At 72.9% G+C, this 56,138-nt stretch carries 51 protein-coding genes (1 of these 51 cut by a window edge); 24 read left to right on the top strand and 27 right to left on the bottom strand.

What is annotated here, in order from left to right; genetic code table 11:
• Window positions 1-188 (bottom strand): hypothetical protein (locus tag AB0F40_RS14715; RefSeq protein WP_357468560.1); only part of this gene is annotated, 188 nt, incomplete at its 3' end.
• On the opposite strand from AB0F40_RS14715, the gene AB0F40_RS14720 reads away from it, so the two are divergent.
• Genes AB0F40_RS14720 through AB0F40_RS14730 form a run of 3 tightly spaced genes read left to right on the top strand, consistent with a single transcriptional unit; the run spans window position 187 to window position 2,757 of the window.
• Window positions 187-849, top strand: a complete 663-nt coding sequence (locus tag AB0F40_RS14720) for a hypothetical protein (protein WP_357468562.1) — start codon at window positions 187-189, stop codon at window positions 847-849. The genes AB0F40_RS14715 and AB0F40_RS14720 overlap by 2 nt on opposite strands.
• Before the next feature lie 19 nt (window positions 850-868).
• Window positions 869-2,095 carry a histidine kinase gene (locus AB0F40_RS14725; RefSeq protein WP_357468565.1) on the top strand — a complete coding sequence of 409 codons (1,227 nt, stop codon included), beginning with the start codon at window positions 869-871 and terminating at the stop codon, window positions 2,093-2,095.
• Window positions 2,092-2,757, top strand: coding sequence for a response regulator transcription factor (locus tag AB0F40_RS14730; RefSeq protein ID WP_357468568.1), 666 nt, complete (start codon window positions 2,092-2,094; stop codon window positions 2,755-2,757). Before AB0F40_RS14725 ends, AB0F40_RS14730 begins: the two co-directional genes overlap by 4 nt.
• An 8-nt stretch (window positions 2,758-2,765) precedes the next feature.
• On the opposite strand, the gene AB0F40_RS14735 is transcribed toward AB0F40_RS14730, so the two are convergent.
• Entirely contained in the window at window positions 2,766-3,587 is an 822-nt protein-coding gene (locus AB0F40_RS14735) for an ABC transporter permease (protein WP_357468571.1), read from the bottom strand.
• Window positions 3,584-4,642 (bottom strand): ATP-binding cassette domain-containing protein, encoded by a 1,059-nt coding sequence (locus tag AB0F40_RS14740; protein WP_357468573.1) that lies wholly within the window; start codon window positions 4,640-4,642, stop codon window positions 3,584-3,586. Before AB0F40_RS14740 ends, AB0F40_RS14735 begins: the two co-directional genes overlap by 4 nt.
• 122 nt (window positions 4,643-4,764) lie before the next feature.
• Between AB0F40_RS14740 and AB0F40_RS14745 the strand changes: the two genes are divergently transcribed.
• The 3 genes from AB0F40_RS14745 to AB0F40_RS14755 all read left to right on the top strand — a co-directional run bounded on the left by AB0F40_RS14745 (window position 4,765) and on the right by AB0F40_RS14755 (window position 7,027).
• Window positions 4,765-5,763 carry a WYL domain-containing protein gene (locus AB0F40_RS14745; RefSeq protein WP_357468576.1) on the top strand — a complete coding sequence of 333 codons (999 nt, stop codon included), beginning with the start codon at window positions 4,765-4,767 and terminating at the stop codon, window positions 5,761-5,763.
• 109 nt (window positions 5,764-5,872) lie between these two features.
• Entirely contained in the window at window positions 5,873-6,433 is a 561-nt protein-coding gene (locus AB0F40_RS14750) for a hypothetical protein (protein WP_357468578.1), read from the top strand.
• Between the two features lie 51 nt (window positions 6,434-6,484).
• Window positions 6,485-7,027 carry a hypothetical protein gene (locus AB0F40_RS14755; protein ID WP_357468581.1) on the top strand — a complete coding sequence of 181 codons (543 nt, stop codon included), beginning with the start codon at window positions 6,485-6,487 and terminating at the stop codon, window positions 7,025-7,027.
• 15 nt (window positions 7,028-7,042) lie between these two features.
• Here AB0F40_RS14755 and AB0F40_RS14760 read toward each other — a convergent pair whose 3' ends face one another.
• Both AB0F40_RS14760 and AB0F40_RS14765 read right to left on the bottom strand, forming a co-directional pair.
• Complete coding sequence (locus AB0F40_RS14760) at window positions 7,043-7,735, bottom strand: response regulator (protein WP_357468583.1); 693 nt, start codon at window positions 7,733-7,735, stop codon at window positions 7,043-7,045.
• Window positions 7,732-9,438, bottom strand: coding sequence for an ATP-binding protein (locus AB0F40_RS14765; protein ID WP_357468585.1), 1,707 nt, complete (start codon window positions 9,436-9,438; stop codon window positions 7,732-7,734). Before AB0F40_RS14765 ends, AB0F40_RS14760 begins: the two co-directional genes overlap by 4 nt.
• 128 nt (window positions 9,439-9,566) lie before the next feature.
• On the opposite strand from AB0F40_RS14765, the gene AB0F40_RS14770 reads away from it, so the two are divergent.
• Window positions 9,567-10,961 carry a cation:dicarboxylase symporter family transporter gene (locus AB0F40_RS14770; protein WP_357468588.1) on the top strand — a complete coding sequence of 465 codons (1,395 nt, stop codon included), beginning with the start codon at window positions 9,567-9,569 and terminating at the stop codon, window positions 10,959-10,961.
• Window positions 10,962-11,084: 123 nt separating this feature from the next.
• Complete coding sequence (gene bla, locus AB0F40_RS14775) at window positions 11,085-12,044, top strand: class A beta-lactamase (RefSeq protein ID WP_357468590.1); 960 nt, start codon at window positions 11,085-11,087, stop codon at window positions 12,042-12,044.
• A 114-nt stretch (window positions 12,045-12,158) separates the two neighbouring features.
• On the opposite strand, the gene AB0F40_RS14780 is transcribed toward bla, so the two are convergent.
• From AB0F40_RS14780 to AB0F40_RS14800, 5 genes are all read right to left on the bottom strand, one after another.
• Window positions 12,159-13,139: an AEC family transporter gene (locus AB0F40_RS14780; protein ID WP_357468593.1), complete on the bottom strand. Its 981-nt coding sequence runs from the start codon at window positions 13,137-13,139 to the stop codon at window positions 12,159-12,161.
• A gap of 67 nt (window positions 13,140-13,206) precedes the next feature.
• Window positions 13,207-14,535, bottom strand: coding sequence for an enolase C-terminal domain-like protein (locus tag AB0F40_RS14785; RefSeq protein WP_357468595.1), 1,329 nt, complete (start codon window positions 14,533-14,535; stop codon window positions 13,207-13,209).
• Window positions 14,532-16,151: an aldehyde dehydrogenase (NADP(+)) gene (locus AB0F40_RS14790; protein ID WP_357468598.1), complete on the bottom strand. Its 1,620-nt coding sequence runs from the start codon at window positions 16,149-16,151 to the stop codon at window positions 14,532-14,534. The genes AB0F40_RS14785 and AB0F40_RS14790 overlap by 4 nt, the downstream gene beginning before the upstream one ends.
• Window positions 16,148-17,101, bottom strand: a complete 954-nt coding sequence (locus AB0F40_RS14795) for a 5-dehydro-4-deoxyglucarate dehydratase (protein ID WP_357468601.1) — start codon at window positions 17,099-17,101, stop codon at window positions 16,148-16,150. The genes AB0F40_RS14790 and AB0F40_RS14795 overlap by 4 nt, the downstream gene beginning before the upstream one ends.
• Window positions 17,102-17,326: 225 nt before the next feature.
• Window positions 17,327-18,205, bottom strand: coding sequence for a LysR family transcriptional regulator (locus tag AB0F40_RS14800; RefSeq protein ID WP_357468604.1), 879 nt, complete (start codon window positions 18,203-18,205; stop codon window positions 17,327-17,329).
• Window positions 18,206-18,397: 192 nt separating this feature from the next.
• Between AB0F40_RS14800 and AB0F40_RS14805 the strand changes: the two genes are divergently transcribed.
• The 4 genes from AB0F40_RS14805 to AB0F40_RS14820 are packed head-to-tail and all read left to right on the top strand — an operon-like array spanning window position 18,398 to window position 21,915.
• A complete protein-coding gene (locus tag AB0F40_RS14805; protein ID WP_357468607.1) occupies window positions 18,398-19,414 on the top strand; it encodes a tripartite tricarboxylate transporter substrate binding protein in 1,017 nt (338 codons plus the stop codon).
• A gap of 7 nt (window positions 19,415-19,421) precedes the next feature.
• The gene (locus AB0F40_RS14810; RefSeq protein ID WP_357468610.1) at window positions 19,422-19,937 is read left to right on the top strand and encodes a tripartite tricarboxylate transporter TctB family protein; all 516 of its coding nucleotides are present in this window, start codon (window positions 19,422-19,424) and stop codon (window positions 19,935-19,937) included.
• A 47-nt stretch (window positions 19,938-19,984) separates the two neighbouring features.
• Window positions 19,985-21,523 (top strand): tripartite tricarboxylate transporter permease, encoded by a 1,539-nt coding sequence (locus tag AB0F40_RS14815; RefSeq protein WP_357468613.1) that lies wholly within the window; start codon window positions 19,985-19,987, stop codon window positions 21,521-21,523.
• Entirely contained in the window at window positions 21,520-21,915 is a 396-nt protein-coding gene (locus AB0F40_RS14820) for a universal stress protein (protein WP_357468616.1), read from the top strand. The genes AB0F40_RS14815 and AB0F40_RS14820 overlap by 4 nt, the downstream gene beginning before the upstream one ends.
• 76 nt (window positions 21,916-21,991) lie before the next feature.
• Here the strand turns inward: AB0F40_RS14820 and AB0F40_RS14825 are convergent, their stop codons facing one another.
• Both AB0F40_RS14825 and AB0F40_RS14830 read right to left on the bottom strand, forming a co-directional pair.
• On the bottom strand, window positions 21,992-22,705 hold the full coding sequence (locus AB0F40_RS14825; RefSeq protein WP_357468619.1) for an FCD domain-containing protein: 714 nt from the start codon (window positions 22,703-22,705) through the stop codon (window positions 21,992-21,994).
• A gap of 36 nt (window positions 22,706-22,741) precedes the next feature.
• Complete coding sequence (locus tag AB0F40_RS14830) at window positions 22,742-23,875, bottom strand: mandelate racemase/muconate lactonizing enzyme family protein (protein ID WP_357468622.1); 1,134 nt, start codon at window positions 23,873-23,875, stop codon at window positions 22,742-22,744.
• A gap of 80 nt (window positions 23,876-23,955) precedes the next feature.
• Between AB0F40_RS14830 and AB0F40_RS14835 the strand changes: the two genes are divergently transcribed.
• Window positions 23,956-24,897, top strand: coding sequence for an NAD-dependent epimerase/dehydratase family protein (locus AB0F40_RS14835; RefSeq protein WP_357468625.1), 942 nt, complete (start codon window positions 23,956-23,958; stop codon window positions 24,895-24,897).
• Between the two features lie 113 nt (window positions 24,898-25,010).
• Here the strand turns inward: AB0F40_RS14835 and AB0F40_RS14840 are convergent, their stop codons facing one another.
• Window positions 25,011-25,631: a helix-turn-helix domain-containing protein gene (locus AB0F40_RS14840; protein ID WP_357468627.1), complete on the bottom strand. Its 621-nt coding sequence runs from the start codon at window positions 25,629-25,631 to the stop codon at window positions 25,011-25,013.
• An 85-nt stretch (window positions 25,632-25,716) separates the two neighbouring features.
• Between AB0F40_RS14840 and AB0F40_RS14845 the strand changes: the two genes are divergently transcribed.
• Window positions 25,717-26,148, top strand: coding sequence for a nitroreductase/quinone reductase family protein (locus tag AB0F40_RS14845; RefSeq protein WP_357468630.1), 432 nt, complete (start codon window positions 25,717-25,719; stop codon window positions 26,146-26,148).
• A 21-nt stretch (window positions 26,149-26,169) separates the two neighbouring features.
• On the opposite strand, the gene AB0F40_RS14850 is transcribed toward AB0F40_RS14845, so the two are convergent.
• From AB0F40_RS14850 to AB0F40_RS14860, 3 genes are all read right to left on the bottom strand, one after another.
• The gene (locus AB0F40_RS14850) at window positions 26,170-27,294 is read right to left on the bottom strand and encodes an epoxide hydrolase family protein (protein WP_357468633.1); all 1,125 of its coding nucleotides are present in this window, start codon (window positions 27,292-27,294) and stop codon (window positions 26,170-26,172) included.
• A gap of 147 nt (window positions 27,295-27,441) precedes the next feature.
• Window positions 27,442-29,061 carry a hypothetical protein gene (locus AB0F40_RS14855; protein WP_357468636.1) on the bottom strand — a complete coding sequence of 540 codons (1,620 nt, stop codon included), beginning with the start codon at window positions 29,059-29,061 and terminating at the stop codon, window positions 27,442-27,444.
• On the bottom strand, window positions 29,058-29,744 hold the full coding sequence (locus AB0F40_RS14860; RefSeq protein ID WP_357468639.1) for a TetR/AcrR family transcriptional regulator: 687 nt from the start codon (window positions 29,742-29,744) through the stop codon (window positions 29,058-29,060). The genes AB0F40_RS14855 and AB0F40_RS14860 overlap by 4 nt, the downstream gene beginning before the upstream one ends.
• Before the next feature lie 83 nt (window positions 29,745-29,827).
• Between AB0F40_RS14860 and AB0F40_RS14865 the strand changes: the two genes are divergently transcribed.
• Window positions 29,828-30,496, top strand: coding sequence for a TetR family transcriptional regulator (locus tag AB0F40_RS14865; RefSeq protein ID WP_357468642.1), 669 nt, complete (start codon window positions 29,828-29,830; stop codon window positions 30,494-30,496).
• On the top strand, window positions 30,493-31,791 hold the full coding sequence (locus tag AB0F40_RS14870) for a glycosyltransferase (RefSeq protein ID WP_357468646.1): 1,299 nt from the start codon (window positions 30,493-30,495) through the stop codon (window positions 31,789-31,791). The genes AB0F40_RS14865 and AB0F40_RS14870 overlap by 4 nt, the downstream gene beginning before the upstream one ends.
• Window positions 31,792-31,996: 205 nt before the next feature.
• On the opposite strand, the gene AB0F40_RS14875 is transcribed toward AB0F40_RS14870, so the two are convergent.
• The 9 genes from AB0F40_RS14875 to AB0F40_RS14915 all read right to left on the bottom strand — a co-directional run bounded on the left by AB0F40_RS14875 (window position 31,997) and on the right by AB0F40_RS14915 (window position 44,949).
• On the bottom strand, window positions 31,997-34,684 hold the full coding sequence (locus AB0F40_RS14875) for a beta-L-arabinofuranosidase domain-containing protein (protein WP_357468649.1): 2,688 nt from the start codon (window positions 34,682-34,684) through the stop codon (window positions 31,997-31,999).
• Entirely contained in the window at window positions 34,677-36,104 is a 1,428-nt protein-coding gene (locus tag AB0F40_RS14880; RefSeq protein ID WP_357468652.1) for an aminopeptidase P family protein, read from the bottom strand. Before AB0F40_RS14880 ends, AB0F40_RS14875 begins: the two co-directional genes overlap by 8 nt.
• Window positions 36,101-37,393 (bottom strand): alpha/beta fold hydrolase, encoded by a 1,293-nt coding sequence (locus AB0F40_RS14885; RefSeq protein WP_357468655.1) that lies wholly within the window; start codon window positions 37,391-37,393, stop codon window positions 36,101-36,103. The genes AB0F40_RS14880 and AB0F40_RS14885 overlap by 4 nt, the downstream gene beginning before the upstream one ends.
• A complete protein-coding gene (locus tag AB0F40_RS14890; RefSeq protein WP_357468658.1) occupies window positions 37,390-38,241 on the bottom strand; it encodes an ATP-binding cassette domain-containing protein in 852 nt (283 codons plus the stop codon). Before AB0F40_RS14890 ends, AB0F40_RS14885 begins: the two co-directional genes overlap by 4 nt.
• Complete coding sequence (locus AB0F40_RS14895; RefSeq protein ID WP_357468661.1) at window positions 38,238-39,140, bottom strand: ABC transporter ATP-binding protein; 903 nt, start codon at window positions 39,138-39,140, stop codon at window positions 38,238-38,240. The genes AB0F40_RS14890 and AB0F40_RS14895 overlap by 4 nt, the downstream gene beginning before the upstream one ends.
• Entirely contained in the window at window positions 39,137-40,132 is a 996-nt protein-coding gene (locus AB0F40_RS14900; RefSeq protein WP_357468664.1) for an ABC transporter permease, read from the bottom strand. The genes AB0F40_RS14895 and AB0F40_RS14900 overlap by 4 nt, the downstream gene beginning before the upstream one ends.
• The gene (locus AB0F40_RS14905; RefSeq protein ID WP_357468667.1) at window positions 40,132-41,124 is read right to left on the bottom strand and encodes an ABC transporter permease; all 993 of its coding nucleotides are present in this window, start codon (window positions 41,122-41,124) and stop codon (window positions 40,132-40,134) included. Before AB0F40_RS14905 ends, AB0F40_RS14900 begins: the two co-directional genes overlap by 1 nt.
• A 3-nt stretch (window positions 41,125-41,127) precedes the next feature.
• On the bottom strand, window positions 41,128-42,843 hold the full coding sequence (locus tag AB0F40_RS14910) for an ABC transporter substrate-binding protein (RefSeq protein ID WP_357468670.1): 1,716 nt from the start codon (window positions 42,841-42,843) through the stop codon (window positions 41,128-41,130).
• A 102-nt stretch (window positions 42,844-42,945) separates the two neighbouring features.
• Window positions 42,946-44,949: a beta-L-arabinofuranosidase domain-containing protein gene (locus tag AB0F40_RS14915; RefSeq protein WP_357468673.1), complete on the bottom strand. Its 2,004-nt coding sequence runs from the start codon at window positions 44,947-44,949 to the stop codon at window positions 42,946-42,948.
• A gap of 236 nt (window positions 44,950-45,185) precedes the next feature.
• Between AB0F40_RS14915 and AB0F40_RS14920 the strand changes: the two genes are divergently transcribed.
• The 7 genes from AB0F40_RS14920 to AB0F40_RS14950 all read left to right on the top strand — a co-directional run bounded on the left by AB0F40_RS14920 (window position 45,186) and on the right by AB0F40_RS14950 (window position 52,497).
• On the top strand, window positions 45,186-45,866 hold the full coding sequence (locus tag AB0F40_RS14920) for a GntR family transcriptional regulator (RefSeq protein WP_357468676.1): 681 nt from the start codon (window positions 45,186-45,188) through the stop codon (window positions 45,864-45,866).
• A gap of 78 nt (window positions 45,867-45,944) precedes the next feature.
• Window positions 45,945-47,156, top strand: a complete 1,212-nt coding sequence (locus AB0F40_RS14925; protein WP_357468679.1) for an FAD-binding oxidoreductase — start codon at window positions 45,945-45,947, stop codon at window positions 47,154-47,156.
• Entirely contained in the window at window positions 47,153-47,470 is a 318-nt protein-coding gene (locus AB0F40_RS14930) for a (2Fe-2S)-binding protein (protein WP_357468682.1), read from the top strand. Before AB0F40_RS14925 ends, AB0F40_RS14930 begins: the two co-directional genes overlap by 4 nt.
• The gene (locus AB0F40_RS14935) at window positions 47,467-48,921 is read left to right on the top strand and encodes an FAD-dependent oxidoreductase (protein WP_357468685.1); all 1,455 of its coding nucleotides are present in this window, start codon (window positions 47,467-47,469) and stop codon (window positions 48,919-48,921) included. Before AB0F40_RS14930 ends, AB0F40_RS14935 begins: the two co-directional genes overlap by 4 nt.
• Window positions 48,918-49,844 (top strand): dihydrodipicolinate synthase family protein, encoded by a 927-nt coding sequence (locus AB0F40_RS14940; protein ID WP_357468688.1) that lies wholly within the window; start codon window positions 48,918-48,920, stop codon window positions 49,842-49,844. Before AB0F40_RS14935 ends, AB0F40_RS14940 begins: the two co-directional genes overlap by 4 nt.
• A gap of 87 nt (window positions 49,845-49,931) precedes the next feature.
• Window positions 49,932-50,933 carry a proline racemase family protein gene (locus AB0F40_RS14945; protein ID WP_357468691.1) on the top strand — a complete coding sequence of 334 codons (1,002 nt, stop codon included), beginning with the start codon at window positions 49,932-49,934 and terminating at the stop codon, window positions 50,931-50,933.
• Between the two features lie 67 nt (window positions 50,934-51,000).
• The gene (locus AB0F40_RS14950) at window positions 51,001-52,497 is read left to right on the top strand and encodes an aldehyde dehydrogenase (NADP(+)) (protein ID WP_357468693.1); all 1,497 of its coding nucleotides are present in this window, start codon (window positions 51,001-51,003) and stop codon (window positions 52,495-52,497) included.
• 14 nt (window positions 52,498-52,511) lie between these two features.
• On the opposite strand, the gene AB0F40_RS14955 is transcribed toward AB0F40_RS14950, so the two are convergent.
• Both AB0F40_RS14955 and AB0F40_RS14960 read right to left on the bottom strand, forming a co-directional pair.
• Window positions 52,512-53,504 (bottom strand): aldo/keto reductase, encoded by a 993-nt coding sequence (locus AB0F40_RS14955; RefSeq protein WP_357468695.1) that lies wholly within the window; start codon window positions 53,502-53,504, stop codon window positions 52,512-52,514.
• A gap of 112 nt (window positions 53,505-53,616) precedes the next feature.
• Window positions 53,617-54,066: a MarR family transcriptional regulator gene (locus tag AB0F40_RS14960; RefSeq protein WP_357468697.1), complete on the bottom strand. Its 450-nt coding sequence runs from the start codon at window positions 54,064-54,066 to the stop codon at window positions 53,617-53,619.
• A gap of 189 nt (window positions 54,067-54,255) precedes the next feature.
• Between AB0F40_RS14960 and AB0F40_RS14965 the strand changes: the two genes are divergently transcribed.
• A protein-coding gene (locus AB0F40_RS14965) for an efflux RND transporter permease subunit (protein WP_357468700.1) crosses the window boundary here: on the top strand, window positions 54,256-56,138 show its 5' portion. 1,351 nt of this gene lie beyond the right edge of the window; the window shows 1,883 of its 3,234 coding nt (coding positions 1-1,883); it begins with the start codon at window positions 54,256-54,258; its stop codon lies beyond the right edge, outside the window.

The following is a 56,138-nucleotide window of genomic DNA, read 5'->3' on the forward strand; positions in this document are numbered from 1 at the left end:
AGCACCGCCAGCACCAGCACCGCCAGCACCAGCACCGCCAGCACCAGCACCGCCAGCACCAGCACCGCCAGCACCAGCACCGCCAGCACCAGCACCGCCAGCACCAGCACCACCGCCAGGCGCACGCAGCTCCTGCCGGTCGAGCCCTCCGACGTCTTTCCCGGTCGCTGGGTCGGTGGCGTGGCCATGGTCGTCGGACCACTGCTCCTGCTCGTCGGCGCCCTGCTGCGGATCCGGTTCGACTTCTTCTTCCCGGCCCAGCTCGCGGCCTTCGACCACCACCCAGGGCTCATCAGCACCTCGTATGCCTTGTTCGCTGCGGGGCACCTGCTGCTCTGGCCCGCCGTCGTCCTCCTGGCGGGGCGTGTCGCCGCCCGTAACCCCTGCTGGGGCCTGTGGGGCGGGGTGCTCGTGCTCTCCGGGACTGTCGCCCGGGCATTCCACGCCGGGATGGACCACATGGCCTTCCGGTTCGCCGACGCCGCTGGCGCGTCAGCCACCACGGACGCGGTCTCCACCACGTACGGCTCGTTCCAGATCTTCTCCGTCCTGAACCTCGCGATCCTCGCGGGGTGGCTGGTGCTCGCCGTCGGCGCCTGGCGGACCAAGGTGCTGGGACCGGTGGGCGCGATCGCGCTCGCGCTGACGTCGGCGCTGCCGCTCGGCCTGCTGAAGGGGACGACCCTGCTGTCCCTGGTCGCGCTCGCCGGGCTGGCGACCGCGCTCGTTCCCCTGGGCCTGCGCGAGCTGCTGCGGTCACCACGCCCGCGTCCGGCGGTCGCGCTCCGCTGGGTGGCCGTGGTCGGGCTCGTGCTCGGGGTCATGTTCGCCGTCGGCCAGGCGGGTTGAGCGGCCGGGTGAGCGTCCCGTGAGCGAGAACAGATACGGTCACGCCATGGACGGCGCGGCGGGCAGACGGCTCTGGGCCGTCGACGTCGTCGACCTCGTGGCAGCCCTCGGCCTGACCGCTGCCTACGTCAGCCTGGCCCACCTGCCAGGCGCTGACGGACAGCCCACCTACGACGGTCCGGCGTGGCTCGTCTGGCTCGTCGCCGCCGGCGTCGGCCTGCCCGTCGCGCTGCGCAGGCGCTTCCCCGTACCGGTCCTCGGTGCCGTCGTCCTGGCGCTGACCGCCGCCACGTTCCTCGACATCACCCGCGAGCCGTACACCTCGGCAGGGCTGGCGGCCTACCTGGTGGGGCTGGCCGAGCCCGCCCGCCGCTCGGTCACGGCGCTCTCGGTCGCCCTGCCGGTCGCCGTCGGCGGCGTGTACGTGGGCGAGGCGGTGCATACCCCGTCGGGGAGCCCGCGGGACGCGCTGGGCGTGGCCGCTCTGGTGCTGCTGACGGTCGGCGGCGCGTGGGCGGCCGGCCGCGTCGTGCGGAGCCGGCGCGCGGAGGCGCGGCGGGAGGTGCGTCGCGAGGCGGACCGGGCACTCGACGAGCAGCGCCTGCAGATCGCCCGGGACCTGCACGACATCGTGTCGCACAACCTGAGCCTGATCGCGGTACGGGCCGGGGTGGCTGCCCACGTCGCCGACGCCGACCCGCACGAGGCGCGGAGTGCGCTGCGAGCCATCGAGGAGACCAGCAGAGCCGCGCTGACGGAGATGCGTCGCACGCTCGGCGTCCTGCGCACGGGCGACGCGCCGCTCGGCCCGGCGCCAGGAATCGGTGACCTCGGCCCGCTGGCGGACGACGCGCGGCGGGCCGGGGTCACCGTGGACCTGACCGTTCACGGTGCCGAGGGGCTCCCTGAGGGGGACCAGCTGACGGTCTACCGGGTCGTGCAGGAGGGCTTGACCAACGCGGTCCGGCATGCGGCCCCCACGAGCTGCCGCGTCTCGGTCGTCGTGGGCGGTGAGGAGGTCCTGGTCGAGGTCGTCGACGAGGGGCCGCGGGCCGACGCGGCGCCGACACAGCCGACGCCGACACCGCCGACGCCCTCGCAGCCGTCGCCGTCGGGCGGCCACGGCCTGGCGGGGATCCGGGAGCGGGCGCGCCTGTACGGGGGGAGCGTCGAGGCGGGGTCGCGCCCCGACGGCGGCTTCGCGCTCCGTGCCCGGCTGCCGCTGGCCAGGGAGGGGCGCGTGTGACACCGGATCTCGTCCGCGTCCTGGTGGCCGACGACCAGGCGATGCTCCGCGGCAGCCTCCGCCTGCTGATCGACCACACGCCGGGGATGGCCGGCGTCGGCGAGGCGTCGGACGGCGTGGAGGCGGTCGAGCTCGCCCGACGCGAGCTGCCCGACGTCGTGCTCATGGACGTCCGCATGCCGGGGGTCGACGGGATCCAGGCCACGCGCGAGATCTGTGCCGACGCGGCGCTGGCCGGCGTCCGCGTCCTGATCCTCACCACCTTCGACCTCGACGAGTACGTCTACGCGGCCCTGCGTGCGGGTGCGGCGGGCTTCCTGCTCAAGGACACCCCACCGGCGGACGTGCTGCACGCGATCAGGGTGGTCGCGGCGGGCGAGGCGCTGCTGGCGCCGTCGGTCACCCGTCGCCTGATCGCCGAGTTCACCAGCAGGCCCGAACCGGGCAGGCCGCTGGCCAGGACGCTCGACGGCGTCACCGACCGTGAGCTCGAGGTGCTGGGCCTGATCGCGCGGGGCCTGTCCAACACCGAGCTGGCCGACCGCCTCCGGCTCAGCCCCGCCACGATCAAGACCCACATCGGCCGGCTGCTGGCCAAGCTGGGCGCGCGGGACCGCGCCCAGCTGGTGATCATCGCCTACAAGACCGGCCTGGTCGCCTGACCCGGGGGTCAGTCCGTTGAGCGGACCATTCCGCGGACGCCCACCACCAGGCCCAGCACCGCCGTGGCCAGGGCGGCCACCCAGCCCCAGGCCACCGTCGCGGAGGCGAGGTCGCCCGCGAACGCTGCCCGGCCCGAGTCGACGACATACCGCAGCGGGTTCACCGCCGACACGGCGCGCATCCACGCCGGGCCGTTCTCCAGGGGCAGCAGCATGCCCGACAGCAGCATCACCGGGAACAGGACGGTCTGCTGCACCACCCAGAACATCCACTCCTGCTTGCGCACCGCGAGCGCCAGCGCGTACGACAGGGAGCCGACGCCGATCCCGAGCACCGCGAGCTGCAGCAGCGTGAGCGCGGCGCCGAGGGGGTCGGGGCGCAGGCCGAACGGCAGCATGACGAGCAGCACGACGGCGGACTGGGCGATGATCGGCACCATCTCCTTGAGCGCGCGACCCACGAGCTGTGCCGGGCGGGAGAGCGGGGTGACGAGCATGCGCTCGTGCACGCCGGACGAGAGGTCGAGCTGCAGGTTGGAGCCGGTGACCGACGTGCCGAAGAGCGTGGTCATCGCCAGCACAGCGGGTACGAACCACAGCCAGACGTCGCCGCCGAGCGCGCCGCCCGCGGAGCCGGCGAGCAACGGGCCGAAGAGCCCGAGGAACACCAGCGGCTGCACCAGGCCGAACAGCAGCGAGAACGGGTCGCGTGCCACGGGCCGGAGCTCGCGGACCAGCACGATCCGGGTGTCGCGCAGGAAGCTGCGCCGGGGGAGCGCCCGGGCCATGGGCCGGTCGGTGGTGCCGGGGGTCAGGGTCGCGGCGCTCATGCCAGGACCTCCTTCTTGTCCGAGGTGCGGTCGGTCGGGGTCTCGACGGGCTCGACCTGCGGGGGGTCGACCTGCGAGGGGTCGACCGCGTTCTCCCGCAGGCTGCGGCCGGTCAGGCCGAGGAACACGTCGTCGAGCGTGGGTCGCGTGACGTCCACCCGGCTCACCGGGAGGTCCGCGGCGTCCGCCGCGCGCAGGAGGCCCGGCGCTGCGCCGGGGCCGTCCGCGATCCGGATCTCGACGGTGCCTCCAGCGCGGTCGGTGGTGACTCGGACCGCTCGGGTGCCCGGTGCGCGCTCGGCGACGGCGGCCAGCGCCGGCGCGTGCTCGGCCGCCACGCGGAGCGTCACGAGGTCGCCGGCCAGCTCGGCCTTCAGGGCGTCGGCGGTGTCGTCCGCGATGACCTGACCGTGGTCGACGACGAGCACCCGCTCGGCGAACGTGTCCGCCTCGTCGAGGTAGTGGGTGGTGAGCACGATGGTCATGGGCTCGGCGGCGGCGGTCCGCATCCGCAGGATGTGCTCCCACAGGTTGGCCCGGTTGTGCGGGTCCAGACCGGTCGACGGTTCGTCGAGGAACAGCAGCGACGGCTCGTGGACCAGGCCGACGGCGACGTCGAGGCGACGCTTCTGCCCGCCCGACAGGCTCTCGACCTTGCGGTCGGCCTGCTCGGTCAGGTCGAGCGCCTCGAGCAGCTCGCCGGCCCGGCTTCGTGCGGTGCGCCGGTCGAGGCCGTAGATCTCGCCCTGGGCGACGAGCTCGTCGCGCACGAGCTGGGCCGCGCCGCCGGCACCGCCCTGGCCGACGTAGCCGATAGCGGCGCGCACCCGGTCGGGGTGGGTGGCGACGTCGTACCCGGCGACCTCTGCGGTGCCCGACGTCGGCGGGATGAGCGTGGTCAGCATGCGCAGCGTCGTGGTCTTCCCTGCTCCGTTGGGGCCGAGGACGGCGACCAGCTCGCCGGGTTCGACGTCGAGCGAGATGCCACGCACGGCGTGCACGGTGCGGGTGCGGCTCACCACGAAGTCCTTGGTGAGCGCGTGGGTGCGGATCACGGTGTCTCCTTCTAGCGGTCGGGATGGTCGGGATGGTCGGGATGGTCGGGCTTGGCTACGTGCACCACTCTCTCGCCAGTAGCGGTCAAGATCTGGCCTCTATCGCGTGCGATGCTGAATCCATGCTCGAGACCTCCGGACGCCTCCTCGCTCTCCTGTCGCTCCTCCAGGCCCGGCGCGACTGGCCCGGCGCGCTCCTCGCCGACCGGCTCGGCGTGAGCCCGCGCACGGTGCGGCGGGACGTCGACCGCCTGCGCGCGCTCGGCTACCCCGTGGGCGCCGCCAAGGGGCCCGACGGCGGCTACCGCCTCGGCGCCGGCGCCGAGCTGCCGCCCCTCCTCTTCGATGACGAACAGGCCGTCGCGGTGGCCGTCGCGCTGCGGACCGGGACCATCCCCGGCGCCGAGGAGGGGGCGCTGCGGGCGCTGGCCACCATCCGGCAGGTGATGCCGGCCCGGCTCCGGACGCGCCTGGACGCGCTCGAGGTGACCACCGTCCGGCGTCGGACCGGGGGAGCGGGCGCCGCCGAGCCGGTGGTGAGTCCCGACGTGCTGCTCGCGCTGGGCTCCGCGTGCCAGGCGCGCGAGGTGGTGCGCTTCGACTACGCGGGCGGCACCATGGCCGCCGTCGGCGAGGGCGACGGCGCCTTCCGGCCGCCGCGCCGGGTCGAGCCGCACCACCTCGTGACGTCGGACGGGCGCTGGTACCTGGTCGCGTTCGACCTGGACCGCGACGACTGGCGGCTCTTCCGGGTGGACCGGCTGACGCTCCGTACCGGGACCGGGCCCCGGTTCGTCCGCCGGGAGGTGCCCGGCGGTGACGTCGCGGGCTTCGTCGGCTCCCGGATCAGCGGGACGCCGTCACCCGTGCGCGGCGAGGTGGTGTTCCACGCGCGCGCCGCCGACGTCGCGCCCTGGGTGGGCGGCCAGGGCCTGTGCGAGCCGCTGCCCGACGTCGACGGCGCGCCCCGGTGCCGCGTGGTGCTCGGCTCCTGGTCGTGGGGCGGGCTGGCCGGCCGGTTCGGTGCGTTCGACGTGTCGTTCGAGGTGGTGGGCCCGCCCGAGCTCGTCGAGGCGACCCGCGAGCTGGCCGCCCGGTACGCGGCGGCGATCCAGGACTGACGGGCGGGTCGGCCCGCCGTCTGACCTGGCGAGAAGGGTGCGAGCCAGGGGAACCGGGCAGTAGGTTGAGGCGTTCGGTGAAGACCCGAACCCAACAGAGAGCGTGCGCATGACGAACCTGTCCGACTTCAGTGACGACGAGATCGCCCGGATCCTGGACGCGCCGGGTGCGGTGCTCAAGGGTGCGACGCTCGCCGACGGGGAACCCGGCGGGATCAGGTTCCTCCTGGAGACCACAGCCGGCGCCAAGGTTTTCCGCGAGGCGCAGGTGCACGAGAACGACTTCGTCCAGTCGGTGGCGGTCGCGCTCCGCGACCGGATCGGCGAGCAGCGGGCGGCCCAGGAGGCGGCCCGGGAGAACCCCGCACTGTCGGTCGGGGTGGCGGCCGCGGCCGCCGCCACCGAGAAGGCGGCGACGGTGGGCGTGCGTCCCGACCCGGAGGGCGCGACGGCCGACGCGGTCGAGCTGACCCGGGCCGCCGTCGTCCTGCTGCGCGGGCGGTCGGACGAGAAGGACGTCGTCGCCTACACCGAGTGGCTGCTCCGGATCGCTGAGCAGGTCGCACAGGCCACCGCGACCAAGGAGGGCGGCTTCTTCAGCAAGCGGGTCAAGGTCTCCGCGGGCGAGCAGGACTACCTCGACCGGCTCGCGGCCGCCGCCGGGCGCTGACGTGCCGCGACCGCTGACACGACGAAGCCGACACGACGAAAGAGAGTGCGCATGACCAACCTGTCCACATTCACCGAGGACGAGCTGGAACTGATCTTCGAGGCACCAGGGGCGGTGGCGGACGCCGCGGTCTATGCCGACGGGCGTCCTGGGCCGGGCCGGCTGTTCAAGCAGTCCGCGGTCGGCGCCAAGGCGTTCCAGTGGGGTCTCCAGGACGAGAACGAGTTCCTGCGGGCGATGTCCGCCCAGCGCCTGGAGAAGCTCCGGGCGGACGCCGCGGCAAAGCGCGACGAGCCCAAGCCGGACCTCCCCGACCCGTACGACGAGGACGGCAACGTCCGGAAGCGCGACGCCTACCCGGTCGACTCGGCCGGGAAGGCCACCACGGCGCTGGAGCTGACCGGGGCGGCGCTGGCCCTGCTGCGCGAGCGGCTCCCGGCCACCGATGCGGCGGCCTACGGCGCCTGGCTGGTCCAGATCGCCACGCGGGTCACCGACGCGGGCGGGACAAAGAAGGGCGTCTTCGGCAAGCGGACCGCCACCGACGCCGAGCAGGACTTCCTCGGGCGGCTCCTGGTCGCTGTCGAGGGCTGACGCCGGGGCCGTGGCTCAGGTGCGCTGCCGCGCGTACTCGAGCTCCGGTCGCCCGCGCGTCCCGTACCGGGGCGCGCGGGTGGCGACCCCGGCGTCCGCGAGGAACTCCAGGTAGCGGCGGGCGGTGATGCGCGCCAGGCGGAGCTCGTCGGCCACCTCGCTCGCCGAGAGCGCGCCGGGCTGTCGCGCGAGCAGGTCGGACACGGCGTCCAGCGTGTCCTGGGACAGGCCCTTCGGGAGCCCGGCGGCGTTGGACGTGCGCAGCGCGGCGAACGCGGTGTCCACCTCGCGCTGGCTGAGCGTGGAGACCGGCGAGCGCATCTGCTCGAAGTACTTGCGGTAGGCGCCGAGCTTCTCGGCGAACAGCCCGAACACGAACGGCTTGATCAGGTACTGCACCACACCGATGGCCACCGCCTCGCGCACGGTCTCGAGCTCGCGGGCCGCCGTCACCGCGATCACGTCGACCACCAGTCCTGCCGCGCGCAGCTGCCGGCACAGGACCAGCCCGTGCCGGTCGGGCAGGTTCATGTCCAGCAGCAGGAGGTGCACGTCCTGCCCGGCGGCCTGGGCGTCGCGCAGCGCGCGGACGGTCTCGCCGGCCGTGTGCGCCACCCCGGCCAGCTCGAACCCCTCCACCCGGCGCACGTACTCGCCGTGCGCGGCGGCCGTGCCGTGGTCGTCCTCCACGACCAGGACCCGGATCACGGGCGCACCGGGCCGGGCACCCGCGCCGACGGCACCGACGGTTCCGGCGGGGCCTGCGGCGCGACGGCGGACGGGCGCGGCAGCGTGACCGTGAAGACGGCCCCCGCACCCGGGCCGGTGCCCTGCGACACCTCGATGTCGCCGCCGAGGCTCTCCACCACCTGGCGGACCAGCGCCAGCCCGTAGCCGCGGCCCCCGGCCGCCGCGTCCTTGGTGCTCCAGCCGTGGTCGAAGATGTGGTCCACGTCGTCCTCCGCGATACCGGTCCCGCTGTCGGAGACCTGGAACACCAGCGAGCCGTCGTCGCCGTTGGCGAGGTAGACCTCGACCCACGCCTCGTCCGCCGGGCCCGTCAGGGCGCGGGCCGCCGCGGCGTCGATCGCGTTGTCGATCAGGTTGCCGAGGACGGTCACCACGTCCACCGGCTCCAGCCAGTGCGTGCCCGGTGCGAGGTGCGTCTCGAAGTGCATCTCCACCGCCCGCTCGCGCGCCTGCGCCGCCTTGCCGAGCACGAGCGCCGCGATCACCGGCTCCTCGATGGCCTCCACGACCCGGTCCGTGAGCCGCTGGCCCAGGTCGCGCTCGCTCGCGACGAACCGCAGCGCCTCGTCGCTGCGACCCAGCTCGATGAGGGTGGCGATGGTGTGCAGCCGGTTGCTGAAGTCATGGGTCTGGGCGCGCAGAGCCTCCGAGATGGTGCGCACCGACGACAGCTCGCCGGTGACCCGCTGCAGCTCGGTGCGGTCCCGCAGCGAGACCACCTCGCCGACGGTCCGGCCCGCCGCCGCCGCGGTGTCCCGGCTCACGAGCAGCACCCGGTCGCCCACCCGGACCGGGCCCTCCGGCGCGGTGCCCCCGAGCACGTCGTGGACGGCGGGGGACAGGCGCGGGTCGGCCACCGCGAACGGCACGGCGAGGTCGGGGACGTCGAGCAGCCGCAACGCCTCGTCGTTGGCGAGCACCACCGTGCCGTCCTCGACGAGCAGCATGCCCTCCTCGACCGAGTGCAGCACCGCCTCGTGCGCGGCGAACAGGTGCGCCAGCTCGTCCGGGCCCTTGCTCTCCGTGATCCGGTCCAGCCGGCGCGCGAGCAGCGCCGCGGCCACCGCCCCCGCGCCGAACGCCAGGAGCGTGCCGATCCCGACGATCACCAGGCGCGGCACTATGTCGTCCCGCAGGCGGTCGAGCGTCACCCCTGCGGAGACCAGGCCGACCACCGCACCGTCGTCGGCCAGGACGGGGACCACCGCACGCACCGACGGGCCGAGTGTGCCGTCGTAGACCTCCGTGAACGTCTCGCCCCGCAGCGCGGGGGCGGTGGTGCCGACGAACGGGCGGCCGATCTGCCAGGTGTTGCGGTGCGTGTAGCGGGTCCGGTCGGTGTCCATGATGGTGAGGTAGTCGATACCCGTCACCGCCATGACCCGCTCGGCGTGCGGCTGCAGCCGGCCCGCCGCCTCGGTGACCGAGCCCGCGCGGTCACTCCGCGCGGCCGCGTGCGCCCGGGTCACCGTGTCGATCACCAGCGGCTCCGCCGCGATCGTCGCGGCCAGGTCGGTGCTCTCCTCCTCCGCGTGCCGCTCCGCCGAGGACCGGGCATCGAGCGCCAGCAGCCCGAACACGACGACGGCGCCCGCGAAGAGCAGCGCGGTGTGCACCGCGAGGAACCACCTCGCGATGCTCGCACCTCGTCGCTGTGCCACGGACCCATTGTGGCCCGCGCCCGCGATGCCGCTGACCGGCTGAGAACACTATGGCCGCAATGGTGGGGTTCGCCGCCCACGCCAGCACTCTTGTCGCTGACCACACAGCGTTGTGAGAGGAACACACCATGGCGGAAAAGCTGCCCGCCGGCACCGGGACCACCCCGCGCCGTCGGCTCGACAAGAGTCACTACCTGTACATCGCGGTGATCGTGGCCGTCGTGGCCGGCGTCATCGTGGGCCTGGCCTCCCCGGACACCGGCGTGGCGCTGAAGCCGCTCGGCACGGGGTTCGTCGCCCTCATCAAGATGATGATCTCGCCCGTGATCTTCTGCACCATCGTGCTGGGCATCGGCTCGATCGCCAAGGCCGCGACGGTGGGGCGCGTGGGTGGCCTCGCGCTGCTCTACTTCCTCGCCATGTCCACGTTCGCGCTCGTGATCGGCCTGGTCGTCGGCAACGTGCTGCACCCGGGCCAGGGCCTGTCCATCGCGGACGCCTCCTACGAGGCGGAGGGCGAGGCGGAGACCCTCGTGGACTTCGCGCTCGGCATCATCCCGACCACGCTGGTCTCGCCGCTCACCGGTGACTCCGTGCTGCAGACCCTTTTCGTCGCGCTGCTCGTCGGGTTCGCGATCCAGCAGCTCGGCGCCCGCGGCAAGCCCGCGCTCGACGCCGTGCGGCTGATCCAGGGCATCGTCTTCCGGGTCCTGACGATGATCCTGTGGGTCGCGCCGGTCGGCGCCTTCGGCGCGATCGCCGGCGTCGTGGGCGAGACCGGCTGGGATGCCGTCCTCGCGCTCGGCACCCTGATGCTCGGGTTCTACGTGACCTGCATCCTGTTCATCGTGCTCGTGCTGGGCACCGTGCTGCGGCTCGTCTCGGGCGTGAACATCTTCAAGCTCATGAAGTACCTCGCCCGCGAGTACCTGCTGATCGTCAGCACGTCGTCGTCCGAGGCCGCCCTGCCGCGACTCATCTCCAAGATGGAGCACCTGGGCGTCTCGAAGCCGGTGGTGGGCATCACCGTGCCGACCGGGTACTCGTTCAACCTCGACGGCACGGCGATCTACCTGACCATGGCGTCGCTGTTCATCGCGTCGGCCCTCGGCACGCCCCTGTCGATCCCCGAGCAGGTCGGCATGCTCGCGTTCATGATCATCGCCTCCAAGGGCGCCGCCGGAGTCACCGGCGCCGGCCTGGCGACCCTCGCGGGCGGCCTGCAGACCTACCGTCCCGACCTGGTCGACGGCGTCGGGATCATCGTCGGCATCGACCGCTTCATGTCCGAGGCGCGGGCGCTGACCAACTTCACCGGCAACGCCGTCGCGACGGTCGTCATCGGCACCTGGACGCGCGAGATCGACCGCGCGCAGGTGGACCAGGTCCTCTCCGGCGCTCTGCCGTTCGACGAGAGCATGGTGGACGACGCGCACGGCAGCGAGCCCGACGACGCCGTCACCGGGGCCGACGGGCGAAACGACGGCTCCCGGGAGAAGGTGGCGGAGCCGGCCGCGGTCTGAGAACCGCGATCTGACCGGCGGCGGTCCAGGCACTCTGGGGGTGCCTGGACCGCCGTCCTGCTGTGCCGGACGGCCTCGCCGTGTCGGACGGCGCCCGGCGGGCGTGGACAGCACACTGGTCGCATGCATCGGAACCTGCGACGGCTGGCACCCCTGGTCGCCTCGGCCGCACTCGTCCTGTCCGCCTGCGCGCCCGGCAGCGCAGAGGAGGCCTCGACCGCCTCCAGCCCGGCGACGGCCGGCTCGACGACGGCCGGCCCGACCGCGACCAAGCAGGCGAGGCCGCCGGCGCCGGTGATCGACGTCTCCGACGAGCTGGGCCGCCTCGAGAAGAAGTACCACGCCGTCGTCGGCCTGTACGCGGTGGACACCGGCGGCGGACCGCGGGTGGCACACCGCGCGGACGAGCGCTTCGCGTTCGCCTCGACGTTCAAGGCGCTGGCGGCCGGGGCGGTCCTGGAGCAAAGCAGCGCCGACGAGCTCGAGCGGGTCGTCACCTACGACGCCGCCGACCTGGTGGAGTACTCACCGGTGACCGAGCAGCACGTCGAGTCGGGCATGACCATGCTCGAGATCATCGACGCGGCAGTCCAGGTCAGCGACAACACGGCCGGCAACCTCCTGTTCGACGCGCTCGGCGGGCCCGACGGGCTCGAGGCGGCGCTGCGGGGGATCGGGGACGAGACGACGGTGTCCGCCCGCTGGGAGCCGGAGCTCAACGACGTCACGCCCGGCGACGAGCGGGACACCAGCACCGCCAGGGCGCTGGCGGACGACCTGCGGGCCTACGCGCTCGGGGACGTCCTGGACGACACCGACCGGAAGATCCTCGTCGAGGCGCTCCAGGGCAGCACGACGGGGGACGAGACCATCCGCGCGGGCGTGCCGGACGGCTGGGTCGTCGGGAACAAGACCGGGACCTCCGGGAACGGGGGCCGCAACGACATCGGGGTGCTCTGGCCGCCCGACGGCGATCCGATCGTGCTGGCGATCCTCACCCGGACCGAGGACCCCGACGCGGAGCCCGACGACGCCTTCTTGGCCGAGGCGACGGCGGTCGCGATGGAGGCGCTGACCCGCTGAGTCCGGGCCGCCGGCCGCCGGCCGCCCGCCGAACGTAGGGTTCGTCGCTGTCTGGGCGCCCATGATGCGACTACTCCTACGCTCGGCGGGAACGCGACTACTCCTACGTTCGGCTCAGGTCAGCAGCAGCGTGACCAGCAGCGACATCGGGAGCGCGAGCAGCATGCTCAGGAGCGTGATGTCGCGCACCGACGTGGTCGCCAGGCGGAAGTGGCCCGCGAACAGGAAGACGTTCTGCGCGGTCGGCAGCGCCGCCATCAGCACGACCCCCAGCAGCTCGATGCCGTCGAGCCCGAACAGGAAGCGGCCGACCGCCCAGGCGAGCGCCGGCATCACCAGGGCCTTGAGCGCAGTGCCCAGCACCACCTCGGCCCGCGCCTCCCGGCCCATCGGCCGCTGGCCGCGCAGAGACAGGCCGAACAGCAGCAGGAGGAGCGGCACCGACGCGTTGCCGAGCATCTCGACCGGCTGCGAGAGCACCGCGGGCAGCTCCACGGAGACGGTCGCGGCCAGCAGCCCGAGCGCGGTCGCGACGGTGACGGGGTTGGCGAGCGACCGGCCCAGCGTGGCGCCCAGCCCGCGGGCGCCGCCCGTCGGCCCGCCGGCCCCGTCCGCCCCGCCGGCCCCGTCCGCTGCCCGGTCCGCCCGGTGCCGGCACCACGCGAAGACCGCCAGGTACAGCGGCGCGATCACCAGCAGCTGCGCGATCAGCACGGACACCACCGGGACGGCGCTCCCCACGGCATAGAGCGCGATCGGCACGCCGATGTTGCCCGCGTTCACGTACGAGCTCGCCATGGCGCCCGCCGCGACCGGCCCGGCGGGACGCCGGAGCAGCCCGCCGGCGACGACGGCGTAGAGCAGCCCCGTGGCCGCCGCCGTGACCAGCGCGATCGGCGTGTAGGTACGCAGGACGGCGCCGAGGTCGGCGTTCGACATCAGCAGGAACATCAGCGCCGGGTTGGTGATGTAGTAGACGAGCGGCGAGATCCCGCGCTGCATGGCGTGGGCCTCGCCCGGCAGCAGCCACGCCGCCACGAACCCGACGCCCACCAGCACCAGCACGATCGCGAACCCGACCAGCACCCCGCTCATCGAGCACCCCGGTGAGTGCTGGATATTTGTGGGGTCGATGGCCGTTTGCCCCACAGATACCCAGCACTCAACGGACGAGGCACGGGCGGTTCGGGTCGAACGTCCAGCCTTCCACCAAGTACTGCATGGCCACCGCGTCGTCGCGCGCGCCGAGGCCGTGCGCCAGGTAGAGCTCGTGCGCGGCGGCCAGGCGCTCGCGGTCCAGCTCGACGCCGAGGCCCGGCGTCGTCGGCACCTGGATCGCGCCGTCGCGGACCTGGGGCGGCGCCGTCGTCAGGCCCTGGCCGTCCTGCCAGATCCAGTGCGTGTCCAGCGCCGTGATCGCGCCGGGCGCGGCCGCGCCGACATGCGTGAACATGGCCAGCGAGACGTCGAAGTGGTTGTTGGAGTGCGACCCCCACGTCAGCCCGAACTCGTGGCAGAGCTGCGCCACCCGCACGGAGCCGGCCATGGTCCAGAAGTGCGGGTCGGCCAGCGGGATGTCCACGGCGCCCGCGCGCACGGCGTGCGCCAGCTCGCGCCAGTCCGTCGCGATCATGTTGGTGGCGGTCGGGAGGCCGGTCGCGCGGCGGAACTCCGCCATGACCTCCCGGCCCGAGAACCGGCCCTCCGCGCCGCACGGGTCCTCCGCGTAGGCGACGACGCCGCGCATCCGGCGCCCGAGGCGGATCGCCTCGGCCAGCGGCCAGCCGCCGTTGGGGTCGAGCGTGATCCTGGCGTCGGGGAACCGCTCCTTGAGCGCGACGACGGTGTCGACCTCCAGGTCGCCCGCCTGCACGCCGCCCTTGAGCTTGAAGTCGGTGAAGCCGTAGCGGCCGTGGGCGGCCTCGGCGAGCCGCACGACGTCGTCGGGCGTCATGGCCTGCTCGCGGCGCAGGCGGCCCCACGCGTCGGACTCGTCGTCCCCGCGCAGGTACGGCAGGTCGGTGGCGCCCGGGTCGCCCACGTAGAAGAGGTAGCCGAGCATCGGCACGCTCTCGCGCTGCACGCCCTCACCGAGCAGCTCTGCCACGGGCAGGCCGAGGTCCTGGCCGTGCAGGTCGAGCAGCGCGGACTCCAGGGCGGTGACGGCGTGCACCGTGGTGCGCAGGTCGAACGTCTGCAGGCCGCGCCCGCCGGCGTCGCGGTCGGCGAAGGCGCTAGAGACCGACCGCAGCAGGCTGCGGTACCGGGCCACCGGCTGCCCGACGACGAGCCGCCCCGCCTCCTCGATGGTGGCCCGGATCTTCACCCCGCCGGGCACCTCGCCGAGCCCGGTGCGGCCGTCGGAGTCGGTGACTATCGCGATGTTGCGCGTGAAGAACGGGGCGTGCGCGCCGGACAGGTTGAGCAGCATCGAGTCGTGGCCCGCGACGGGCACCACCTCGACGCGGGCGATCGTGGGGTGACTGCTCACTCGGCGGCCTCGCTCGCCTCGGCTGCCCCGAGGACGACGTCGAGCACGCCGTCGACCCGGCGCGTCAGACCCCAGGGGTTGTCCGGCCGCACCGGTTCCGGCAGCAGGTAGTCGGGCAGGTTCTGGTAGGCCACGGGGCGCAGGAACCGTTCGATCGCGAGCGTGCCCACCGACGTCGTGCGGCTGTCCGACGTCGCGGGGAACGGCCCGCCGTGCACCATCGCGTGCCCGACCTCGACGCCGGTGGGCCAGCCGTTCGCGAGGATGCGGCCCGCGGTGCGCTCCAGGACGGGCAGCAGCCGGACGGCGGTCTCGCGGTCGGCGTCGGTCAGGTGGAGCGTGACGGTGAGCTGTCCCTCCAGCCGCTCGACGGCGGACAGGAGCTCGTCGGCGTCCGCGTACCGGACCACGAGCGACGCGGCGCCGAAGATCTCCGCCTGCAGCACCGGGTTGTCGAGCAGGGTGGTCACGTCGCTCGCGAACACCGCGGGCGCGGGGGCGTTGTGGGTGTCGCCGGGCGTGCCGGTGCCGACCTGCTCTACGCCGTCCTGCGCGGCCAGCGTGTCCACGCCCTGCTGCCAGGCCTCGGCGATGCCGCCCGTGAGCATGGTCTGCCCGGCGGCGGCCGCCGCGGCGCGCTCGGCCGCCGCCACGAAGGCGTCGCCGCGCGGACCGTCCGGCACGAACACGAGCCCCGGCGCCGTGCAGAGCTGGCCCGACGAGCCGGTCACCGACGCGAGATACGCGGCGGCGAGGGCGTCGACGTCGCCGGCCAGGGCGCCGTCGAGCAGGATCGTCGGGTTGATCGAGCTCATCTCGGCGTAGACGGGGATCGGCACCGGGCGGGCGGCCGCCGCGGCGACCAGCGCGAGCCCGCCTGTGCGGGAACCGGTGAAGCCGACGGCCTGGATCACCGGGTCGGTCACGAGGGCCTGACCCACGAGCTTGCCCGGGCCGTAGACCAGCGAGAACACGCCCGGGTGCAGACCGCACCCCGCGACGGCGTCGGCCACCGCGCGGCCCACCAGCTCGGCGGTGCCGGGGTGCGCGTTGTGCGCCTTGACGACGACGGGGCAGCCCGCCGCGAGCGCCGAGGCGGTGTCGCCGCCCGCGGTGGAGAAGGCGAGCGGGAAGTTGCTCGCGCCGAACACGGCGACGGGACCGAGGGGGACCTTGCGCTGCCGGATGTCGGCGCGGGGCAGGGGAGTGCGGTCGGGCCGGGCGGGGTCGACCCGCACGCCGCGGTGGTCTCCCTGGCGCACCACCTGCGCGAAGAGGCGCAGCTGGCCGCTGGTGCGGGCGACCTCGCCCGTGAGGCGGGCCGCCGGGAGGCCGGTCTCCCGCATGGCCTGGGCGACGACGTCGGGCCCGAGGGTGTCGATGTTCGCCGCGATCTGCTCGAGGAACCGCGCGTGGGGCTCGGGGGCGAGCGCGGAGAAGGAGGCGAAGGCTTCCTGCGCGGCGGTGGTCGCGCGGGCGACCTGGTCCTCGCCGAGGAGCGAGTAGGCGGGCTCGAGGGCCTGGCCGGTCGCCGGGTCCTGCGCGGCGAGGGTGCCTGCCGTGCCCACCAGGGGTGAGCCGGCGACTATCGAGTGGCCGGTGATCTCGGTCGTCATCGGTGGTCTCCTTCTGCTGGCCGGGCGTCGGGGTGGACGTCGGCGCTCTTGATCAGGGTGGTGAGGTCGGCGAGGTCCTGCGCGGCGAGGTCCTGCAGCGGCGGGCGGACGCTGCCCAGGTCCCGGCCCACTGCCTTGAGGCCGCCCTTGACGATGGACACCCCGTAGCCCTTGGTGCGGTCCCGGATGTCGAGGTATGGCAGCACGAACCGGCCCAGCTTCTCGGTGACGGCCGCGTGGTCCAGGCGGCGCACGTCCTGGTAGAAGGCGAGGGCGAACTCGGGCACGAAGTTGTACATGGCTGAGGAGTAGGTGCTCATGCCGAGCTGCAGGAGCGGCAGGGCGAACGTCTCGGCGGTGGGCAGCCCGCCGAGGTAGAAGAGCCGGTCGCCGTTCAGGGTGTGGACGCGGGCGAGCTGCTCGATGTCGCCGAGCGCGTCCTTGAACCCGATGAAGTTGGCGTGCCGCTCGGCGAGCCGGGCGACGGTGTGCGCCGAGTACACGGCGTTGCCGCGGTTGTAGACGATCACGCCGAGGCTGGTCGACGCGCACACGGCCGAGGCGTGCTCCAGCAGGCCGTCCTGGTCGCACTCGGTCAGGTACGGGGGCAGCAGCAGGAGTCCTTCGGCGCCGGCGTCCTGCGCGGCGCGCGCGTGCTGGATCGCCTGGGCGGTGTTGCCGCCGGCGCTGCCGAGCACCGGCGTGCGGCCGGCGGCGGTCTCGACGGCGAGCCGGACGACGCGGGCCGACTCCTCGGGGGTCAGGCTGAATCCCTCTCCGGTGCCGCCGGCGGCGAACAGGCCGCCGATGTCGAAGCTCGACTGCCAGTCGATGTGCTCGCGGTAGCGCGCCTCGTCGACCTCACCGTGCCCCGTGAACGGGGTGACCGGGAACGAGAGGAGCCCGTCCTTGAGGACGGTGGCGAGCTCCTGGGGTGCATACGTGGCCACTGTTGGCCCCTCCTGTGACAGACGTCGGCGATGGCGTGCTGGGTCGAACTTGGTCCGGTTGGACGTCGCCAACCTAGGAACGTCGAACGATGCCTGTCCAAGCCCGAAGTTGCATCGGCCCATACCGGAACGGCATCACCCCCCCATCCTTACCCCTCGTTGAGTGCTGGGTATCTGCGCGATCGAAACGGTTCGATCTCACAAATGTCCAGCACTCAACGGAGGTCAGGCCGGGTGGAGGAAGCGGAGGAACTCGTGGAGGGCCGGGTTCTTCGATGTCCGGTTCCAGATGGCGTGGAGCTCTACCACGCCGTGCGGCACGTCGGCGAGCTCCAGGAACGTCACCCCGGACAGGCCCAGCAGGCGGGCCGACTCGGGGACGAAGGCCACGCCGCGGCCCGCGGCCACGAGCGAGCACATGGTCAGGATCTGGCTGACGACGTGCACGACGCCGGTGTGCTCGACGGCGATGTAGCGCACCACCATGTCGTAGAAGTAGCGGGCCTTGGTGGGATGGTGCCCGATCACCGGCTGCTCCCGCAGGTCGGCGGCGGAGACGGGCCGGTCCAGCCGGGTCAGCGGGTGCCTGTGCGGCACGGCGAGGACGAGGTCCTCCGACAGCAGTAGCCGCGAGTCGAAGCTCTCCTGGTCGAACGGCGGCCGGCCGAGCGCGAGGTCGAGCTCACCGCGTCCGATCGCCTCGATCTGCTCGACGGTGACGAGCTCCTGGAGGTCGAGGTCGACGTCCGGCATGAACTCGGCGATCTCCTGGACCAGTGTGCCGAGCAGGCTGAACCCGGACGCGGCGGTGAACCCGAGGCGCAGCACGCCGGCCCGGCCGGCGGCGATCTTCCGGGCCAGCGCGGGGGCGGCGTCGGCGGCGGTGAGGAGCCGGCGGGCCTCCTGGAGGAACACGGTGCCCGCCGTCGTCAGCTCGACGTGCCGGTTGTCGCGCTCCAGGAGCGGGACGCCGACGGCCCGCTCGAGCTTCTGGACCTGACGGCTCAGCGGGGGCTGGGTCATGGTGAGGCGCTCGGCGGCGCGGCCGAAGTGCAGCTCTTCGGCCACGGCCACGAAGCAGCGAACCTGATCGAGGGTGTACACGATGCCTTCCGAGAATCAAGCAATGCAGTAAGAGGCTTAGACAGGCATCGTATGGGCTTCCTATGCTCAACGCCCGGACCGGGATATGACTTTCCTCCGGTCGCGGGCGGTCCTTCCCGGACTGCTCGCCCAAGGTCTCCATCTGTTCAAGATCATCTCCACCTGTTCAAGATCTCAATGAGGAGAGCTGTGATGACATCTCTTACCCGCAGGACCCGGCGCACCCGCAGGGCCCTCCTGGGCGCCACCGCCGCCGGCGCCGCCCTGACCCTCGCCGCGTGCGGCGGGAACGTGGCCGGAGGGGCCGACGCCGCCGGCGCCGAGTTCCCGACCGGCCCCGTGACCATCACCGTGGGCCAGGCCGCCGGCGGCTCCACCGACCTGATCGCCCGGGCGGTGGCCGAGGGCATGGCCGAGGACCTCGGGGTGTCCGTCCCGGTCATCAACCGGGCCGGGGCGAACGGCGCGCTGGCGACCGAGGAGGTCGCGGCCGAGCCCGCCGACGGGCACGAGCTGGTGCTGCTGAACGCCTCCCTCATCACGATCACGCCGCTGGCGGTGTCCGACGACGAGGCGGTGGACCTGAGCAACCTCGACGTGCTCAAGGGCCTCTCGCAGGACGACTACGTGCTGCTCGCCAGCGTGGAGTCCGGCTTCGAGGACCTGACGGACCTGCAGGACGCGTCCGACATCACGTACGGCACCACGGGCGTGGGCACGGGCTCGCAGCTCGCGCAGGCGGCGCTGTTCGCGCAGGCCGAGATCGACGGCACCGCTGTCCCGTTCGACTCCGGCTCGCCGGCGCTCACCGCCGTCGTCGGGGACCAGGTCCAGGTCGCCACCGTGCAGCTCGGCGAGGCGAAGCCGCAGATCGACGCCGGCAAGGTCGTGCCGCTGCTCGCCTTCTCGGCAGAGCGCAACCAGTTCCTCCCGGACGTGCCGACCGCCGTCGAGGAGGGCTACGACGTACCCGTCTCCCAGTACCGCGCGGTCGCCGCGCCGAAGGGCCTGCCCGAGGACGTCAAGGCCCGGCTCGTGGAGTCGATCGACGCCGCCATGGCCTCGGAGACCTACACGGCGTTCAACGAGAACAACCTGCTCACCCCGCACGAGATCTCCGGGGAAGAGGTCACCACGGAGTGGACGGAGCTCGCCGAGAAGTACCGGGCGCTCACGGACGAGTACGACATCAGCCTCGCGGAAGGCTGAGCGGCCCGTGGGAACGGCAACCGAGGAGCACGACGTACACGTGGACGGCGACCCTGCCGACGAGTGGGCCGACAGCGCGCCCCCGCCCGCCGGCCCGGTGGCCAACCTCGCCGCCTGCCTGGTGACCGCCGGCGTCGGCGCGGCCGGTGCGGTGGCGGCGGTGGCCCTCGGTCTGGGCACCCCGGCGCAGCCCGGGGCCGGCCTGTGGCCGCTGGCCGTCAGCGTCGCCGTCGTCGTGCTGTCCCTCGCCCAGGTCCTGATCGGGCGCCGGGGCGGCGACGGGGAGAAGTTCTCCCGGTACTCGTGGCTCTCGCTGGCCGGCCTCGCGACCCTCCTCGGGCTCGTGGCGCTGCTGCCCGTGATCGGCTTCGAGATCCCGTCCCTGCTGCTGAGCGTCGTCTGGATGAAGTTCCTCGGCGGCGAGTCGTGGCGGTCGGCCGTCCTGTACTCCGTGCTCGTCGTCGGCGTGCTCTACGCGGTCTTCGTCGGGGCGCTCGGCACCAACGTCCCGCACCTCTTCTGACCTGCTGACACCGCCGCCAGCTCTGACCCCACCCAAGGGAATCGCACGTGGAATCGCTGCACAATGTCGCCGCCGGCTTCGCCGTCGTGCTCGAACCGACCAACCTCCTGTACTGCCTGGTCGGGGTGGTCATCGGCATGCTCATCGGTGTGCTGCCCGGGCTCGGCCCTGCCGCCACCATCGCCATCCTGCTGCCGCTCACCTACGGCGTCGAACCCGTCACCGCGATCATCATGCTCGCGGGCATCTTCTACGGCGCCCAGTACGGCGGCACCATCACCTCGGTGCTGCTCCGCCTGCCCGGGGAGGCGAGCTCCGTGGTCACCGTCCTGGACGGACATGCGCTCGCCAAGCAGGGCCGGGCCGGGACGGCGCTCGGGATCGCCGCGGTCGGCTCGTTCGTCGGCGGCACCGTCGCGATCATCGGGCTGACCTTTCTCGCGCCGCTCGTGGCGGGCTTCGCCCTCGACTTCGGCCCGCCCGAGTACACGGCACTCGCGCTCGTCGGCATCCTCCTGGTCGCGACCATCGCCTCGGGCTCCAAGGTCAAGGCACTCGTCGCGGCCGCCGTCGGGCTGCTGCTCGCCACGATCGGCCGCGATGCCTTCACCGGCGCCGAGCGGTTCACGTTCGACAGCCTGAGCCTGGCCGACGGCATCGACTTCGTCCCCGTCGCCATGGGCCTGTTCGGCCTCGGCGAGATCCTCTACAACCTGGAGGAGCGGCACCGGGCCGTGTCGGCGCCGGGCAAGGTGACCAACGTCTGGCCCACGCGCAAGGACCTCAAGGAGTCCTCCGGTGCGGTGGCCCGCGGGTCGCTGCTCGGGTTCTTCCTCGGCATCCTCCCCGGTGGCGGCGCCACCATCGCCTCCATGGCTGCCTACGCGGCCGAGAAGAGGCGCGCCAAGGACCCGAGCCGGTTCGGCAGGGGCGCCATCGAGGGCGTGGCCGGCCCGGAGACGGCCAACAACGCAGCCGCCACCAGCTCGTTCATCCCGCTGCTCACCCTCGGCATCCCCGCCAACGCCACCATGGCGCTCATGTTCGGCGCGCTCCTCATCCAGGGAGTCACACCCGGACCGCAGCTCGTGACCCAGGAGCCCGAGCTGTTCTGGGGCGTCGTCAACTCGATGTACATCGGCAACGTGCTGCTCCTGATCATGTCGATCCCGCTGGTCGGCGTCTTCGTCCGGATCCTGCGCGTGCGCGCCGCGATCCTCGCGCCCGTCACCGCGCTGATCACCATGATCGGCGCCTACACCATCAACAACTCCGTCTTCGACGTCCTGCTGGTCGTCGTGTTCGGCGCCGTCGGCTACCTGATGAAGAAGTTCGGCTTCGAGCCCGGGCCGCTCGTGCTGGCGTTCGTCCTGGGCTCCCTGCTGGAGTCCAACCTGCGGCGCTCGCTGCTGATGTTCGACGGCTCCGCGACCGGGTTCCTCACCCGGCCGATCTCCGCGACGCTCCTGGTGGTGTTCGTGGTGGTGGCCGTGCTGCCCCTGATCCAGTCCGTCCGCAACCGGCGCGCGGCCCGGCCGCCGGAGGACGACGCGCCCGTGCCGAACCGAGAGGAAGAGTCAGTATGAGCATCGTCGTTGGTTACGTCCCCACACCCGCGGGAGAGGCCGCCGTGCGGGCGGCGATCGCCGAGGCAGGGATCAGGGACGAGGACCTCCTGATCGTGAACTCGGCCCGGGAGGGTTCGGTGGTCGAGACGACCGTCGCCACGCCGGAGGACCTCGACCGGGTGCTCGCGCAGGCGGCGGACGCCGGCGTGCGGGCGAAGGTGCTGCGTGGCACGCACCGCGACGACTTCACCGACGAGATCCTCGACCTGGCCGAGGAGCACGCCGCGTCGCTGATCGTGATCGGCCTGCGGCGGCGCAGCACGGTGGGCAAGTTCATCATGGGCTCGGTGGCGCAGCGGATCCTGCTCCAGGCGGACCACCCGGTGCTAGCGGTCAAGCCGTCGCCCTAGCTGGCGGCTGGGCTCGCCAGATAGGGGGCCGAATGTAGGCTTCGTCGCTTCATGAGCCCTCAGAGAGCGACGAAGCCTACGTTCGGCGTCGGGGAGGCGCCGACTCCTCGATGAGGCGGCGCCGGGAGCCCGCCAGGTGGACCCGCATCGCCGCGGCGGCGGCGAGCGGGTCCTGCGCGTCCAGCGCATCCAGCACCGCCCGGTGCTCCTGCACGACGGCGGTGAAGCGACCGCCGTCGTGCGGGCTGCCGCCGCTGGACCGGTCGAGCCGGCCGCGCGGCATGGCGATCATCTGCGGGCCCAGTCGGTCCAGGGCCTCCAGCAGGAACCTGTTCCCCGCTGCCTCGGCCACGAGCCGGTGGAAGGCGAAGTCGTGCCGCATCGCCGTGGCCGGGTGCCCGTCGGACGACGCGAGGTCGTCGAGCCGGTCGGCCAGCGCCGCGAGCTGGGCGGGCGTGCGCCGGGTCGCGGCGAGCGCGGCGGCCTCGGGCTCCAGCGCCAGGCGGTACTCGACCAGGGCGAGCCGGTCGTCCAGCGACCGGGCGAGCGGCGGGGCCCCCTCGGCGTCGTCGGCCGGGGGAGTGAGCGCGTAGCTGCCGCTGCCCCGCCGGGTGTGGACCAGCCCCTCCAGGTTCAGGCGGGCGATCGCCTCCCGGACGACGGTGCGGCTGACCTGGTGCTCGGCCGCGAGGCGCGGCTCGCTGGGCAGCTTCTCGCCCGGGGCTATGTCGCCGTCGACTATTCGGGTCCGCAGCGACTCCACGAGGGTGCCGCTCAAGGTCTGGGCCATGTGCTCATGCTTCCATCTGTTCCCAACGGGCGCGGATCAGGCAGGGCCGAAGGTCGCGGTGTCCGTGGTCCACGCGCGCGCCTGCTCGCTGAGGGTGACCCCGAGGCCGGGGCGGTCGGGGACGAGCATGCGGCCGTCCTCGGTCTCCAGGCGCTCGTCGAACAGCGGGTCGAGCCAGTCGAAGTGCTCCACCCACGGCTCGCGCGGGTAGGTCGCGGCAAGGTGGAGGTGGATCTCCATCGCGAAGTGGGGGGCGAGGTCCAGCCCGGCCTGGTCCGCGAGCGTGAGCAGACGCAGGAACTGCGTGATCCCGCCGACGCGGGGGGCGTCCGGCTGGATGATGTCGCACGCGCGGGTGGCGATGAGGCGCTCGTGCTCGGCGACCGACGCGAGCATCTCGCCGGTCGCGATCGGGGTGTCCAGAGCCGCTGCGAGCGCCGCGTGGCCCTCGGCGTCGTAGGCGTCGAGGGGCTCCTCGATCCAGGTGAGGTCGAACTGTTCGAGACGCCGACCCATACGCAGGGCGGTGCTGCGGTCCCACTGCTGGTTGGCGTCGACCATGAGCGGAACGGCAGGCCCGATGTGCTCGCGGACCGCCGCGACCCGGGCCAGGTCCTGCGTGCCGTCCGGCAGACCGACCTTGATCTTGATGCCGCCGATGCCCTCGGCGATCGACCGGGTCGCGCGGTCGGTGACCTCCTCGATGCTCGCGTTCAGGAAGCCGCCGGACGTGTTGTACGTGCGTACCGAGTCGCGGTGGGCGCCGAGCAGCTTGGCCAGCGGCAGGCCGGCGCGCTTTGCCTTGAGGTCGTACAGAGCGATGTCGATCGCGGCCAGCGCCTGGGTGGCCACCCCGGACCGGCCCACCGACGCGCCCGCCCACAGCAGCTTCGTGTACAGCTTGGCGATGTCGTTCGGGTCTTCGCCGACGGCGGTCTGCGCCACCTCCTTGGCGTGCGCGTACTGGGCAGGTCCACCGGCGCGCTTGGAGTAGGAGAACCCCAGGCCCTCGAACCCCTGCTCCGTGGTGATCTCGGCGAAGAGGAACACGACCTCGGTCATCGGCTTCTGGCGGCCGGTGAAGACCTTGGCGTCGGAGATGGCGGTGGCCAGCGGCAGCGTGACAGCCGAGAGCTGCACGGTCCGGATGGCGTCGGGCTGGTACGTCATGGCGCTCCTTTGCGGCGGGTTCAGAAGCGAGCATACAAGTTGCGAACCTGTATGACGAATATGGATGGGACCCTGAGCCCATGACCACGCATCTCGTCGTCGGCGCCGGCCCGGTCGGCGCCGCACTCGCGTACCGGCTGTCCCAGGCCGGTCGCACCGTCCGAGTGGTGACCCGCTCCGGCGTCGGACCCAGCCTTCCCCGCGTCCAGCGGCTCGCGGTCGACGCGACCGATGCGACGGCGCTCGCGGCCGCCGCCCAGGGTGCGGGCGTGGTGTACAACTGCGCGAACCCCGGGCCGTACCCGCAATGGGCGCGGGGCTGGCCGCCGCTGGCCAAGTCGGTGCTGCACGCGGCCGAGGCGTCCGGGGCGGTGCTCGTCAGCCTGGGCAACCTCTATGGCTACGGCCCGGTCGACGGGCCGATGACGCGCAGCCGGCCGCTCGCGCCGTCGAGCCCGCTCGGCGAGGTCAGGGCGCAGGTCTGGCAGGACGCGCTCGCCGCGCACCAGGCCGGCCGCGTGCGGGTCACCGAGGCGCGGGCCTCCGACTACATCGGGCCGTCCGTCACCGAGGCGCACGGTGTTCTGCCGGTGTACGCAGCGGCGACGCTCGCGGGCAAGTCGGCACCGGTCCTCGCGGATCCGGACCAGCCGCACACCTGGACCGCCATCGACGACGTGGTCTCGACCCTCATCACGCTCGGCGCCGACGACCGGGCCTGGGGCTCGCCGTGGCTCGTGCCGTCGAACCCGCCGGTGACGGTCCGTGAGGTGCTGCGCGAGCTGGGGGTCCGGGCCGGGACGGGTGAGCCGCGGCTGCGGCGTGTGCCCCGCCTCGCGCTCCGTGCCGGAGGGCTCGCGATGCCGCTCGCGCGCGAGGCGCTCGGCGTGCTCTACCAGTTCGACCGGCCGTTCGTCGCGGACACGTCGGAGACCAGCAACGTGCTCGGCGTCCGGCCCACGCCCTGGACGCAGGTCCTGGACGCGACGGCGCCCGCGTGGCGGGCTCGCGCGACGGCATGACGGCGTGACGCAGTGCGCCGGACGGTGTGTCATGAGCGCGCAGCCGGACGCGTCCATCAGCGCGCACGTGGTGGTCCGGGACGCCCGCTTCCGCGACGGTCACGCACCGCCGGTCAGCCCGCCGTCGTGCCCGCCGGACCGCAGACGCGTTCGACCAGGTAGCGCCAGCCCGCCTCGAAGCTGGCGGTGAGCGCGGGTCGGTCCTGCTCGGGGGCATCGAAGAGCTGGAGCAGGAGCGGCCCTTCCAGCGCGGACGTGAGCTGGCCGGCGAGCAGGTCGACGTCGGCCCCCGGCAGGTCGAGCTCGCGCAGCAGCACCCGGATGTGGATCTGGGACATCGGCGGGCGTCTGCCGCCCGGCTGGCGGCCGCCGATCGCGGCGCGGGCGATGTCCTGGTTCTCCGCGAGGAAGCGGATGCGGGCGGATCCGTAGGCGATGAGGCGGTCGACCGGCGGTGCGCCGGGGCCGAGCGGCGGCGGGCCCGAGAGGATCTCCTGCTGCAGCGCGCGCTCGTTGTCGTCCAGGAGCGCCTGGAAGATTCCTGCCCGGGTCCCGAACCGCCGGAACACCGTGCCCTTGCCCAGCCCGGAGCGTTCGGCGAGCCGGTCCATCGTGAGGCAGTCCGGCCTGTCCTCCGCCAGGAGCTCGCGCGCGGTGGCGAGCAGTCGCTGACGGTTGCGCGCCGCATCGGCGCGCTCGGGGTGCGGAGCGCCCCAGGTCAGCGGTGTACTCATTCCCGGATGCTATCGGGAATCGAGTAACCGGGGTAAAGTCCGGTTACGTCGACCGGTGCGGCCGACCGAGACTGTGGAGGACAACATGGCAGACATGAACACCGGTGTCATCGAGGCGTTCCGGGCGAACGCGGGCGTGCTGGGCGACGACGTCGCGGGCGGACACTTCACCGGCAAGCGCCTGGTGCTGCTGCACCACGTCGGGCGGGTCAGCGGCAAGGAGTACGTGACGCCGCTCGTGGCCGCGACCGACGGCGACGCCTACGTGATCACCGGCTCGCTCGGAGGTGCGCCCAAGGACCCGGCCTGGGTGGCGAACGTCGAGGACGGCCCCGGCGAGACCACCATCGAGGTCGAGGACAAGACCATCCGGGTGAAGACCACCGTGGTCCGGCCGGGGGAGCCCGACTGGGAGCGGCTCTACGGCATCTGGGCCGAGTACTGGCCGGACGCCAAGGAGTACGAGACCCACACCGACCGCAAGTTCCCCGTCATCCGGCTCGAGCCGAAGGCCTGAGCCCACCCGCTCGGCTTCCCGTCAGCCGACCGACCGGACGAACTCCCGGACGCGTGCTGCCATCTCGCCGGGCACCTCGCCGACCGTGAAGTGCCCGCCCTCCTCGAGGCGGTCGAACACGCGCAGGTCGAGGTAATGGCGGCGCGCGAGCGACTCGGGATACGTCCGCTCGTGACGCTGGATGAACACGGCCGCAGGCACCCCGGTGGGCGGGATGGGGCCGGGCTGGTCGGCGCCCTCGTAGTACGGCCGGAACGACGATGCGATCGTCTGCGTCGCCCAGTAGATGGTCGCCTCGGTGAGGATGCGGTCCCGCGAGATTCGCCGCTCCACCGCGGCAGGGTCGCCCCGCGGGGTGTCGCTCCACTCGACGAGCTTCTCGGTGAGCCACGCGAGCAGACCGGCGGGGGAGTCGTTCAGTGCCGTCGCGAGGGTGTCGGGCCGGGTGCCTTGGACGTGCCCGTAGGCGCCGTCGGTCCGGTGCCTCGCGGCGAGCTCGTCGAAGAACTCCTTCTCCGCCGGGTCGGTGAGAGTGGCGCGCTCCTCATCGGTGGGGAAGTGCGCGTGCGTGGCGACGATCCCTGCCACGTGCTCCGGGTAGCCGGCGGCGATGAGGTCGCTCACGTTGGCCGTGACGTCCTCGCCGTAGGTGAAGTAGCGCTCGTAACCGAGGACGTCCGCCATCAGCCCGTGCATCGTCGCGGCAAGTCGCGTCTCGGACATCTCGCCCGCCGCGTACGGCGCGGAGAACCCGAAGCCGGGCAGGCTCGCCACGACGACGTCGAAGTCGGGCAGCAGGTCGGCGAAATCGAGCTGCAGGGCGAACGTGTGCGGCCAGCCGTGCAGCACCAGGAGCGCCGGAGCGTCCGGCCGGTCCGAACGCAGGTGCACGAAGTGCAGGTCGACGTCGTCGATCTCGGCGATGAACTGCGGGTGCGCGTTGAGCCACGCCTCGCGCGCCCGCCAGTCCCAGCTGATCCAGTGGTCGACGAGCTCGCGCAGGTAGGCCGCGGTCATGCCCGACGCCGGGCGCCGCGGCGAGTCGTCCGGGATCCGGCTCCGCGCCAGCCGGTCCCGCAGGTCGGTCAGGATCTGATCGGGGACGTGGACCGTGAACGGGCGTGGTTCTGTCTGTGGCTTGCTCATGCAGGAGACGTTACGACGAGCCACTGACGTTGATGATGTTCTGGTGGTTCCAGGGGTCGTGGCCGATCACGGGGCCGGCGGCACCGAACGTTGCTCGAGGATCACCTGGGTCGTGAATCGTCGCGGACGCGGGACCCGGCTCCGGGATCAGCGCGGCAGGTCTCTCCGCCGCACCGCCACGAGCCCCGCCGCGATCAGGCAGGCCGCGAGCGCCAGGAGCACGTACGGCGACCAGGGCGTCGTGTAGTAAGGGCTGACGTGTGCGAACGGCGAGACGGCGAGATAGACGACGTCGGGCAGGCCGGCCTTGACCAGGATCTCGCCGAGAATGCCGATGGTGAGCGCCAGCCAGGCCACCGGGATGGTTGCCCGCGGCGCGATCCCGAACGTCAGGGTGACCACGCCGATCAGCACCCAGACGGCCGGGATCAGACGGAGCGCGACGGGCAGCACGCCGTCGACGTCGGGCGCGGTCGCCGCCAGGGTGAGGCCGAGGAGGGCGAGGATCGACGCCGAGCCGGCCAGGGCCGCGCCGACTGACGCGGCCACCCAGCGGACACGTGCGACCGGGGCCGCCAGCGTCAGCTCGGCGATGCCGGAGACCTCGTCGTGGCGTACGCGCAGGAGTGTGAGGATCGCGTAGGCGGTGACGGGGAAAACGAGCACGAACTCGACGTAGACGAAGAACGCGGCGGCGGGGTCGTCGACGCCCATGGCGGCGGCATAATCGGCCGCCCAGGGTGACTGGGCGTAGTCGGTCACTGCCGCGGCGCCACCGCTGCCGAACGCGAGGCCGAGCGCGGCGAATGCCGCCGCCCAGACGAGGAACGGCATCCGGTTCTGCCGCCAGGTCATGCCGACGATGCCGCTCAGGTAGCCCGGCGCGGTCGCGCGCCCCCGGCGCGCCGGGGTCAGCCCGGCGCCCAGGTCCCGGCGTGCCGACAGGGCGAACGCCAGTGCCAGCGCGGCCACGACGGCGGCAAGCACCAGTCCTAGCGGCCACCAGCGGTCGCCGGCGTATGCGCGGGTGCCTTCGAGCCAGCCGCTGGGGGAGGCCCAGGTGAGCCAGGCGGTGTCGGTCAGGTGGCCGAGCCCGCGGACGAAGTGCAGGCCGTACACGATCACCACGGCGACCGCCCCGGCGGTGCGCGCGTGCTCGAAGACCTGGGTCAGGACGGCGGCGACCGCGACGGCGGCCCAGACGGCGCCGGTGGCGACCAGACCGAGCAGCAGGGACCCGGTCGGTGGCAGCCCGGAGGCGGCGAGGCCCGCGGCGGAGGCCAGGCCGATCAGCACGCCGGACAGGCCGACCAGGAGCACCGCGGCGGCCAGCGGGGCGGCGTGCCCGACGGCGGACGACCGCACCAGCTCGAGGCGCCCGCGCTGTTCCTCGGAGCGGGTGTGCCGCACGACGAACAGCACGGCGCCGATGGCCGCGAAGATGGTGGTGCCCCCGAACGCCTGCTGCGCGACGAGCGCCTCCGGGGTGGCAGCGAACGCCTGGGCCTGGAACAGGACGAACATGGGCAGGGCCTGGATCTGCGCGTACCGGTCCTGGACCGCCTGCTCGGTCGGGTAGGTCGAGCCGACGGAGGCGCCGCCGCCGACCGCGACCACGACGATCAGCAGCGCCCAGAGCGGCAGCAGCAGCCGGTCGCGGCGCAGCGCGGTCGCCAGGAGCAGCCGTGTTCCCGCGAGCGCGCGTCTGCGGGCCGTGGCCGGTGCTCCGACGGCGGACGCGGAGCACCGGGTGGTGATGGCGGTCATCGTGGCTCCTCCGGCCGGGTCCGACGGCGGTCCGTGCCGGCCCCACGGTCCTCGACGGCGGCCCGGACGTCCTTGCCGGTCGAGGACTGTGCGAACTCACCCATGGCGGCGTAGAGGTTCATGATCCCCATGGCGACGCGGGCCGAACCGATCGCCTCGTCCGGCTCATGCCCGAACCGCCGCGCGATCTGGCCGATCAGGAGTGCGATCCCTGAGTGCATGGCGGTCATCACGGTGGCCGTGTCCCTGGCGTCGTCGCTGCCCTCGGGGAAGCGGTCGGGCCAGGTCTCGGTGAGGAAGCCCTGGGTGCCCTCGGCGAGCTGGTCGAACACCTCGTCGGCCGCCGCAGAGCCGTCAAGGGATGCGCGCGCGAGGTAGCGCAGCAAGAGCGGGGACTCGTCGAACAGCTCGCCGAGCGCGTCTGCGTTGGCGAGCTGGTCCTTCTTCGCCAGGTGCAGCACGCGGCGGCGGAACACCTCGACGACCAGCTCGTCGCACGCGAGGCGCAGGCCGTCCTTCGTCCCGAAGTGGTGCTGCACCAGGCCGACGGAGACGCTCGCCGCGTGGGCGATCCCGCGCATGGTGGCACCGCTGGTGCCGTGCAGCGCGAACTGCTCCAAGGCCGCGTCGCGGATCCGGGCCCGCGCGTTGAGATCGCTCTCCGAGTGCTGATGGGTCGGCATGCCGCCAACGGTACGGCTGTATTGTCAGCCATACAACCGTATTGGAGATGTGCTCGGACTAAACATTTGTTTAGTCTGTCGGTGTGGCCGCACCCCCCGACGACTCGACACCGAACGACTCGACCGCCCGGACCCGGATCCGCGACGCCGCCCTCAACCTGTTCGGGCGGGACGGGGTCAACCGGGTGACGGTGCGGGCGATCGCGGCGGAGGCTGGCGTCTCCCCGGGGCTGGTCGTGCACCATTTCGGCTCCATGGCGGCGCTACGTCGCGAGTGCGACGCGTACGTGGTGTCGATGGTGCGCGGAACGGACGACCCGGACCGAGCCGAGGCGCCCGACGGCGTGATGGCCGGCGACGCCACCGGGCTGGCGGCCATGCTCGAGGTCGCTACGCCGGTCCGCCGTTATCTCGCCCGCGCCTTCCTCGACGGCACACCGGAGGCGGCGAAGCTGTTCGACGAGATCGTCGAGGTCACCACCGCCTGGCTCACCGACGGCGAACGGGAGGGGTGGGCCCGGCCGACATCGAACCCACGCGCCCGGGGCGCGATCTACGTGAGCTGGCTGCTCGCGCCGCTCGCCTTCTCCGACCATCTCGAGCGCGTGCTCGGGGTCGAGGACCTGTACGAGACCGACGCGACCATCGAGCACGCTCGGGTCGCGCTGGAGATGTTCACCCACGGAGTCTTCGCCGACGAGCGTGCGCTCGGAACGTGGGACACGGTCGCAAAGGAGCGGAAGAACCCATGAGGGCGCTCATCATCACCCACGGCACCCGAGGCGATGTCCAGCCGTTCGTCGCGCTGGGCGACGCGCTGCGCCGCGCGGGGCACGACGTCCTGCTCGCCGCGCCCGAAGAGATGGCCGCGCTGGTCACGCGGTACGACGTGCCGTTCGCGCCGCTCAACGACGGCACGAAAGCGCTGATGGACGACCCGGAGATCAGCGCAGCGATCGAGACCAACTACCGGGGGCTGCGCGGCAAGGTGGCCGGCGTGCGGGCGATGCGCCTGAGCAAACCGCTGATGGAGAAGGTGTACGTCGACGCGAGCGCCGCTGCCGACACCGCCACGGCGGACACAGGCGTCGACGTCGTCATCCACCACAGCGGGCTGCCGATGCACTACCTCGCCGAGAAGCTCGGCGTCCCGGCGGTGCCCGTCTGCTTCCAGCCCGGTTGGGTCCCGACCAGCACCTTTCCCGCCCCGCAGCTGTCGGCAGGGTTCCCGCAGCGGTTCAACCGCCTCAGCTACGCGCTGACCACCCCGGCCCTGCGGATGCTGGCCCGGATGGGCGACAGGTGGCGGTCCGAGACCCTCGGGCTACCGCGACGGCGGCACCAGCACGACATCACACGGCGGCCCGACGGCGAGCACACCCTCGTACTGCAGGCGTTCAGTCCGCACGTGCTGCCCAGCCCGCTGGAGTTCCCGCGCTGGGTGCGGACCACCGGGTTCTGGTTCGTGCCGGAGGCGCCAAGCTGGACACCGCCGGAAGAGATCAGCACCTTTCTGGACGCGGGGGAGCGGCCCGTCTACATCGGGTTCGGCAGCATGTCCGGCACCGAGCCGGCCCGCGTCGGGCGGACCGTCGCGGAGGCGGTCCGCCGCTCGGGCGTGCGGGCAGTACTCGTGACCGGCTGGGGCGGGATCGACGCCGCAGAGCTCGGCGACGATGTCCTGGTGCTCGACGAGGCGCCGCACGACTGGCTCTTTCCGCGGATGGCGGCGATCGTCCACCATGGCGGGGCAGGCACCACCTCTGGCGCGCTGGCCTCGGGGCAGCCCCAGGTGATCTGCCCGTTCCTGGGCGACCAGCTGTTCTGGGCGCGCCGGATGGAGCAGGTCGGCGTCGCGCCGGCCGGTCAGCCGCAGTCGCGGCTCACGCCGGACGGGCTGGCTCAGGCACTCGGGCGAGCCGTCTCCGACGAGACGATGGCGGCCCGGGCGGCCGAGCTCGGCGCGACCGTCCGCGCCGAGGACGGCCTCGGCGCGGCGGTCGACGCACTGGAACGCCACCTGCACGCGGTCAGCAGCCCGTCGTAGCCGTCGGACGTCCAGGTCTCCCGAGCGCCCCCGTACGTCCGACAACAGGTCGGGGCTCCACGGTCCGGGCCCTGCCTCGAGATCAGGCCCATCAGGTCCCCAGCCGCCGACCGCCGCGTGCCAGTTCCCCGGATCCTCCGGCGGCGCCTCGAACAGGTACCAACTCCTTCGTTGTCGTGCTCGTGCGGCTGTCGTGCTCGTGCGGTCAGTCGGCGGGCGGCAGCTCGAGGTTCCGTACCGGCTCCTCGTTGCCTGCCCGGTCGGTGGCGGTGAACTCGATGACCTGGGGCTCGTCGCCCAGGGCACGCGTGAACGGTTCACGGAAGGTCGCCCAGAACGTATCCGGTCCCTTCCACCGGATGCTGTCCACGCCGGAGACATCGTCCGTGGCGGCGAGATTGATCTCGACCCCGCGCGGGCCAAGGCGCCGGGCGCTGGCGGTGGTCACGGGCGGCGTGGTGTCGACGCTGATCTCGCTGACGACGTGCCGCTCGCGCCCCTCGGGGTCGACGGCGCGCGCGCTCACCGTGTGCACGCCGTCGCCGAGCCGCAGCGGCTGGGGCCCCGCCGCGACCCAGGGCCCGTCGCCGACCCGGACCGCCACGGTGGGCTCACCGGCGTCGGCCCGTGCCGTGACGGTGAGCTCGGCCGGCCGGTGGTACCAGCCGGTGACGCCGGGCGCGGTGGCCGCGACCAGCGCGACGCGGGGCGCGGAGCCGTCCCGCGCCGCGGTGGGCGCCTCGGCCAGGAGCGCGGCCTCCTCGCGGGCAGCCTCCGCCTCCGTGGGCCCGCCGACGCCGGAGCCGGCGTCCCGCCCGACGCCGGAGCGGGCGGCGGCGCGCAGGACGTCGGCGGCCTCTGCCGCGCTGAGCAGCCCCAGCCCGACGAACTCGTGCGCGGTCGCCAGCACCGCCCGGAGGAACCCGGCACGGGAGGGGAAGCCGCCGTCCGACCAGAGGACGTCGAGGAACGTGCTGCCGTCCCGGCGGGCCACGTTCGGCACGCCCGAGTCGGCCGGCCCCGCGAACGCGATGCGGGCGTCGGACCGGCGCAGGTACATGTGGTACCGCGCGTCCGAACCGGACCATGCGGGCTCCAGCACGAGGTCACCGAGCCGCCACGTCCCGTCGTCGCCCGGCGTGAGCGGGACGTCGAGCGTCCCGTCGAGGCGCCGCCAGGTCGCGGCGGCGACGGGGAGCCAGGTGGTGGCGGCGCTCCGGGCCAGCAGGACGGTCGGCCCGAGCTCCAGCGTCACCAGGGCGGAGTCGTCGGGCGCCGGGACCTCGCGCAGGGTCAGCGGCATGCCGATCTCGACCACCGTGCCCGGTCGCCAGTCCCGCCGCAGCGAGACGTACCGTCCGGGGACGGCGTCCACGGGCTGCGGCTCGCCGTCGACGGTCACGGTGACGGCGCTCGTGACCCAGCCCGGGACCCGCAGCCGCAGGTCGAGGTCGCCGGTGGCGTCCACGCGGATCCGGCTGCTGCCCTCCAGCGGGTAGGCGGTCTCCTGGACGAGGCGCACGTCCTGCTCGGCCCAGCGCAGGGTCGAGGCCACGTAAAGGTTGACCCAGACCGTACGGTCGGCGCCGTCGACCGACCGGAAGTAGACGGAGTCCTGGTACTTGACGTGGTTCTCCAGGCCGGTGCCGCCGCAGCAGGTGCCGACGTTGTCGTACTCGCGCAGCGCCCCCGGGTGGACCGGGAACATGTACGTGACCTCCGGCGAGTCGTCCGAGTCGACGTCGTGCCGCGAGCCGAGGACCTGGTTGGTGACCGCCCGCTCGTAGTACTCGGCGTACCGCGGGTCGCCGGTACGCGCGAACAGGGCCCGGGCGAGCTTGAGCAGGTTGTAGGCCACGCAGGTCTCGGCGTTCCGGCTGCCGATGTCGCCCGCGACGGCGCCCGCCGGGCCCCACAGCTCGTTCTCGCCGGAGCCCCCGTGCGCGAACGTGCGACCCGGGACGAGCATGTCCCAGAGGTTGACGACGGCGTCCACGTAGCGGGCCTCGCCCGTCAGGTCGTGCAGGGCGAGGTAACCCAGCAGCGTGGCGGCATGCTGGTTGGCGTGCATGCCGTCCAGCACGTCGCGGCCCGACGCCGCCGCCTCCAGCAGCGAGTCCAGGTCGAAGAGCTGCGCGGTCTCGACGAAGGTCTTGTCGCCCGTCAGCACGGCGAGGTCGCACAGGACCTCGTTCATGCCCCCGGTCTCGCCCGCGATGTAGAGGGACCACATGTCCCGGCGCTGGTCCGCGGGCAGGACGGACAGCCGCCCGTGCACCCACCGCCCCATCCCGGCGGCGAGGTCCAGCGCCGTCCGCGACCCCGCGTGCCGGTACGCGTCGAGCAGCCCGGCCATGATCTTGTGGCACGTGTAGTAGGGCGCCCAGATCTCGCCGTACGGGGCCAGGCCCTCCAGGCGGGAGAACTGCCACTCGCCGTATGCCGCGAGGAACCCCGGATGGCTGTAGCGGCCCGACGCCGCGAGCGCCTCCTGGACCTCCCGCAGGCCCTCGACCATGTCGTCGACCTTGGCCCTCAGCTCGGTCCGCAGGGCCGGTTCCTGGGCACCCCCGTGGGCGAGCGCCAGCATGGACAGGAAGTGCCCCGCGTAGTGGCCGCGCAGCAGGTTCGCCGTGGGCGCCGCCTCCCGCCCGGGGTACTCGCTGGGGCCCCACGCCTCCTCGTCGGGGTGGCCGAAGTGCTCCCAGCCGCCGGGCGGCAGCGCCCCGCGCGTGCCCAGGCCGGCGTTCGCCCGGAAGACGGCGAGCATCCGGTCGACCGGATAGCTGCGCGCCAGGTGCAGCAGCTGGTCCCGGGCCCGCGTGAAGATGCCGTCGTGCAGCGCGACGGCGCCGAGCGGGAACGGCTCGGCGACGCTGATCGGCTCAGGCATGCGGGATCCGCTCGGTGGTCCAGCGCTCGATGCCCGCGGCGTCGATCGGCAGGGCGTCGGACAGCACCTCGGCGCCGTCGGCCGTGACCAGCAGGTCGTCCTCCAGGCGGACGCCGATGCCACGCAGCTCGGGCGGCACGGTCTCGTCGTGCGCGTGGAAGTAGAGGCCCGGCTCGACGGTCATGACCACGCCCGGCGCGAGCGGCGCCGCCTGGTAGGCCGGGTAGTCGGAGTGGGCACAGTCGTGCACGTCGAGCCCGAGGTGGTGGCCGATGCCGCAGACGAGCCAGCGGCGGTGCTGCTGCCCGCCGGGGGACAGGGCCTCGTCGACGGAGACGTCCAGGAGGTCCCAGTCGTGCAGCCCCTGCGCGATCACCTCCATGGAGGCGAAGTGGAAGTCGAGGTACTCGACCCCCGGGCGGATCTGCGCCATCCCCGCGCGGTGTGCCTTCTCGACCAGGTCGTGCACCTCGCGCTGCACCGGGCTGAAGCTGCCCGACGGCGGGATCGTCCGCGTCACGTCCGCCGTGTACAAGGAGTTGGCCTCGACCCCCATGTCGAGCAGCAGCGGCATGTCGGGCAGCACCGGCCCGTCGCAGCGCACCCAGTGCAGGGTCGGTGCGTGCGGCCCCGAGCCGACGATGGTCGTATACCCCGGCCCGTTGCCGAACGTGCGGGCGTGCCGGTCGAACGTCCCCTGCAGCCAGCGCTCGCCCAGCCCGCCGATCGCGCGCGGCAGCTCCGCGACGACGGCCTCGAAGCCGGTGACCGTGTGGTCGACCGCCTCGCGCAGCTGCGCGATCTCCCAGTCGTCCTTGATCATCCGCAGGTCGGAGAGGGCGCGGGCCAGGTCCTCGGACGGCTTGAGGCCGAACCGGCGCACCAGGGCGTCGTCGACCGACGGCGACGCGAGTGCCCCGTCCATCGTCCCGAGCACCGCGTCGAGCGCGGACAGCGGCTCGACGGTGATGCCGAACGCCTCCGCCCAGTCGCTCAGGTCCGGCGACGGGCCGACCCAGAGCTCGCCGTAGGCTGCGTTGCCGAAGAACGCGCTGTCCCCGGGCTTGGCCGGCGGCGGCAGGTAGAGCGTCGCGTCGTGCCCGCCGCCGCTCGCCCGGAGCGCGAGCACGCCGCCCTCGGCCTGCGCGCCCGTGAGCCAGACGAAGTCGCTGTCGGCGCGGAACCCGTACTGCACATCGCCGTTGCGCAGGCTCGCGCGCCCCGCACCCACCACGACGTCGCTCGCGCCGATCCGCTCGGACAGCCGGCGGCGGTGCGCGGCGGCGGCGTCGGGCGCTCCGGGGGTCACCGGCACGACGACGTCGGGCGCGCCCCAGCCCTGCTCCATGTGGGCGTTGAACGCCGCGCTCTCGACCAGCCGGGGTGCCCGGGTGCCTGCGTAAGGGGGTCTCGTGCTCATCGGATCTCTCCTCCTCGGTCGCGGACCAGCTCGCGCAGGCGGGTGAACACCCGCGGGTCGCCGATCCCGTCGTGCTCGTATTCGTTGGTCACCCACGCCTGGGAGGACCCGACCCGCGAGAGCGTGTCGAGCTGCAGGCCCGAGTCGACGAACATGTCGTCGTGATAGACCACCGCGGCGACTGGAACGTCGTTCGTGGCCAGGCGGTCCAGGTCGTACAGCGGCGGCCACTCCGTGCGCGCCGCCAGCTCGTGCACGGCGGGTGCGAACGGTCGCAGCAGCCGGATCTCGTCGAACATCCACGGGAAGGCCATCTCGCCCGTGAACTGCAGCGGACGGCGGTCCGGGCCGAACTCCGGCCGCCGGTCCCGTTCGGCCTGCGCCGCCCAGCCCGTCGGGCCGTTGCGACCGTGCCCGTAGATCGACTCCTGCAGCGTCCAGAACAGCGGGCCGTCCGCCTGCGACGTCCGCACCATCGCCTCCTGCAGGAACCCCGCCGACAGCAGGCCGGGCCGCGCGAACGCCTTCTCGACGAACCAGTGCATCCGCTCCGTCCCCGGCTGCATGCCCAGGTCGATGCCCATGGACTGGAACCGGTGCACCGTCAGCACGTCACCGTCGGGCAGCCGGACGTCGCCCTCGGCGAGCCGGTCCGCGACCGCCGCCACCGCGCCGACGTCGGCCGGGTAGCGCGCGTAGTACTCACCGGTCCGGCCGGCCACCCGGCCGAACGTCCTGCGGTACACCTCGGCGGCGTCCGGCGGCGTACCCGGTATCCCACCCGCGACGTAGCAGGCACGCAGCGCCTCCGGCGCGACCGACAGATAGGTGAGCGTGATCCAGCCGCCGAAGCTCTGCGCGATCGTCGCCCACGGCCGGCCGCCGTACACGCGCGCCCGGACCTCCTCCAGGTCCGCGACGATCGCGTCCGCGCGGAAGCACGCCAGCAGGTCGGCGCCCGCACGCGCGTCCAGCCCGGCCAGCACCGCACCGTCCAGCGGGGTGCTGCCGCCCGTCCCGCGCTGGTCCACCAGCACCACGCGATAGTCACGCAGCGCCACGTCCAGCCAGCCGTCCCGCCGCAGCGGACGCGGGTTCGCGCCACCCGGGCCACCCTGCAGGTACACCAGCAGCGGCAGGTCCTCCTCGCCGCGCGTCGGGTCGACCAGCTCCCGGACCAGCAGCTCCACGTCACCCGCCAGACGGCCCGAACGGTCCAGGGGCACCGCGAGGCGGCGCTCGCGGACCCCGATGCCGGGCAGCAGGTAGGACGTCCAGCCGGCGCTCATGCCGGCGCTCCGGCGGGCCGGCCGGCGTTCGCCCGTCGCCGTCTCTCCCACTCGGGGCGGATGCGCGGGACGGCGTCGAGCAGCTTGCGGGTGTACTCGTGGCGCGGCGCACCGAACACCGCGTCGCGCTCACCCTCCTCGACGATCCGCCCCTGCGTCATCACGGCGACCCGCGTGGCGATCTGCCGCACCACGGCCAGGTCGTGCGCGATGAAGAGGTAGGTGAGGTCCTCCTCGCGCTGCAGGTCGCGCAGCAGGTTGATCACCTGGGCCTGGACGGACACGTCGAGCGCCGAGACCGCCTCGTCGCACACGACGACGCGGGGGCCGACGGCGAGCGCCCGGGCGATCCCGATGCGCTGCGCCTGACCCCCGGAGAACTGTGCCGGGTACTTCTGGGAGTGGTCGGGGTCCAGGCCTACCCGTTCCATGAGGGAGCGGGTGAACGCGCGGGCGCCGCCCGGGACCGGCCGCCCCTGGTAGACCAGGGGAGCGGTGACTATCCGCTCGACGGTGTGCCGCGGGTTGAGCGAGGAGAACGGGTCCTGGAACACGACCTGCACGTCGCTGCGGAACTGGTTCAGCCCGGACCGCTTCAGGGCCGTGACGTCTTCGCCGTCGAGCTCGACGGTGCCCGAAGTGGCGTCCAGCAGGCGTGCGGCGAGCCGCGCCGTCGTCGACTTGCCCGACCCGGACTCGCCCACCAGGGCGAGGGTCTCGCCGGAGCGGATCTCGAAGCTCACGTCGTCGACGGCCCGGAACCGGGTCGGCGGGCGCAGCAGCCCGCCGGTGCCCATGACCGGGAACTCCTTGACCAGGTTCGTGGCTCTCAGGAGCGGTTCGCTCATGCGAGGTCTCCGTTCTCTCGTGCGGCGTTCTCCCGTGCGGCCGGGGAGCCCGGTGCCACCGCGCGCAGGGCGCCGATCTCGTCGTCGATGCGCGGCACGGCGTCGAGCAGCGCGCGGGTGTAGGGGTGCTGCGGCTCGGTGAAGATCTGCTCGACGGCACCCCGTTCGACGCACACGCCGTCCTTCATGACGACGATGTGGTCGGTGATCTCGCTGACGACCGCGAGGTCGTGGGTGATCAGCACGAGGCCGGTGCCCGTCTCCCGCCGGATCTCTTGCAGCAGGTCGAGGATCTGGGCCTGCACCGTGACGTCGAGCGCGGTGGTCGGCTCGTCGGCGATGAGCAGCTCGGGCTCGGTGCTGAGCGCCATCGCGATCATGACGCGCTGGCGCATGCCGCCGGAGAACTGGTGCGGGTAGTGGTCCACGCGCACCGCGGCGTCCCGGATGTGCACGCGCTCCAGGGCGGCGACGGCCACCTTCCGTGCCGCCCGGCGGGTGACGCCGGGGCGGTGGGCGCGGTACGCCTCCTCGATCTGGAGCCCCACGGTGTAGTAGGGGTTCAGGGAGGACAGCGGGTCCTGGAAGACCATCGCTATGCGGTCGCCGCGCACGCGGCGCAGGTCCGCCTGGGACATCCCGACCAGTTCGCGGCCGCGCAGGCGGACGCTCCCGGTGCGCCGGGCGGCCCGGGGCTGCAGGCCCATGATCGCGAGGCTCGTCATGGACTTGCCCGAGCCGGACTCGCCGACGATGCCGAGCGCCCCGCCGGGCTCGAGGTCGAGGTCGAGGGACCGGACGGCGTCGAGCGGGCCGCGGGGTGTGGCGAAGGTGACCGTGAGGTCCCGCACCCGCAGGAGCGCTTCGGTGCCGGTCGTGGTGCTCCTGGTGGTGGTCATCGTGCGTTCACCCGCACTCTCGGGTCGATGGCGGTGTAGACGACGTCGACCACGATGTTGCCGACGACCACGAGGAACCCGGCCAGGAGCGTGACGCCCATGATCACCGGCTGGTCGTTGCGGGCGATCGAGTCGGCGGCCATCTTGCCCACGCCGTTGATGCCGAAGACGGTCTCGGTGATGAGCGCGCCGCCGAGCAGTCCGGCGAAGTCCATGCCGAAGATGGTCACCACGGGGGTCAGTGCCGGTCGCAGGGCGTGGCGCCGCCAGACCAGCGCCTGGGGCAGGCCCTTCGCGTACGCGGTGCGCACGTAGTTCTCGCGCAGCACGTCGAGCACGTTGGCGCGGGTGAGTCGGGTGTAGGCGGCCGCGTAGCCGACGGCGAGCACGATCCAGGGCATCACGAAGTTGCCGAACCACTGCACGGGGTCGTCCGCGAACCGGACCGCCTGGGGGAAGGGGAGCCACTGGAGCCTGACCACGAGCACGTACTGCAGCACGAGGGCGAGCACGTAGTTGGGGATCGACATGCCGGTCAGCGTCAGGCCGGTGGTGAACCGGTCCAGGAACGTGTCCTCCTTGACGGCGCTGAGCAGGCCGCCGACGAGGCCGGCGAGCAGCCACAGCACGGCGGCGCCCACGGCGATCGTCGCCGAGACCGGCAGCCGCTGGACGATCATGTCCCACACGGCCTGGCTGGACTGGAACGAGTAGCCGAGGCACGGAGCGGCGCACTCGACGGCCGCGGCGCCGTCGCCGTAGGTGCGGCCCGCGAAGATCCCGGCGACGAAGAGGAAGAACTGGGTCCAGAACGGCTGGTCCAGCCCGAGGTTCCCGCGGATCTGGTCGATGAGCTCCGGCGTGCAGTTCTTGCCGCAGATCTGGACCGCCGGGTCCGGCGAGAGCGCGAAGAACACCACGAACGTGAAGAGGCACACCAGCAGCAGGACCACGAGGCCGGACGAGATGCGGGTGAGGAGGAACCGGGGCATCAGCGACCTTCCTGGGCGTCGACGACGGCGCTCAGCCGGTCACCGAGCACGGTGAACGAGAGCACGAGGAGGAACAGGCACGTGCCGGGCACCACGAAGTACGCGGGGTCGACGGCGTACCACTTCACGGAGGCGGCGATCATCTGGCCCCAGCTCGGTGCGGGCGGGACGACGCCGACCCCGAGGAACGACAGGCCTGCCTCCGTGCCGATGTACCCGGGAACGGCGAGCGTCGCCATCACGATGATGGTCGAGCGCAGGTTGGGCAGGATCTCGCGGAACACGATGCGCGTGCCGCTCGCTCCCGCAGCCCGGGCCGCCTCGACGAACTCACGCTGCGCCAGCGACATGGTCTGGCCCCGGACGATGCGTGCCAGGTAGGGCCAGCCGAAGACCGAGATCACGACGACGAGCAGCGCGGACCGGTTGCTCGCCGGCAGGGCGGACAGCACGGCGATCATGAAGATCAGGGCCGGGAAGGCCATGAGGAAGTCCATGACGCGGGAGACGACGAGGTCCACCCGGCCGCCGAAGTAGCCCGCCACGAGCCCGAGGGACACCCCGAGCACCGTGGTCAGCGCCGTCGCCGACAGCGCGATGCCCATGGACACCCGTGCGCCGTAGACGATGCGGGCGAAGATGTCGCGTCCGCTGCCCGGCTCGACGCCGAGCCAGTGCTCGGCGCCCATTCCGCCCCACGGGCCGATCGGCATGCCGCCGAGGTTCGGGTCGATGGCGGACTGGTCGAACTCGTACGGGTTCCAGCCGCTGATCGCGGTGAGGACCGGTGCGAGGACCGCGACGAGCGAGATGAGGACGATGTAGCCGAGGCCGAGCATCGCGCCGGTGTCGCGGCGCAGCGCCTGCCAGGTTCCGCCGGCACCGGCCCGGAGGGCGCCGGCGGCCTGGGTGGCCGCCGGCGCCTCCGCGGTGTCGCCGGTCCCGGCCGCCACGGTCTTGGTACCCGTGAGGTCAGTCGGGGAGGACGTCATGGATCAGCCCTTCTCGGGGTCCTTGAGACCGACGCCGACGTAGTCGATGCCGCCGGTCGCCGCGTTCGCCGAGGAGTGCAGGCCGGTGACGTTCTCGCCGGGGAGCGAGACGGTCTTGGCCACCATCAGCGGCACGACCGGGGCCAGCTCCAGGATCTGCTCGTCCAGCTCGCCCCACTCCACGTTCGCGGCGTCGATGTCTGTCATCGCCTTGATCTCGTCGATCCGGGCGTTGATGTCCGGGTCGTCGAGCTGGGCGAGGTTGGAGTTGCCCTTCTCGTAGATGTTGCGGCCGTCGAACAGCGGCGGGATGAAGGTGGCCGCCGACGAGGCCCAGTCCGGGCACCAGCCGGTGATGGCGGCGTCGTTCTGCTGCGACGGCGTGCCGATGGTCTCGTAGTACGTGGCGGTGTCGATCAGGTTGAGCTCGACGGTGATGCCGACCCGCTTGAGGGCCTGCTGGACCGCCTCGCCCTGGGCCTGCATGGACTCCTGCGAGCGGATGTCGAGCGTCATGGTGAAGCCGTCCGACAGGCCCGCCTCGTCCAGCAGCTCCTGTGCCGCCTCGACGTCGCCCGTGCCGTCCGCCGACGGGTACAGGTCGAAGTCCTGGTGGCCGGCGACGGTGGGGGGAAGGATCGTCGTGGAGGGAGCGCCCAGCTGGTTGCCGCCGCTCGCGTTGACGATGGCGGTGCGGTCGATCGCGTAGCTGATCGCCTGCCGCACGCGGACGTCGTCCATGTGCTCCTTGGTGGTGTTCAGCCCCATGTAGGTGGTGCAGATGCCCGGGAGCTCGAGGACGCGCTCCTGGAGCTGGGGCGTCTGCAGGCGGGGGAGCGTGGCCGGCTGGACGGTGCCGGCGATCGCGTTGACGTCCGCACCCTGCCCGGCGATGAGCCGCTCGTCGATGGTGGCCGGGTCGAGGCCGATGGTGAACTCCCAGGCGTCCGGCTTGGCGGCGCGCACCTCGTCCGTGGCCGGGTCCCAGTGCTCGTTGCGCTCGAGCTTGATGGTGCTGCCCGGCACGTACTCGGCCAGCTTGTACGGCCCCGACGCGATGATCTCGTGGATGAACTCGTCGCCGTCACCGGTCCCTTCTGGGAAGGGCGTCCCGTTCACCTGGGCGAGCGCGGCGTCGAACTCGGGGAACGGCTCCTTGAGGTGGAAGACGATCGTCCTGTCGTCGGGCGTCTCGATGGTCGGCAGGTCGCCTGACTCGTACGGGCCCGCGTAGTCCTCCGGCGCGTCGATGACCTGCTTGAGGTACGGCGACCCGATACCGATCTCGGGGTCCCAGGCCCGCGAGATGCCGAACTTGACCTCTGCGGACGTGATCGGGTCGCCCGTGTCGAACTTCAGACCCTCCTTGAGCCGGTACGTCCAGGTCAGCCCGTCGTCGGACACCTCGCCGAGGCTCTCGGCGAGGTCCGGGACGATCTCGTTCGGGTCCTCGGCCGAGCCGGGCGCCGACGTGGTGAGCTGGCGGTAGACGAGCCGGTAGAAGTTGTTCACCCCGCCGTCGAAGCCGCGCGCCGGGTCGAGGTAGGAGAAGTCGGCGTTCTGCAGCACGTGGACGGTGCCACCCTCGGCGGGTTCGGCGGAGAACCCGCCGCCCCCGCCTGCCGCGGAGTCGTCCGGGGTGCCGCCACCGCCGCAGGCGGCGAGTGCGAGTGTCGTGGCGGCAGCGAGGAACGCTGTCGTTATCCGATGGAGCTTCACGATGTGGCCTCTCGGTCGGTGACTCGATAGTCGACGCAGTCGCGTCGAGGTCGTACGGGTAGGACGTGGGGGACTGGCGCCCCCCGGGCGGTCCGGCTCCGGTCAGGTGTGCCGGAGCCAGACCCGCATCGCCCCGGGTTCGCGGTTCGCCCAGAGGTGGTAGGGCACCAGCGCGACCGGCGTCGTCGTCGACGGGGTCGGTGGGTCTGTCCGGTCCGGGTCTGTCCGGTCCGCGGCCGGGTACGGGTCGTCCGACGGCGCGGGCCGCCGGCTCACGTGTGCGGTCAGGGCGTGGGCCAGGAGCGGGTCGCGGGCGGCGTCGTCGGACGGCGGCGCCGCACCGACGTCGTGCACGACGACCTCGTCGAGGGGGACGGGGGAGTCGGCCTGCTCCAGGCAGTGCACGACCGGCCCGCGCACCGCGGCGACGGCGCCCCGGGCGGCGTCGACGGCGGGGTGGGCCGTGACGAGCCGCGCCGGCATCGGCAGGTCGAGCACCACCTCCTGGCCCGGCCGCCACGCTCGGGTCAGCCGTAGCCAGCCGTCGCCCACGTCCGTGCTGACCCTCGTGCCGTCGACCGTGGCCCGCGGCGTCGTCGCCCAGCCGGGGACGCGGACCGTCAGCGTCGCCGGCGCGTCGCGGGCGTCGAGCACGCGGACGGTGACGCGGCCGTCCCAGGGAAAGTCGGTGACCACCTCGACGGAGAGCGCCGCCGAGCGCACCCGACAGGCGGTGAGCAGGGCGAGAGTCAGGCCGTCGGGGGTCTCGAGCGCCACGTGGTCCTGGAGCCCGCTGATCCAGCGCGCCACGTTCGGCGGGCAGCACGCACAGCCGAACCACGGGCGGCGCAGGGGCTGTGCCGGGTCCGCCGGCCGCCCGTCGAGGTGGTCGGGACGGCGCTGCAGCGGGTTGTCGTAGAAGAACCGGGTGCCGTCGCGGGACACCCCGGCGGCGAACCCGTTGTAGAGGACCCGCTCCACGTGGTCCAGCACCGCGGCGCTGCCGGTGGCGAGGAACAGGCGCCAGCCCCACTGTATGGTGCCGACCGCGGCGCACGTCTCGGCGTAGGCACGGTCGGACGGCAGCTCGTACCGGTCGCCGAAGGCCTCGTCGGAGTGCCGGGAGCCGATCCCGCCCGTCACGTACGACTTGGTGCGGACCATGTCGTCCCACAGCCGCACCAGGTGTTCGATCCGGGCGGGGTCGCGCCGTTCGATGGCGACGTCGGTGGCGCCCGCGGCGAGGTAGACCATGCGGACGGCGTGGCCCGAGACGGTATCGAGGTCGCGCAGCGGAGCGTGGTCCGCGTAGTACGCGGGGCCGAACGGTGCGGTGGCGAAGAGGCCCGAGCCCCGCCGCTCGACGAACACCTCGGCCTGGCGCAGGTAGGGCTCGTGCCCCGTCTCCCGGTAGAGCTCGACGAGCGCCACCTCGACCTGCGGGTGGCCGCAGTACTCCGCCCGCCCGCCCGGGCCGAACCGGTCCACCACGAGGTCCGCGAACCGCCGCGCGACCGTGAGGAGCCGGTGGTCGCCGAGCCGGCGCGCCGCGGCGAGCGCTCCCTGGACCAGGTGGCCCAGGTTGTAGAGCTCGTGCCCGCCCGCCAGGTCCGACCACGGCGGGACGGTCGCGTCGGCGCCCTGGTGGAACGAGGACAGGTAGCCGTCGTCGGCCTGCGCGGCCGTGACGAGGGCCAGCGTCTCCTCGTAGAAGGCGCGGACGGCGGCAGTGCTGTTGCCGGTGACGCTGCCGACGGCAGCCTCGGCGCGGGCCAGCTCGTAGGCGGCCGCCTCCAGCGTCTTGTAGGCGTCGGTGTCGGCGAACGGGTAGCGGCCGCGGAACGGCTCGCCGGTCGCGTGCGCCACGCGGCGGAAGTTGTCCAGCACGCCCGACGTGCGGACCTGCGCGATGACGTGCGGCAGCGTCCGCTCGCTGTTGCGGCGCTGCCACCCACCCAGCAGGCCGTCGGTGAGCACCACGTGGTCGGCGCCCAGCGGGCGCCCGGCAGGCCGGGCCGGCGGGGTGGTCGCGGCAGGGGTGGTGGCAGGTGTCGTGCCCAGCCGGGCTGCGCGTCGGTGCGCCCCGGTCGTCGTGTCGCTCGGCATCGTCCTCGCCTTCGAAGTGTCGGCCCACGATATGTGATGCGTGATATTTTACTGATCGACGACAGTGGTGTCGATGGGGTGAATGTAAACGTCGCGTTTCGGCCGATCCAGCCACTTCTCGGCTGGTGCAACACCCCCGGTCGGCGCGGCTCGGGTACCCTCGGCGCGCATTGACGAGGAGATCCGCGTGCCGTGTAATATACTACTAGCGTTGCCTGACCACCCAGGAGTGCCTCATGAGCGCAGCATCACCCACCCCGTCCGTCCGTCGCCTCCCGCCCGTCGCGAGCCTGCGCGAGCAGGTGCACCGTGCGCTCGTCGCGGCCATCGTCGCCGGCGAGCTGGAGCCCGGTGAGCTCGTCTCCGTACCGACGCTCGCCGCGCGGTTCGACGTGTCCGCGACGCCGGTCCGCGAGGCGGTCCTGGACCTGGAGCGCCGGGGCTTCCTGGAGGCGGTGCGGAACAAGGGGTTCCGGGTCACACGCGTGAGCGACCAGACGCTGCGGCACGTCGCCGCCGTGCGGCTGGTGATCGAGCCGGTCTGGATGGAACGGCTGGCCAAGTCGTTCCCGGTGGGGCAGCTGCAGGAGTTCCGCGCGCTCGCCGACGAGATCGTCGAGCGCGCGCGCACGGGCGACCTGATCGCCTACCTCCAGGCCGACCAGACGTTCCACCTGCGGCTGACCGGACTGCTGGGCAACCCGGTGGCCGGCGAGATCGTGTCGGACCTGCGGGACCGGGCACGGCTCCTGGGGCTGTCGACGATGGTCGCGAGCGGCACGCTCGCGAGCTCCGCCCAGGAGCACCACGAGCTGCTCGACCTGCTCGCGGCGGGCGACGGCCCCGGCGCCAAGGCGCTCATGGAGCGGCACATCGGGCACTCGCTGGGCACGTGGGCGGGCAAGCCGGAGGACTGACGCCGTCGTTGGTCGAGCTTGTCGAGATCACTGCGCTCGTCGAGACCACTGAGCTGAACTGACCGGACGATCGAGGGGGTGGATGTGGCAGCGGACGTCGTGATCGTCGGTGCCGGGATCGTCGGCGCGGCGTGCGCGCGAGCCCTCGCCCGGGCAGGCGCCCGGGTGACGGTGCTCGACCGCGGGGCGGCCGCCGCAGCCACCAGCGCCCACGGCGAGGGCAACCTGCTGGTCTCCGACAAGGGCCCGGGTCCCGAGCTGGAGCTGGCCCAGGTGTCGCTGCGCCGGTGGGTCGAGCTAGCCCAGGAGCTGGCGGATGAGCTCGGGCCGCGGTTCCCGTCCATCGAGCACGACGCCAAGGGCGGTCTCGTGGTCGTCACCTCCGGTGACGGCCTGACCGGCCTGCGCCGGTTCGCCGCCGCTCAGCGGGCGTGCGGGGTCGAGGCCGTGGAGGTGAGCGTTGACGGCGCGCGCCGGCTCGAGCCCGACCTGGCGCCGGGCGTGCTGGGCGGTGTCCACTACCCGCAGGACGCCCAGGTGCAGCCGGTGGCGGCCGCCGAGGCGCTGCTCGCGTCCGCGCGTCGCGCCGGCGCCGACGTCCGCACCGGCGTCGAGGTGACCGGCCCGCTGCTCGGCGCCGACGGCGAGCTGGCCGGCGTCGTCACCTCCCGGGGCGAGGTCCCCGCGGGCGCCGTCGTCGTCGCGGCGGGCCCCTGGTCCGCCGAGGTCGCCGAACGGCTCGGCGCGCGCGTCCCGGTGCGTCCGCGCCGCGGGATGGTGCTCGTCACCACCCCGATGCCCCAGCGCATCCGCCACAAGGTGTACGACGGCGACTACTTCGCCGCCACCCAGTCGGCGGGTGCGGAGCTGCAGACCTCCGCCGTGATCGAGTCGACGCGCGGCGGCACGGTGCTGATCGGGTCGAGCCGGGAACAGGTCGGGTTCGACGACCGGTTGCGCACGGAGGTGCTCGCCCAGATGGCGCGGCGCGCCGTGGCGGTGTTCCCGTTCCTGGCCCGTGCCAACGTAATGCGGTCCTACCTGGGTTTCCGTCCGTACCTGCCCGACCACCTTCCGGTGGTCGGCCCGGACCCGGCCCGTCCAGGGCTGTGGTTCGCCACCGGCCACGAGGGCGCGGGCGTCGGGCTGGCCCCGGCGACCGGTGACCTGCTCGCCGCGCAGCTGCTGGGCCTCGAGACCTCGGTCGACCCGCGCCCGTACGCGGTCGACCGGCCCGGCCTCGCTGAGCCGCGCCCCGTCCTGACCCCGACCGAGGAGGCCCGGCGATGACGTCGTACCGTGTGCCCGCCGAGGTCGACGCCGCCGAGCCGGCCGCCGACCGGCCCCTGACCCTCTGGCTGGACGGCGAGCCCGTCACCGGGACCGCCGGGCAGACGATCGCCGGCGTGCTGCTGGGTGCCGGACGGCGCCAGTGGCGCACCACCGCCGCCGACGGCGCGCCCCGCGGCGTCTTCTGCGGGATCGGCGTGTGCTTCGACTGTCTCGTCGAGGTCAACGGCCTGCGGGACGTGCGCGCCTGCCTGCGCCGCGCGCAGGACGGCGACGTCGTGACCCGCCAGGGCGAACCGGGGGTCACCGCATGAGGGACGTCGTGGTGGTCGGCGCCGGCCCGGCGGGGCTCGCCGCCGCCCGGGCGGCCGCGGCGGCAGGGGCGGCGGTCACGCTGCTCGACTCCGCCGACGGGCTCGGCGGCCAGTACTGGCGCCATCTGCCGCCCGCCCGGCAGGCCGCTCGCCAGAGTGTGCTGCACCACCGGTGGTCGACGTTCGGCGAGCTGAGCGACGTGCTGCGCGCGCACCCGGCCGTGACGGTGCTGCCGTCGGCGCAGGTGTGGTCGCTCGAGCGTCTCGACGGTGGGATCCGCCTCAACGTCCTGCTCGGGGAGCCCGACGGGGCGGGGCGGGAGGCCCGCGCCTTCGAGCCGGACGCCGTGGTGCTCGCCACCGGCGCCCACGACCGGACCCTGCCGTTCCCGGGCTGGCAGCTGCCGGGCGTCTACTCGGCCGGAGCGGCGCAGGCGCTGGCGAAGGGGGAGCGGGTGGCCGTCGGGCGGCGGGTCGTCGTCGCGGGTGCCGGCCCGTTCCTCCTGCCCGTCGCATCCTCCGTGCTGCAGACCGGGGCCACCGTCGTCGGCGTGCACGAGGCGGGCCGGATCGGCGCTCTCGCACGCGGCTGGCTGAGCCGGCCCTGGGAGCTGGCCGGGGCCGCCGGAAAGGCCGGCGAGCTCGCCGGGTACGTGGCTGACCTCGTGCGCCACCGGGTGCCGTGGCGCCCGGGCGAGGCGGTCGTGGCCGCGCACGGCGACGGGCAGGTCGAGGCCGTGACCATCGCGCGCCTGGACCGACGCTGGGCTCCGGTCGCCGGGTCCGAGCGCCAGGTCGAGGCCGACGCCGTCTGCGTCAGCCACGGCTTCACGCCCCGCCTCGAGCTGGCGATCGCCGCCGGGTGCGCCCTCGCGCCGGACCGGTTCGTCATCGTCGACGACGCCCAGGCCACCTCCGTCCCCGGGGTCTGGGCCGCCGGCGAGATCACGGGCATCGGCGGAGCGGACGCCGCGCTCGCCGAAGGCACCGTGGCGGGCACGGCGGCGGCGGGCGGCGACGGCGGCGCGCCCGCCGCGCGGCGGGCGGTCCGCGCGCGGGACCGGGCCCGCGGCTTCGCGGCCCGCATCGTGGCGGCCCACGGCGTGCGCGGCGGATGGACCGGCTGGCTGCGCGACGACACCGTCGTCTGCCGCTGCGAGGAGACCACCTACGGGCGGCTGCGTGAGGTGGTCGAGCTCACCGGGTCGCACGAGACCCGCTCGGTCAAGCTCACCAGCCGCGCCGGGCTCGGCCCGTGCCAGGCCCGGATGTGCGGCAGCACCCTGCAGGAGCTCCTGGGGGATCCCACGCCCGCCGTCGACCGCCGCCCGCTCGTCGTACCGGTGAGACTCGGCGACCTCGCCGCGCTGCCCGCTGCTTCCCCGTCCACCGCACCCCCGCCCACGGCATCCCTGCCCACCGCACTGCCAACCAGAGGAGACCAACCATGAACCAGCGCTTCGACCTCGGCGGCGTGATCGTCGCCACCACCCTTGCCTTCACGCCGGACGACTCGGCACCCGCCGGGCTCGCCGTCGACTACGACCGGTTCGCCGCGCACTGCGAGTTCCTGATGGACAACGGCTGCCGGGGCGTGGGCCCGAACGGCTCGCTCGGCGAGTACTCGTCGCTCACCGACGACGAGCGCCGCACCGTGATCCAGACGGCCGTGCGGACGGTGGGCGACCGCGGGCTGGTCGTGGCCGGCGTGCACGGTGTGGGGTCGCACCAGGCCACGCACTGGGCCGAGCTCGCCGCCGAGGACGGCGCCGACGCCGTGCTGCTGCTGCCGCCCACCATCTACCGGGCGAACCGGTCGGAGGTGCTCGCCCACTACGCCGCCGTCAACGAGGTGGGCATCCCGATCATGGTCTACAACAACCCGTTCGACACCAAGGTCGACCTCACGCCGGACCTCCTCGCCGAGCTCGCAGAGCTGGAGAACGTCGTAGCCGTGAAGGAGTTCTCCGGCGACGTGCGGCGCGTGCTGGAGATCAAGGAGCTGGCCCCGGACCTGGACGTGATCGCGGGCGCCGACGACCTGCTCTTCGAGTCGCTCGTGGCGGGCGCCACCGGCTGGTTCGCCGGCTACCCGAACGCGTTCCCCCGCGAGGCCGTCGAGATCTACACCCTGGTCACCGAGGGCCGGATCGACGAGGCCCGCGAGCTGTACCGGCACCTCGTCGCGGCGTTCCGCTGGGACTCGAAGACCGAGTTCGTGCAGGCGATCAAGCTCTCGATCGACCTGGCCGGGCAGAGCTACGGTGGACCGACCCGCCCGCCGCGCGGACCGCTGTCCGCGGAGCACGAGGCCCAGGTCCGCAAGGACACGGAAGCGGCCCTCACGTACATCGCGGCCCGCCCGCCCCGCTGAGTGCGGGGTATTTGCGCTCTCGAAAGGATTCGACCGCACAGATACCCAACACTCAACGGAGGGCGGAGTCGGAGGAAGGAGAGAGCCATGCGTTCGAGCAAGGTGTTCAGCGCCGTCGACTCGCACACCGAGGGCATGCCGACGCGTGTCGTCACCGGCGGGGTCGGACCAATACCAGGCTCCACGATGAACGACCGCCGGCTGTACTTCATGGAGCACATGGACGACCTGCGGCTGTTCCTCATGAACGAGCCACGGGGGCACGCCGCCATGAGCGGCGCCATCCTGCAGCCGCCCACCCGGCCCGACTGCGACTGGGGCGTGGTCTACATCGAGGTGTCCGGCTGCCTGCCCATGTGCGGGCACGGCACCATCGGTGTGGCCACCGTCCTCGTCGAGACCGGCATGGTCGACGTCGTCGAGCCGGTCACCGAGATCCGGCTCGACACGCCCGCCGGCGTCGTCGTCGCGAAGGTCGCCGTCAGCGGCGGCCACGCGGACGCCGTGACCATCGAGAACGTGCCCAGCTTCGTGACGGCGCTCGACCAGGCCGTGGAGGTGCCCGGCTACGGCACGGTGCCGTACTCGATGGCGTTCGGCGGAAACTTCTACGCGCTCGTCGACCTGGACGACCTGAAGCTGCCCTTTGACCGGGCCCGGCAGCAGGACCTGCTCGCCGCCGGGCTCGCGATCATGGACGCGATCAACGAGACGGCGCCGCCCAAGCACCCGGAGCTCGACGGCGTCGAGGGCTGTCACCACGTCGAGCTGATCGCCCCCGGCTCCGACGCCCGCCACTCCCGCCACGCCATGGCCATCTCGCCCGGCTGGTTCGACCGGTCGCCGTGCGGCACCGGGACGTCGGCCCGCATGGCCGAGCTGTGGGCGCGCGGTGAGCTCGCCCTCGACACCGACTTCGTCAACGAGTCGTTCATCGGCAGCCGGTTCGTCGGCCGCCTGGTCGCCGAGACGACGGTCGCGGGCGTGCCCGCCGTCGTGCCGACCATCACCGGACGCGCCTGGGTGACCGGCACAGCCAACTACCTGCTCGACCCGAGCGACCCGTTCCCCACCGGCTTCGTCTTCTGAGCCCGTCTTCTGGGCCTGTCCGCCGGGATCGTCTGCCGTACCTGCCATCTGCTGAGGAGCCGAACCCATGACCGCCACCGCGGCCCCCGAACACCTTGACCGCACCGTCGACGACGTCGCCCGCCGCGCGCGGGAGACGTTCGACGGACTGTCCCGCACGGCCCCCGGAGCCCGCGCCGCCGCCCTGCGCGACGCGGCCGCCGCGCTCGCCGACCACGCGGACGAGCTGGTCGCCATCGCCCAGTCGGAGACCGGCCTCGCCGAGGCGCGCCTGCGCGGCGAGCTCAAGCGCACCCAGGTGCAGCTGCGGCTGTTCGCGCACGTCGTCACCGACGGCGCCTACCTCGACGTGCGCCTCGACGAGGCGGACTCCGACTTCGTCCTCGGCCCCCGACCCGACCTGCGCCGCACCCTCTGGCCCGTCGGGCCCGTGCTCAACTTCGCGGCGAGCAACTTCCCGTTCGCGTTCTCCGTCGCCGGTGGCGACACGGCGGCGGCGCTCGCGGCGGGCTGCCCGGTGATCGTCAAGGCGCACCCCGGGCATCCTCGGCTGTCCGTGCGGGTCGCGGAGCTCGTCTCGGCCGCACTGACCGAGGCGGGTCTGCCGGAGTTCGCACTGCAGCTCGTCACGTCGCAGGACGCCGGGGTGGCGCTGGTGGAGCACCCCGCGGTGCGGGCGGCGGCGTTCACCGGGTCGCAGCGGGTCGGACAGCTGCTCGCGGCCCGAGCGGCGGGGCGGCCCGAACCGATCCCGTTCTTCGGTGAGCTCGGCAGCGTCAACCCGGTGCTCGCCTCGGCGGCGGCACTGCGCGAGCGGGGGAGCGAGCTGCTCGACGGGTACGTGGCGAGCGTCTCCGGCTCGGCAGGCCAGCTCTGCACCAAGCCCGGCTTCCTGCTCGTCCCGGAGGGCACGCGGTACGACGACGCAGTGGCCGCCGCCGCGGCGCGCGTGCCGGAGCACCGGCTGCTCAATCCGTCGATCGCGGACGGATACGAGCGGCGGGTCGCGGAGGTGCTGGGGGTGGACGGCGTGCGCGTGGTGCACGGCGGCGGCTTCCGGCGCGCCGCCGACGGCCAGGCCTTGGTGACGCCGACGCTCGTCGCTGTACCGCTCGACCTGCTGCGGAGCGCCGGGTCAGTACTGCTGGACGAGGTGTTCGGGCCGTTCTCCGTGATCGTGGAGTACCCGGCTGAAGCTGATCTGGGGGCGGCGGTGGCCGAGCTGTTCCCGGGCAACCTCACGCTGACCCTGCACCTCGGGGACGGCGAGACGGGCGAGGAGCAGGGCGCGCTCGTGACCCGCCTGGCCCGGCATGCGGGGCGCGTCCTGCTCGGCGGCTGGCCCACCGGCGTCGCGGTCACGCCCGCGATGCAGCACGGCGGCCCCTGGCCCGCGACGACCACCGACGGGACGTCGGTCGGCACCGCCGCGATCGGCCGGTTCCTCCGCGGGGTCGCGTTCCAGGACGCCCCGCAGGAGCTGCTGCCCCCGCCCCTGCGCGACGACAACACCTGGGACGTGCCGCGGACGATCGCCACGCGGGGAGAATCGCTGGGCTGGTGACGGTCCGGGAAGCCCTACAGCCCCGTCATGCGGAGCATCGCCTCGCCGTAGCGCTCACCGCTGACCCGGATCTGCTCGGCACCGGTCGCGATCTCGGTCAGGTCGCCCGGGGTGAGCTCGACGTCGGCCGCGCCGATGTTCTCCTCGAGGCGGCTGGTGCGGCGCGTGCCAGGGATCGGGACGATCCACGGCCGTTGCGCGAGCAGCCAGGCGAGTGCCACCTGCGCCGTCGTGCAGCCCTTGCGTGCGGCGACCGCGCGGAGCAGCTCGACGAAGGCCAGGTTGGCCTGGCGGTTCTCGTCGCTGAAGCGCGGGAGGCCCGCGCGCATGTCGCCGTCTGCGAGCGTGGTGTCGAGCGCGCCCGTGAGGAAGCCCCGGCCGAGCGGGCTGAAGGGGACGAACCCGATGCCGAGCTCCTCGAGCGTCGGCAGGATCTCCGGCTCGGGGTCGCGGGTCCAGAGCGAGTACTCGCTCTGCAGGGCCGTGACGGGCTGGACCGCGTGCGCACGGCGAATGGTGTCGGCGCCCGCCTCGGAGAGGCCGAAGTGCCGCACCTTGCCCGCCTCGATGAGTTCCGCGACGGTTCCTGCGACGTCCTCGATCGGCACCCGCGGGTCGACACGGTGCTGGTAGAAGAGGTCGATGACGTCCGTGCCGAGGCGGCGCAGGGCTGCGTCGGCCACCTGCCTGATGTGCTCGGGACGGCTGTCCGTGCCGACGCTGCGGCCCTCGTCATCGAGCTCGAAGCCGAACTTCGTCGCGATGACCACCTGGTCACGCACGGGCGCGAGGGCCTCGCCGACCAGCTCCTCGTTGACGAACGGGCCGTAGACCTCGGCCGTGTCGAAGAGCGTGATCCCGCGGTCGACGGCACCGCGCAGCACCGCGATCATCTCGTCGCGGGTTCCCGGGTTGGGGCCGTAGCTCTGGCTCATGCCCATGCAGCCCAGCCCGATGGCCGAGACCTCGAGGCTGCTCGGCCCTGGTCCCAGTGTTCGTGTCCGCATGTCTGGCTCCTCGGTCGTGGGTGGAACGGGCGCTGCCCATCGCTTCAGCACGATGCGTCAGGCCCGGCCGCTCCCGCCGCGGTGGTCAGCCTACGTGGGCGCGCCTCTCCGCCTACGACCGCAGCTTGCGGGCCGCCTCCAGCAGCGCACGGGTGCCCCGCGTGAGCGCGCGCAGATCGTCGACGTCGAGCAGGGCGAGGAGGTCGGGCGGCAGGTCCTCGTCGTGCGCGACGAGCCGCCGGATCGCCTCGGTGCCCTTCTCCGTGCTGGTCACGCGGCGGACCCGGCCGTCCGCCGGGTCCGGGGTGCGGACCGTCATGCCCGCGGCGGTGAGCCGGTCGAGGATCCCGGAGACCGTGCCTGCCGAGACACCGAGCGCCTCGGCGAGCCGCTGCGGCGTCGACTCGCGGTCCACCTGCACGAGCGCCAGGGCCCGCAGCTGCTGCACCGTCAGGTCGGTCTCCAGCAGGGGGCGCAGCCGCGTGGCGAAGAACTCCTCGCCGAGGTCGTGGTGCAGGGTGGCGAGCTCGGCGACGAGCTGGTCGCGGGTCTGGTCGGTCACGGGCTGACCCTAACCGGGACTTCACCCGCTGAGAGCGGAGCGGAGCGCGCGCCGGCGTCGGCGTCGGAACCGAAGTTGCGAGGCGGGAACCCGGGCAGGATCCTTTGCGTTAGGCAAAATACTGCGCCGACGGAGTCGCGGACCCGGCGTAACCCCAGATCTGGAGGCAGTGTGTTTCGTCTTGCCCGAATGTCGCTCGCGAACCGTGCGCTCGTCGCACTCGCGACGATTGCCGTCTTTCTCGTCGGCATCTTCAGCATGGGGCAGCTCCGGCAGGAACTCATCCCGTCGATCAACGTGCCCATGGTCGCGGTCACCGCCGGCTACCCCGGCACCGCGCCGGAGATCGTCGCGGACCGGGTCACGGACCCCGTCGAGACGGCGGTCCAGGGCATCGACGGCGTCACGGGTGTGAGCTCGACCGTCTCGACAGGCGTCTCGGTGACCACCGTCGAGCTCGAGTACGGCACCGACATCGACGCGATCGAGCAGGAGGTGACCTCGGCGCTCGGCAGCATCCAGGGCCTCCCGGAGGACGTCGAGCCCGAGGTCATGGCCGGGTCCCTCGACGACCTGCCGGTGGTGCAGCTCGCGGTCTCCGGTGACGGCGACGAGCAGGAGCTGACCGACGCCATCGACTCCGTGCTGGTGCCCGAGCTGTCGGGGATCACCGAGGTCCGCGACGTGACGGTCACGGGCGCCACGGAGCAGCAGGTGGTGATCGACCCGGACGACGAGAAGCTCGCGGAGGCGGGCCTGACCGCAGCGCAGCTCTCGTCGGTCCTGCAGGAGAACGGGACCGTCACACCCGTCGGCGCAGTCACGCAGGACGGTGAGACGAACAGCGTCCAGGTGGGCACCTCCGTCGACTCCGTCAAGGAGCTCGAGAACCTGCCGCTGGTCCCTTCCGCGGGTTCGGCGGCGCCCTCGGCACCAGAGGCCGCGCAGGCGCCCGGAGCACCCACGGCTCCCGACGCCCCGACGGCGCCCGACGCCGCGGCGAGCCCCGCCGACGTCGTGCACCTCGGCGACGTCGCGGACGTGAGCGTGCAGGACGTGGAACCCACCTCCTACTCCCGCCTGGACGGTGAGCCGTCGCTCGCGATCGCCCTGACCAAGACGCCGGACGGCAACACGGTGGACGTGTCGCACGCGGTGCACGACGTGCTGGCCGACGTCGAGGACGAGCTGGCCGACGCCGGCGTGACGACGGCCGTCACGTTCGACCAGGCGCCGTTCATCGAGGAGTCGATCGAGGGCCTGACGACGGAGGGCGGCCTCGGCCTGCTCTTCGCGGTGCTCGTGATCCTGGTGTTCCTGGCGTCCCTGCGGGCCACGCTGGTCTCGGCGATCTCGATCCCGCTGTCGCTCGCGGTGACGTTCGCGGTCATGAACCTGACCGGCTACACGCTGAACATCCTCACGCTCGCGGCGATGACCATCTCGATCGGGCGCATCGTGGACGACTCGATCGTGGTGATCGAGAACATCAAGCGACACCTGTCGTACGGCGAGGATCGGGTGCACGGGATCATCACGGCGGTCCGCGAGGTGGGCACGGCCATCACCTCGTCGACGATCTGCACGGTGGCGGTGTTCGCGCCGATCGCCCTGGTGGGCGGCATGGCCGGCGAGCTGTTCCAGCCCTTCGCCGTCACCGTGGCGATCGCGATGGGCGCCTCCCTGGTCGTGGCGCTGGTCGTCGTACCGGTGCTGGCCTACTGGTTCATCAAGGTCCCGGCCTCGGCCGACGGCGGCGCCGCCCTGCGCGAGGCCGCCGAGCTCAAGGAGCGCCGCGGCGTCTGGCAGCGTGCCTACGTGCCGTCGCTGTCCGCGGCGCTGCGGCGCCCGGCCGTCACCCTGGGCGTCGCGATCGCGTTGCTCGCCGGCACGGTCGCGCTGGTGCCCCGGATGGAGACCAACTTCATCGGGGCGGCCGGCCAGGACACGCTCTCGGTGACGCAGGAGTTCGAGCCCGGTACGTCGCTCGCGGCCCAGGACGAGGCGGCCAAGGAGGTCGAGGAGGTCCTGGCCGACGTCGACGGCGTCGAGACGGTGCAGACCACCGTCGG

The organism is Promicromonospora sp. NPDC023987, from assembly GCF_040639055.1.
Classification (GTDB): Bacteria; Actinomycetota; Actinomycetes; order Actinomycetales; family Cellulomonadaceae; genus Promicromonospora.

Excerpts from the sequence above, each read along its gene's own strand:
- AB0F40_RS14940 (WP_357468688.1), top strand. The coding sequence starts at position 48,918 with ATGAACCAGCGCTTCGACCTCGGCGGCGTGATCGTCGCCACCACCCTT.
- AB0F40_RS14845 (WP_357468630.1), top strand. The coding sequence starts at position 25,717 with ATGGCAGACATGAACACCGGTGTCATCGAGGCGTTCCGGGCGAACGCG.
- AB0F40_RS14950 (WP_357468693.1), top strand. The coding sequence starts at position 51,001 with ATGACCGCCACCGCGGCCCCCGAACACCTTGACCGCACCGTCGACGAC.
- AB0F40_RS14955 (WP_357468695.1), bottom strand. The coding sequence starts at position 53,504 with ATGCGGACACGAACACTGGGACCAGGGCCGAGCAGCCTCGAGGTCTCG.
- AB0F40_RS14755 (WP_357468581.1), top strand. The coding sequence starts at position 6,485 with ATGACCAACCTGTCCACATTCACCGAGGACGAGCTGGAACTGATCTTC.
- AB0F40_RS14790 (WP_357468598.1), bottom strand. The coding sequence starts at position 16,151 with ATGACGACCGAGATCACCGGCCACTCGATAGTCGCCGGCTCACCCCTG.
- AB0F40_RS14750 (WP_357468578.1), top strand. The coding sequence starts at position 5,873 with ATGACGAACCTGTCCGACTTCAGTGACGACGAGATCGCCCGGATCCTG.
- AB0F40_RS14920 (WP_357468676.1), top strand. The coding sequence starts at position 45,186 with ATGAGCGCAGCATCACCCACCCCGTCCGTCCGTCGCCTCCCGCCCGTC.
- AB0F40_RS14835 (WP_357468625.1), top strand. The coding sequence starts at position 23,956 with ATGACCACGCATCTCGTCGTCGGCGCCGGCCCGGTCGGCGCCGCACTC.
- AB0F40_RS14935 (WP_357468685.1), top strand. The coding sequence starts at position 47,467 with ATGAGGGACGTCGTGGTGGTCGGCGCCGGCCCGGCGGGGCTCGCCGCC.
- AB0F40_RS14840 (WP_357468627.1), bottom strand. The coding sequence starts at position 25,631 with ATGAGTACACCGCTGACCTGGGGCGCTCCGCACCCCGAGCGCGCCGAT.
- AB0F40_RS14905 (WP_357468667.1), bottom strand. The coding sequence starts at position 41,124 with ATGACGTCCTCCCCGACTGACCTCACGGGTACCAAGACCGTGGCGGCC.
- AB0F40_RS14945 (WP_357468691.1), top strand. The coding sequence starts at position 49,932 with ATGCGTTCGAGCAAGGTGTTCAGCGCCGTCGACTCGCACACCGAGGGC.
- bla (WP_357468590.1), top strand. The coding sequence starts at position 11,085 with ATGCATCGGAACCTGCGACGGCTGGCACCCCTGGTCGCCTCGGCCGCA.
- AB0F40_RS14855 (WP_357468636.1), bottom strand. The coding sequence starts at position 29,061 with ATGACCGCCATCACCACCCGGTGCTCCGCGTCCGCCGTCGGAGCACCG.
- AB0F40_RS14805 (WP_357468607.1), top strand. The coding sequence starts at position 18,398 with ATGACATCTCTTACCCGCAGGACCCGGCGCACCCGCAGGGCCCTCCTG.
- AB0F40_RS14825 (WP_357468619.1), bottom strand. The coding sequence starts at position 22,705 with ATGGCCCAGACCTTGAGCGGCACCCTCGTGGAGTCGCTGCGGACCCGA.
- AB0F40_RS14770 (WP_357468588.1), top strand. The coding sequence starts at position 9,567 with ATGGCGGAAAAGCTGCCCGCCGGCACCGGGACCACCCCGCGCCGTCGG.
- AB0F40_RS14890 (WP_357468658.1), bottom strand. The coding sequence starts at position 38,241 with ATGAGCGAACCGCTCCTGAGAGCCACGAACCTGGTCAAGGAGTTCCCG.
- AB0F40_RS14720 (WP_357468562.1), top strand. The coding sequence starts at position 187 with ATGGTCGTCGGACCACTGCTCCTGCTCGTCGGCGCCCTGCTGCGGATC.
- AB0F40_RS14830 (WP_357468622.1), bottom strand. The coding sequence starts at position 23,875 with ATGACGTACCAGCCCGACGCCATCCGGACCGTGCAGCTCTCGGCTGTC.
- AB0F40_RS14870 (WP_357468646.1), top strand. The coding sequence starts at position 30,493 with ATGAGGGCGCTCATCATCACCCACGGCACCCGAGGCGATGTCCAGCCG.
- AB0F40_RS14900 (WP_357468664.1), bottom strand. The coding sequence starts at position 40,132 with ATGCCCCGGTTCCTCCTCACCCGCATCTCGTCCGGCCTCGTGGTCCTG.
- AB0F40_RS14915 (WP_357468673.1), bottom strand. The coding sequence starts at position 44,949 with ATGCCGAGCGACACGACGACCGGGGCGCACCGACGCGCAGCCCGGCTG.
- AB0F40_RS14820 (WP_357468616.1), top strand. The coding sequence starts at position 21,520 with ATGAGCATCGTCGTTGGTTACGTCCCCACACCCGCGGGAGAGGCCGCC.
- AB0F40_RS14875 (WP_357468649.1), bottom strand. The coding sequence starts at position 34,684 with ATGCCTGAGCCGATCAGCGTCGCCGAGCCGTTCCCGCTCGGCGCCGTC.
- AB0F40_RS14885 (WP_357468655.1), bottom strand. The coding sequence starts at position 37,393 with ATGAGCGCCGGCTGGACGTCCTACCTGCTGCCCGGCATCGGGGTCCGC.
- AB0F40_RS14895 (WP_357468661.1), bottom strand. The coding sequence starts at position 39,140 with ATGACCACCACCAGGAGCACCACGACCGGCACCGAAGCGCTCCTGCGG.
- AB0F40_RS14735 (WP_357468571.1), bottom strand. The coding sequence starts at position 3,587 with ATGAGCGCCGCGACCCTGACCCCCGGCACCACCGACCGGCCCATGGCC.
- AB0F40_RS14780 (WP_357468593.1), bottom strand. The coding sequence starts at position 13,139 with ATGAGCGGGGTGCTGGTCGGGTTCGCGATCGTGCTGGTGCTGGTGGGC.
- AB0F40_RS14745 (WP_357468576.1), top strand. The coding sequence starts at position 4,765 with ATGCTCGAGACCTCCGGACGCCTCCTCGCTCTCCTGTCGCTCCTCCAG.
- AB0F40_RS14860 (WP_357468639.1), bottom strand. The coding sequence starts at position 29,744 with ATGCCGACCCATCAGCACTCGGAGAGCGATCTCAACGCGCGGGCCCGG.
- AB0F40_RS14880 (WP_357468652.1), bottom strand. The coding sequence starts at position 36,104 with ATGAGCACGAGACCCCCTTACGCAGGCACCCGGGCACCCCGGCTGGTC.
- AB0F40_RS14850 (WP_357468633.1), bottom strand. The coding sequence starts at position 27,294 with ATGAGCAAGCCACAGACAGAACCACGCCCGTTCACGGTCCACGTCCCC.
- AB0F40_RS14930 (WP_357468682.1), top strand. The coding sequence starts at position 47,153 with ATGACGTCGTACCGTGTGCCCGCCGAGGTCGACGCCGCCGAGCCGGCC.